This window comes from Kitasatospora sp. NPDC054768, assembly GCF_053612025.1.
In genome coordinates this window covers 1-42,778 of record NZ_JBSHBN010000031.1, presented here as the reverse complement: position 1 = coordinate 42,778, position 42,778 = coordinate 1, and the positions used below count along the sequence as shown (strand labels likewise).

Annotated in this window: 38 protein-coding genes and 1 pseudogene; 11 read left to right on the top strand and 28 right to left on the bottom strand. The window is 75.6% G+C overall.

Annotated elements, in window-relative coordinates; all coding sequences use genetic code 11:
- Nucleotides 1-152 precede the first annotated feature (152 nt).
- Complete coding sequence (locus ACWGKU_RS12590; protein WP_401047156.1) at nucleotides 153-2,201, top strand: alpha-galactosidase; 2,049 nt, start codon at nucleotides 153-155, stop codon at nucleotides 2,199-2,201.
- An 8-nt stretch (nucleotides 2,202-2,209) separates the two neighbouring features.
- Here the strand turns inward: ACWGKU_RS12590 and ACWGKU_RS12585 are convergent, their stop codons facing one another.
- Entirely contained in the window at nucleotides 2,210-2,653 is a 444-nt protein-coding gene (locus ACWGKU_RS12585) for a hypothetical protein (RefSeq protein ID WP_401047159.1), read from the bottom strand.
- Between the two features lie 209 nt (nucleotides 2,654-2,862).
- On the opposite strand from ACWGKU_RS12585, the gene sigJ reads away from it, so the two are divergent.
- A complete protein-coding gene (sigJ, locus tag ACWGKU_RS12580) occupies nucleotides 2,863-3,819 on the top strand; it encodes an RNA polymerase sigma factor SigJ (protein ID WP_452179167.1) in 957 nt (318 codons plus the stop codon).
- Between the two features lie 9 nt (nucleotides 3,820-3,828).
- Here sigJ and ACWGKU_RS12575 read toward each other — a convergent pair whose 3' ends face one another.
- On the bottom strand, nucleotides 3,829-5,016 hold the full coding sequence (locus ACWGKU_RS12575) for a saccharopine dehydrogenase family protein (RefSeq protein ID WP_452179166.1): 1,188 nt from the start codon (nucleotides 5,014-5,016) through the stop codon (nucleotides 3,829-3,831).
- A 6-nt stretch (nucleotides 5,017-5,022) separates the two neighbouring features.
- Nucleotides 5,023-6,060 carry an alpha/beta hydrolase family protein gene (locus ACWGKU_RS12570; RefSeq protein ID WP_452179183.1) on the bottom strand — a complete coding sequence of 346 codons (1,038 nt, stop codon included), beginning with the start codon at nucleotides 6,058-6,060 and terminating at the stop codon, nucleotides 5,023-5,025.
- A 170-nt stretch (nucleotides 6,061-6,230) separates the two neighbouring features.
- On the opposite strand from ACWGKU_RS12570, the pseudogene ACWGKU_RS12565 reads away from it, so the two are divergent.
- The 3 genes and pseudogenes from ACWGKU_RS12565 to ACWGKU_RS12555 form a co-directional block, all read left to right on the top strand.
- A pseudogene (locus ACWGKU_RS12565) lies at nucleotides 6,231-6,447 on the top strand (helix-turn-helix transcriptional regulator); the annotation flags it as partial.
- A gap of 36 nt (nucleotides 6,448-6,483) precedes the next feature.
- Entirely contained in the window at nucleotides 6,484-7,227 is a 744-nt protein-coding gene (locus ACWGKU_RS12560) for an SOS response-associated peptidase (protein WP_401047166.1), read from the top strand.
- A 20-nt stretch (nucleotides 7,228-7,247) separates the two neighbouring features.
- Nucleotides 7,248-7,613: a nuclear transport factor 2 family protein gene (locus ACWGKU_RS12555; protein ID WP_401047167.1), complete on the top strand. Its 366-nt coding sequence runs from the start codon at nucleotides 7,248-7,250 to the stop codon at nucleotides 7,611-7,613.
- On the opposite strand, the gene ACWGKU_RS12550 is transcribed toward ACWGKU_RS12555, so the two are convergent.
- The 16 genes from ACWGKU_RS12550 to ACWGKU_RS12475 all read right to left on the bottom strand — a co-directional run bounded on the left by ACWGKU_RS12550 (nucleotide 7,508) and on the right by ACWGKU_RS12475 (nucleotide 27,922).
- Complete coding sequence (locus ACWGKU_RS12550) at nucleotides 7,508-7,885, bottom strand: DUF1801 domain-containing protein (protein ID WP_401047176.1); 378 nt, start codon at nucleotides 7,883-7,885, stop codon at nucleotides 7,508-7,510. The genes ACWGKU_RS12555 and ACWGKU_RS12550 overlap by 106 nt on opposite strands.
- The gene (locus ACWGKU_RS12545; RefSeq protein WP_452179165.1) at nucleotides 7,860-8,054 is read right to left on the bottom strand and encodes an SCO4402 family protein; all 195 of its coding nucleotides are present in this window, start codon (nucleotides 8,052-8,054) and stop codon (nucleotides 7,860-7,862) included. Before ACWGKU_RS12545 ends, ACWGKU_RS12550 begins: the two co-directional genes overlap by 26 nt.
- 13 nt (nucleotides 8,055-8,067) lie before the next feature.
- The gene (locus tag ACWGKU_RS12540; protein ID WP_452179164.1) at nucleotides 8,068-9,732 is read right to left on the bottom strand and encodes a thiopeptide-type bacteriocin biosynthesis protein; all 1,665 of its coding nucleotides are present in this window, start codon (nucleotides 9,730-9,732) and stop codon (nucleotides 8,068-8,070) included.
- A gap of 17 nt (nucleotides 9,733-9,749) precedes the next feature.
- Nucleotides 9,750-11,672 (bottom strand): TOMM precursor leader peptide-binding protein, encoded by a 1,923-nt coding sequence (locus ACWGKU_RS12535; RefSeq protein WP_452179163.1) that lies wholly within the window; start codon nucleotides 11,670-11,672, stop codon nucleotides 9,750-9,752.
- The gene (locus tag ACWGKU_RS12530; RefSeq protein WP_452179162.1) at nucleotides 11,669-13,378 is read right to left on the bottom strand and encodes a hypothetical protein; all 1,710 of its coding nucleotides are present in this window, start codon (nucleotides 13,376-13,378) and stop codon (nucleotides 11,669-11,671) included. The genes ACWGKU_RS12535 and ACWGKU_RS12530 overlap by 4 nt, the downstream gene beginning before the upstream one ends.
- Nucleotides 13,375-14,595 carry a hypothetical protein gene (locus ACWGKU_RS12525; protein ID WP_452179161.1) on the bottom strand — a complete coding sequence of 407 codons (1,221 nt, stop codon included), beginning with the start codon at nucleotides 14,593-14,595 and terminating at the stop codon, nucleotides 13,375-13,377. Before ACWGKU_RS12525 ends, ACWGKU_RS12530 begins: the two co-directional genes overlap by 4 nt.
- Complete coding sequence (locus ACWGKU_RS12520) at nucleotides 14,588-17,227, bottom strand: lantibiotic dehydratase (protein ID WP_452179160.1); 2,640 nt, start codon at nucleotides 17,225-17,227, stop codon at nucleotides 14,588-14,590. Before ACWGKU_RS12520 ends, ACWGKU_RS12525 begins: the two co-directional genes overlap by 8 nt.
- Before the next feature lie 221 nt (nucleotides 17,228-17,448).
- Nucleotides 17,449-17,622 carry a thiazolylpeptide-type bacteriocin gene (locus ACWGKU_RS12515; protein ID WP_401048851.1) on the bottom strand — a complete coding sequence of 58 codons (174 nt, stop codon included), beginning with the start codon at nucleotides 17,620-17,622 and terminating at the stop codon, nucleotides 17,449-17,451.
- Nucleotides 17,623-18,059: 437 nt separating this feature from the next.
- Nucleotides 18,060-19,325 carry a serine hydrolase domain-containing protein gene (locus ACWGKU_RS12510; RefSeq protein WP_452191424.1) on the bottom strand — a complete coding sequence of 422 codons (1,266 nt, stop codon included), beginning with the start codon at nucleotides 19,323-19,325 and terminating at the stop codon, nucleotides 18,060-18,062.
- 391 nt (nucleotides 19,326-19,716) lie between these two features.
- Entirely contained in the window at nucleotides 19,717-22,260 is a 2,544-nt protein-coding gene (gene lanL / locus ACWGKU_RS12505; RefSeq protein ID WP_452179104.1) for a class IV lanthionine synthetase LanL, read from the bottom strand.
- Nucleotides 22,261-22,315: 55 nt separating this feature from the next.
- Entirely contained in the window at nucleotides 22,316-22,483 is a 168-nt protein-coding gene (locus tag ACWGKU_RS12500) for an SflA family class IV lanthipeptide (protein ID WP_452179103.1), read from the bottom strand.
- Between the two features lie 218 nt (nucleotides 22,484-22,701).
- The gene (locus ACWGKU_RS12495) at nucleotides 22,702-23,613 is read right to left on the bottom strand and encodes a phytoene/squalene synthase family protein (protein ID WP_452179102.1); all 912 of its coding nucleotides are present in this window, start codon (nucleotides 23,611-23,613) and stop codon (nucleotides 22,702-22,704) included.
- Between the two features lie 101 nt (nucleotides 23,614-23,714).
- Nucleotides 23,715-24,260 (bottom strand): hypothetical protein, encoded by a 546-nt coding sequence (locus tag ACWGKU_RS12490; RefSeq protein WP_380554145.1) that lies wholly within the window; start codon nucleotides 24,258-24,260, stop codon nucleotides 23,715-23,717.
- A gap of 155 nt (nucleotides 24,261-24,415) precedes the next feature.
- On the bottom strand, nucleotides 24,416-25,654 hold the full coding sequence (locus ACWGKU_RS12485) for a styrene monooxygenase/indole monooxygenase family protein (RefSeq protein WP_452179101.1): 1,239 nt from the start codon (nucleotides 25,652-25,654) through the stop codon (nucleotides 24,416-24,418).
- A gap of 161 nt (nucleotides 25,655-25,815) precedes the next feature.
- Nucleotides 25,816-26,466, bottom strand: coding sequence for a helix-turn-helix domain-containing protein (locus ACWGKU_RS12480; RefSeq protein WP_359907959.1), 651 nt, complete (start codon nucleotides 26,464-26,466; stop codon nucleotides 25,816-25,818).
- Between the two features lie 265 nt (nucleotides 26,467-26,731).
- A complete protein-coding gene (locus ACWGKU_RS12475; RefSeq protein WP_452179100.1) occupies nucleotides 26,732-27,922 on the bottom strand; it encodes an MFS transporter in 1,191 nt (396 codons plus the stop codon).
- 207 nt (nucleotides 27,923-28,129) lie between these two features.
- On the opposite strand from ACWGKU_RS12475, the gene ACWGKU_RS12470 reads away from it, so the two are divergent.
- Together ACWGKU_RS12470 and ACWGKU_RS12465 are read left to right on the top strand one after the other, a co-directional pair.
- Nucleotides 28,130-28,897, top strand: a complete 768-nt coding sequence (locus ACWGKU_RS12470; protein ID WP_401056046.1) for a slipin family protein — start codon at nucleotides 28,130-28,132, stop codon at nucleotides 28,895-28,897.
- A 116-nt stretch (nucleotides 28,898-29,013) separates the two neighbouring features.
- A complete protein-coding gene (locus ACWGKU_RS12465; RefSeq protein WP_401054000.1) occupies nucleotides 29,014-30,378 on the top strand; it encodes an FAD-dependent oxidoreductase in 1,365 nt (454 codons plus the stop codon).
- Between the two features lie 310 nt (nucleotides 30,379-30,688).
- On the opposite strand, the gene ACWGKU_RS12460 is transcribed toward ACWGKU_RS12465, so the two are convergent.
- From ACWGKU_RS12460 to ACWGKU_RS12450, 3 genes are all read right to left on the bottom strand, one after another.
- Nucleotides 30,689-31,255, bottom strand: a complete 567-nt coding sequence (locus ACWGKU_RS12460; RefSeq protein ID WP_401053999.1) for a DUF6529 family protein — start codon at nucleotides 31,253-31,255, stop codon at nucleotides 30,689-30,691.
- Nucleotides 31,256-31,259: 4 nt separating this feature from the next.
- A complete protein-coding gene (locus ACWGKU_RS12455; protein WP_452179099.1) occupies nucleotides 31,260-31,838 on the bottom strand; it encodes a COG4315 family predicted lipoprotein in 579 nt (192 codons plus the stop codon).
- Between the two features lie 154 nt (nucleotides 31,839-31,992).
- Nucleotides 31,993-32,610 carry a TetR-like C-terminal domain-containing protein gene (locus ACWGKU_RS12450; protein WP_401053996.1) on the bottom strand — a complete coding sequence of 206 codons (618 nt, stop codon included), beginning with the start codon at nucleotides 32,608-32,610 and terminating at the stop codon, nucleotides 31,993-31,995.
- A 398-nt stretch (nucleotides 32,611-33,008) separates the two neighbouring features.
- On the opposite strand from ACWGKU_RS12450, the gene ACWGKU_RS12445 reads away from it, so the two are divergent.
- Complete coding sequence (locus ACWGKU_RS12445; RefSeq protein WP_452179098.1) at nucleotides 33,009-33,230, top strand: hypothetical protein; 222 nt, start codon at nucleotides 33,009-33,011, stop codon at nucleotides 33,228-33,230.
- A gap of 155 nt (nucleotides 33,231-33,385) precedes the next feature.
- On the opposite strand, the gene ACWGKU_RS12440 is transcribed toward ACWGKU_RS12445, so the two are convergent.
- The 6 genes from ACWGKU_RS12440 to ACWGKU_RS12415 all read right to left on the bottom strand — a co-directional run bounded on the left by ACWGKU_RS12440 (nucleotide 33,386) and on the right by ACWGKU_RS12415 (nucleotide 41,151).
- A complete protein-coding gene (locus tag ACWGKU_RS12440) occupies nucleotides 33,386-35,443 on the bottom strand; it encodes a histidine kinase (protein WP_452179097.1) in 2,058 nt (685 codons plus the stop codon).
- Nucleotides 35,444-35,593: 150 nt separating this feature from the next.
- Nucleotides 35,594-36,271 (bottom strand): response regulator transcription factor, encoded by a 678-nt coding sequence (locus ACWGKU_RS12435; protein WP_359898427.1) that lies wholly within the window; start codon nucleotides 36,269-36,271, stop codon nucleotides 35,594-35,596.
- Entirely contained in the window at nucleotides 36,268-37,635 is a 1,368-nt protein-coding gene (locus tag ACWGKU_RS12430) for a histidine kinase (protein ID WP_452179105.1), read from the bottom strand. The genes ACWGKU_RS12435 and ACWGKU_RS12430 overlap by 4 nt, the downstream gene beginning before the upstream one ends.
- Before the next feature lie 233 nt (nucleotides 37,636-37,868).
- Nucleotides 37,869-38,717 carry an ABC transporter permease gene (locus ACWGKU_RS12425; RefSeq protein ID WP_401051127.1) on the bottom strand — a complete coding sequence of 283 codons (849 nt, stop codon included), beginning with the start codon at nucleotides 38,715-38,717 and terminating at the stop codon, nucleotides 37,869-37,871.
- Nucleotides 38,714-39,670, bottom strand: a complete 957-nt coding sequence (locus ACWGKU_RS12420; RefSeq protein WP_452179096.1) for an ATP-binding cassette domain-containing protein — start codon at nucleotides 39,668-39,670, stop codon at nucleotides 38,714-38,716. The genes ACWGKU_RS12425 and ACWGKU_RS12420 overlap by 4 nt, the downstream gene beginning before the upstream one ends.
- A 152-nt stretch (nucleotides 39,671-39,822) precedes the next feature.
- Nucleotides 39,823-41,151 (bottom strand): hypothetical protein, encoded by a 1,329-nt coding sequence (locus tag ACWGKU_RS12415; RefSeq protein WP_452179095.1) that lies wholly within the window; start codon nucleotides 41,149-41,151, stop codon nucleotides 39,823-39,825.
- Nucleotides 41,152-41,282: 131 nt separating this feature from the next.
- Here ACWGKU_RS12415 and ACWGKU_RS12410 point away from each other — a divergent pair, with 131 nt between their 5' ends.
- The 3 genes from ACWGKU_RS12410 (at nucleotide 41,283) to ACWGKU_RS12400 (ending at nucleotide 42,777) form a co-directional block, all read left to right on the top strand.
- Nucleotides 41,283-41,675, top strand: a complete 393-nt coding sequence (locus ACWGKU_RS12410) for a DUF302 domain-containing protein (RefSeq protein ID WP_401051134.1) — start codon at nucleotides 41,283-41,285, stop codon at nucleotides 41,673-41,675.
- 10 nt (nucleotides 41,676-41,685) lie between these two features.
- On the top strand, nucleotides 41,686-42,528 hold the full coding sequence (locus ACWGKU_RS12405) for a universal stress protein (RefSeq protein ID WP_401051137.1): 843 nt from the start codon (nucleotides 41,686-41,688) through the stop codon (nucleotides 42,526-42,528).
- Nucleotides 42,529-42,597: 69 nt separating this feature from the next.
- Nucleotides 42,598-42,777 (top strand): hypothetical protein, encoded by a 180-nt coding sequence (locus tag ACWGKU_RS12400; protein WP_401051140.1) that lies wholly within the window; start codon nucleotides 42,598-42,600, stop codon nucleotides 42,775-42,777.
- Nucleotide 42,778 lies beyond the last annotated feature (1 nt).

Sequence of the window (42,778 nt, the reverse complement as noted above, 5' to 3'; positions counted from 1 at the left end):
GTTTTCTCTGTTGTCTGGTGGGTTGTTTTTTTTTTATATGACCCCGCCCCCCCCCCCGGGGCGGGCGGCCCCCACCGGGCCGCCCGCGATCCCCTCTCCCCCCATGAGCTTTCCCGACCAACCGGTCCCCCCACATCCTCAGGAGTGCGCACATGCGCCGAACCCGCCGCCGTCTCGCGGCATCCCTCCTGTCCCTCGCCCTCGCCACCGCCGGACTGGGAGCCGTCGGCCTCGGCACGGCCGCGCCGGCCGCCGCGCTCGGCAACGGCAACGCCCTGACCCCGCCCATGGGCTGGAACTCCTGGAACTCCCTCGGCACCGAGGTCACCCAGGAGCAGGTCGTCCAGACCATCGACTTCATGGCCGCGAACGGCCTGGTGGCGGCCGGGTACGACACCGTCACCATCGACGACGGCTGGTCGCTCTGGCACCGCGACGGCCAGAGCACCGACCTGGTCCGCAACGCCGACGGCGGCATGCAGCTGTACGACAACGCCGGGAACCCGGTCAGCGGCACCGACGGCACCGGCAACGACCCCACCTCCGGCCACCTGATCCCCCGCCCCGACCACTTCCCCGCGCAGACCGTGGACGGGCGCAGCGTCAACGGCATCGAGTACCTGGCCCGCTACGCGCACGGCAAGGGCATGAAGTTCGGCCTCTACGCCACCGACACCTACCTCACCTGCCAGATGCACCCCGGCAGCCTCGGCCACGAGTCCACCGACGCGGCCGACTTCGTCTCCTGGGGCGTCGACTTCGTCAAGTACGACGACTGCCCGTACGGCCCGCAGATCGTCGGCCCGGACGGGCACAACTACTACACCCAGGGCGAGGGCAAGGAGCTGACCCGCTCGGTCTACGCCCGGGTGCAGACCTTCCAGCGTGCCCTGGACGCCGCCTCCGCCACCCAGGGCAGGCCCAAGGTCACCCTCAGCGTCTCCGCCCAGCCCGCCCACACCGGCGTCCCGTACCTGCTCGCCGCCGACGACCCGGCCCGCACGGACCCGGTGGTCCAGGCCGCCGGGACGGCTCCGTTCCACGCCCCCGGCTACGCGCCCACCGGCGTCTGGTGCGGCCAGGTCGCCAACCTCTGCCGGATCGGCGGCGACCGGGACAGCGAGCTCGACGGGGTGCTCTGGAACGGGCAGTTGCAGACCGCGCTGCAGTACCCGGGCAACGTCCGCCCGGGCAGCTGGAACGACCTGGACATGATGTTCACCGGCTGGCAGGACGTCTACGGCCTGTGGGGCACCACCGACACCTGCGTCTGCCACAAGCCCTTCACCGACGACGAGTCCCGCACCGAGACCTCGATCCTCGCCATGCTCGCCGCGCCGCTGATCTCCGGCGCCGACCTGCGCACCGCCGCACAGTCCCGGCACAGCGACGGCGGCTACACCTGGTCCACCGGGATCGACGACGCGAGCCTGGCGATCCTGAAGAACCGCGAGGTGATCGCGATCGACCAGGACGGCCTCGCCAAGCCCGCCACCCTGGTCGGCGCCAAGCCGGCCGACGGGCGCGCGCCGGTGGTCCTCAAGCGGCAGCTCGCCAACGGCGACACCGCCGTGCTGCTGGTCAACCAGGACCCGGCGGCCGGCCGCAGCGTCTCCACCAGTCTCACCGAACTCGGCCTCGGCGGCTCCGGCTACCGGGCCAAGGAGCTGTGGACGGGCGCGAGTTCGACCGTCACCGGGCCGATCGGCGCCTCGCTCCCGGCGCACGGCGCGGCCCTCTACCGGCTCACCCCGACGTCGACGGGCGGGCCGTCGGGCGTCGTCGACGACGGGAAGTACCACACGCTGACCAGCGGCGGCCTCGCGCTCTCGCTGCTCGGCTCCTGCACCGCGCCGATCGGCTCGATCACCGACCTGGAGCCCGCGCGCCCCGGTGACGCGGCGCAGCAGTGGACCTTCACCACCAACCCCGACGGCACCGTCCGGATCACCGACAACTGCGCCACCGCCACCCACCGGCACACCGTGCTCTCCGCCGGGAACTCGGCCGGCTACAGCGCCTACCTGCTCGACCTGTCGCCCGGCAACCCCTGGCAGGAGTGGAAGCTGACGCAGGGCGAGGCCGGCGTCACCGTCACCAACGTCGCCACCGGCCTCGCCCTCGACGCGGGCGCCGGCACCGCCGGCACCCCCGTCACGACCCGCCCGGCAGCCGGCCAGAGCTGGGCCGTCGGGTCCTGAGGAACCTCTCAGTCCCTCGTGCCGGCCGTCCGCTCGGTGGAGCGGGCGGCCGGCATCCGGACCAGCACGGCCACGCTCAGGCCGAAGATCAGCACGCCCAGCGGGACGTGGACCGACGGCACGTGCGCGATGCCGAGGACGACCTGCGCCGAGGCCAGCACCAGGAAACCCGACGCGTACAGGATCGGACGGGGCGAGCCGCCGCCCGGCCGCCAGGCCAGGACGGCGGCGAGCACGTACAGCATCGAGGCCCCGTACATCACCCGCGCGCCGATGCCGTGCAGCAGTTCGCCGTAGGAGGTGGAGAGCAGCAGGCCGGCCGAGACCGCCTGGAGGAGGACGGTCGCGGTCTGGAGCGCGACGGAGACCCGCAGGAAGGCCCGGGTACGCTGTTCCACCGCCGTTCCCGGCACCGTCCCCGTCGCCGCCCTCGCCGTGGTGTGGATGGCCATGTCGTGTTCCCCTCTTCTGCCTCGCGGCGGTTGATCGATAGTGTCCCGGTGATCCGACGACACAGGCCGGCGAAGTGTGAGGCGGGGTCCGTCCCGGGCCGGGCATCGCAGGCCGGCCCGTGGTCGGGTCGCAGCGGTGGGAACGGCAGGAGCCGCGAGAACGGCGAGAGCGCCGACCGGACGAGACGAGACAGGGAGCGGCCCCGACCATGAACACCCCGTCCGAGCCGGGGCAGGAGCGGCCCGTACCGGAGCTGAGCGTGATCGTCGGCGAGCGGCGGCAGCTGATCAACCTCGCCTACCGGCTGCTCGGTTCGCTGGCCGAGGCCGAGGACGCGGTGCAGGAGACGTACGCCCGCTGGTACGCGCTGCCCCGCCGGCAGCAGGAAGCCATCGCCTCGCCGGGCGCCTGGCTGACCACGGTGGCCACCCGGGTCTGCCTGGACCTGCTCGGATCGGCGCGGGCCCGGCGGGAGCGCTACGTCGGCGAGTGGATCCCCGAGCCGCTGCCCGACCGCAGCGAGTGGATCGGCGGGCCGGCCGGCGGCAGCGGCGGACCGGCCGACCCGGCGGACCGGGTGACCCTGGACGAGTCGGTGAGCATGGCCTTCCTGGTCGTGCTGGAGGCGATGACCCCGGCCGAGCGGGTGGCGTTCATCCTCCACGACGTCTTCCGCTACCCCTTCCCCGAGGTCGCCGGGATCGTCGGCCGGACCCCGGCGGCCTGCCGGCAGCTGGCCGCCTCCGCCCGCCGACGGATCAGGGCCGCGCAGGCCCCGGCGACGCCGACGGGCGCGCAGGCCGCTCTGGTGCGGCACTTCAAGGAGGCCTGGGAGGCCCGGGACATCACGGCCCTGATCGCCCTGCTCGCCCCCGACGCCACGATGACCGCCGACGGCGGCGGCCTGGTCGGCGCCGCCCTGCGCCCGGTCCGGGGCGGCGAGCGGATCGCCCAGTACCTGGTCCACCTCGCCGACCGGGCCCCCGGGCTCACACTCCTCGAACGGACCGTCAACGGCCGCCCCGGCCTGGTCGCCCGGCACGGCGGCCGCACCGCGACGGTGGCGGCGTTCGAGCTGGCGGACGGCCGGATCACCCGCATCTGGGCGGTCCGCAACCCGGAGAAGCTGCGCCCGTGGACGGAGAACGACCCGCGCGACGGCTGAACGCCCGGCCTACAACTCCTCCACCACCTCCACGCCCGGGCACTCCCGCGCCAGGTCGGCGAAGAAGCGCTCCCCGTCGATCACCGCCTCCGTCGGGTGCACCCCCGTCGCCCGCACCGTGCCGTCCAGCAGCTGCGCCAGCGCCAGCCCCGCCGGGACGCCCGTGGCCTCCGCCATGTCCGCCAGGAACCGCTCCGCGCCGTCCAGGCGGGCGAGCGCCGCGGCCGGTCGGCCGTCGCGCGTTCCGGTGGCGGCGGCGAAGAACGGCGGGAGGGTGCCCGGCCCACGCATCCGGGGGGCTCGGGCGGCCGCGCGCAGGGTGCGGCGCAGGGTGGGGCGGTCGAGGTCGGCGGCGGCGGTCTCGTTGGTCAGCCGTCCGGCGTCGAGGTCCTCGCGCAGCACGCCCAGGTAGGCGGCGGTGCCGACGGACACCACCATGAGGTTGGCCGCGTCTCCGCCGGGCCGCAGGCTGCGGTGCAGGGTGACCGGCTCCGGGTGGCCGACGGTGTAGGCGGTGCCGCGGTGGCCGCCGGGCAGGTCGAGGGCGACCGGGCGCAGCGGGGGCCGCCGGACCAGCCGGCCGTCCTCCACCGTCGCGACGGTGCCGCTGATCTGCTGCATCCAGTGCACGGCGGCGGCCGAGACCGCGCCGTTCGGGTCGCGCAGCGAGGTGTCGGGCCGGGAGGAGTCGGGCGTGGAGCCGACGTCCACCGGCCAGGCGGTGTACACGTCGGTCAGGGTGTCGAGGCGGGCGGCGGCCCGGGCGGCGAGCAGGTTGCTGACGCCGGGGCTGGCGCCCGCGCCGAGCACCGCGCGCACTCCGGCGGCGCGGGCCTCCTCGTCCAGTTCCAGCATCGCGACGGTGGGTTCCCAGTCGTCGCAGATGTCCAGGTAGTGGGTGCCGGTGCGGATCGCGGCGCGCAGCACGTCGAAGCCGTAGCGGTAGTACGGGCCGACGGTGTTCAGCACGGCGTCGGCGTCCGCGAGGGCGGCGTGCAGCTCCGGGCCGTCCGTGACGTCGACCCGGCTCGCACGGACGGGCACCGGTGCGCCGGCGGCGAGTGCGGCGGCGGCGCGGCGGGCGGCGTCGAGGTCCCGGTCGGCGATCACCAGTTCGTGGACGCCGGGCAGGGCGGCCGCGACCCGGGCGGAGACCCGGCCCATCGCGCCGGCTCCGCCGAGGGCGAGGAGCTTCATCGTGGGTCAGCCCTTCCGGTGGTCGAGCGAGGTCAGGAAGTCCCGCATGCCGTCGAGGTAGCCGGGGGTGAACAGCGAGCGCGGGGCGGCGACGGCCAGGACGGTGCTGCGCAGTTCGGAGTCCTCGACGTCCTCGGGCACGATGTTGTGGGTGGAGTCCGGGAAGCGCAGGACCTGGAGCAGGCCCGGGGTGGTGACGAGGCGCCGGTAACCGGCCTCGGTGTCGTCGCTGTCGACGTTGACGTCCCGGCCGCCGAGGATCAGTTGCACCGGGATCCGGACCGCGGCGAGGTCCTCGGTGGCGTCGGAGAGGTGGTTGCGCTTGTTGAACGCCCACCGCTCGGGGGTCAGCCCCTCGGCGTCGCCGCCGGCGGCCCGGTACTGCTCGAAGGTCGCACTCGCCCGCAGGGCGGCCAGGTCGCGGTCGCTGCGGGCGACGGCGGCCGCGGTCTCCTCGGGCGAGGCGTGCCGCTCGCCGAGCTCGGCGAGCAGGTTGTAGCGGCCCTGCTGGAGCCAGTTGACGGCGGTGCCGACGGCGATCAGGAACGTGACGTCCGGGGACTGCCGGGCGGCCTTGGGCATCACCCAGCCGGCCTGGCTGGCGCCCCAGAGCCCGATCCGGTCCGGGTCGATGCCGGGCTGGGCCTTGGCCCAGCGGATCGCGGCGAGGGTCTCGTCGACGCGGTCCTGGATGCTCTGGTCCAGCCAGTTGCCGGGGGCGTTGCGGACGCCGGGCTTGTCCCAGGACAGCGTGGCGTACCCGGCCTTCGCCATGGCTTCCCAGAGCGGCCGGTAGAAGGTGTCGTGGGTGGCGTCGACGGGTCCGTCGCCGTGGACGAAGACCACCAGTCCGTACGGTCCGTGGCCGCCGGTGGGGCGGGCCAGCACGCCCTGGAGCGGCTGCTTGCCGCCGGTGACGGTGACCCGCTCCTCCGTGAGGTCGTACTCGTTCTGGTACACCACCCAGCCGCCCGCGCCGGCCAGCAGCACAGCCACGGACAGCAGTGATCCCCAGAGCCACCGGCGCTTGCCGAACAGCTTCATATCGTTCACTCGCCAATCGTTCGTTTCTAAAACGACCGTAACAGATATGAACGGTACGCGTGAGTCACCCGGCCCCCACGTGCTCCGCCCCGGCGGACGGTGCCGCCGAATCCGGCACCACCGGCTCCGGCAGCGTCCGGAACAGCGCCCAGTCGCACCGTCGGCGCCCCGGCGACCGCACGCTGTCCCGGCTGTTCCGCGCCGACCTCGGCATGACCTTCCCCAGTGGCGCACCCAGCTGCGGCTGCACCACGCCCTGGTCCTGCCGCCGAGGGACTGCCGGTCACCGCCGTCGCGCACCGCTGCGGCTGGGCCTCGGCCGGCGCCTTCATCGACGTGTTCCGCCGCGCCCTCGGCCACACCCCGGGCGCGCGGGCGCCCAGTTGAACACCGTTGTCCGTGGGACGTGGGAGGCTGGGAGGCATGTGCGGCCGCTTCGTCTCCACCACCACGCCCCAGGACCTCGTCTCACTGCTCGGAGAGCTCCGGTGGGACCCGGCCGAGACCTTCGCACCGAGCTGGAACGTCGCCCCGACCGACCCGGTCCCGGCCGTCCTGGAACGCGTCGACCGGGACACCGGCGAGGTGATGCGCCAACTGCGCCCGCTGCGCTGGGGATTGATCCCGTCCTGGTCCAAGGACCCGTCCGGCGGCGCCCGCATGATCAACGCCCGCTCGGAGACCGTCGACACCAAGCCCGCCTTCCGCAAGGCCTTCACCGCCCGCCGCTGCGTCATCCCCGCCGACGGCTACTTCGAATGGCGCGAGGTCCCCGCCACCGCCGACCGCAAGAAGTACAAGCAGCCGTACTTCCTCAGCACCGGCGACGTGATGCTGATGGCCGGCCTCTACGAGTTCTGGCGCGACGGCACCCGCCCCGAGGACGACCCGCTCGCCTGGCTGGCCACCGCCACCGTCATCACCACCGACGCCACCGACTCCGCCGGCCGCGTCCACGACCGGATGCCCCTCACCATCGCCCCCGACGACCTCCCCACCTGGCTCTCCCCCGCCCACACCGACCGCGCCGAACTCCACCACCTGCTGCGCCGCCCCGCCGACGGCGACCTGCGCGTCCGCGCCGTCCCCACCACCGTCAACAGTGTCCGCAACAACGGCCCGCAACTGCTGGACCCGGCCGACGACCCGCTGGGACTGGCCGACTGAAGCCGAACCAGGGAGATCGCATGAACCGCACCCCCGCGAGCATCGTCGAGGCCGCGTTCCGCTGCTACCGGTCACAGGACCGGGAGGCGGCCGTGCCGCTGTACGCCGCGGACTTCACGTTCACCAGCCCGCAGGACGACCGCATCGACAAGGAGGCCTTCTTCCGCCGGTGCTTCCCCACCGCCGACCGCTTCACGGAGCAACGGCTGCTGCGGGTGACGCCCGCCGGCGGGGAACTCGTCTTCGCCTACTACGAGTACGAGCTGACCACCGGCGACCGCTACCGCAACGTCGAGGCGATCACGGTCCGGGACGGGCTGATCCGGGAGGTGCAGGTCTTCTTCGGCGGCCGGCAGCCGGCGCCGGGCCCGCCCACGGCACCGTGAACCGGCCTCCTGCGGAACCGCAGGCAGCCCTTGCCCATGTCCTGCCCGGCCAGCCGTTCCTCGAACGCCTCACGGACGTCACCGCGCATGAGGTAGAAGGAGATGTACTGCTTCTGGCTGGCGAACGCGATCTCCGCGGCGCCGCCCCGCTCGTACGCGGGCATCCCGTACGCCATGACCTCGTCGAAGCCCACCAGCTCCTCCCGGCACAGTTGCCGCAGCGTGGCCAGCACGGCCCTGCGTCCCTCAGGAAGCGAGGGACCGCCCCGGATCGTCCGCGTCGCAGAAGTCGTCGAAGAGCACGTGCACGGTGTGGGCGAGGTCCTCGAACTCGTCCCGGTCGAGCCACACCTCGCGCTGCCAGGTCGGGCCGGCCAGCGCCACCACGGCGGGCACGACGTGGAGGCGGAACGCGGGGAGGGCGATGCCGTGATCGGTCACGGGCCGAGGGTACTCACTCCGTGATCAACGGTGCAGTCCCCGGCCGGCCCAGCGGGAGCAGGTACTGGATCGGCTCTCCGAGGTCGTCCAGGCCGAGGAGTTCGTGGGCGAGGTCGTCCTGGAGGCCGCCGAGGGGGGTGGTGCCGAGGCCGAAGGCGGCGGAGGTCAGGAGCAGGTTCTGGGCCAGGTGTCCGGCTTCCAGGACGCCGAGGCGCAGGGCTCGCAGACCGTAGCGGCGGCGCAGCCGGGCGAGGTCGAGGTACACGGCGAGGACGGCGGGGGCCTGGTCGACGCCGATGGCGTCCGGGTCCTCGGCCGGGCGGGAGAGGTAGGAGGAGAGCGCCTTGAGGTCGTCGAGGGCGGGGGCCGGGCCGATCGGGCGCAGGCTGCGGTGTTCGGGGAGGCAGTGGTAGGTGCCGGCGGGCAGGCCGTCGACGGCGAGGGCGAGCAGGCGCAGCCGGACGGTGTGCAGGGCGCCCGCGCTGGGGTACGGGCGGTGGCCGGTGTCGGGGGCGGGGGCGAAGGCGGACCAGAGCAGTCCGCCGAGGGCGCTGGCGGTGAGCGGGCCGGTCAGCGGGCCGCGGGTGGAGCGGCGGGTGCGCAGGGCGTCGGCGAGGGTGACGGGCGGCAGCGGGTCGGCGGGCAGCGGGAGGTCGCCGGGTCGGGGGCTCGGGGCCGGGTGGTGCGGCAGGTCGCGCAGGGCGGTGTCCTCGCCGCGGCCGATCTGGAACTTGCTGCGTTCCAGGTACTGGTGGTCGGGGGCGTGGTGGTCGGCGGGGAAGAAGGTGAACGGCTGTCCGGTCTCCAGCAGGGTGCGGGCGGCGAGGCGGCAGACCGCCCGTTCCTCGTCGGGGCCGACGCCGAGCCGGTTGAACAGCATGTGCAGCTGGGAGGCCCAGATCCACTCCAGGCGCTCCTCGGCCTCCTCGGCGGCCGAGGCGGGCGCGGCGGCCACGACGGCCCGCATCCGGGCGGCGGCCTCGGCGGCCTGCGCCGCCCAGTCCCCCAGCCAGGGCGTGGCCGTGCCGGCGTCCAGTGCCGCGCGCAGCTCCCGGGCGCGGCGGGCCAGCGTCTCCCGCTGGCGGGCGAACACGGTGTTGACCCGGGTGTGCACGGCGGCGCCCGGCAGCGGCCGGAACTCGGTGACCCAGCGCCAGGCGGCGGCGTGGCGGCGCAGCCAGCGGGAGGCGGCGAGTTCGTCGAGGCCGAGCGCGTACGCGGTGGTGTGGGCGAGGTCGAGGGCCAGTTGCAACCGCTTCTCGGGGGCCGCGCCGAGGGCGTGCAGGGCGCGGACGGCGGCGCGGGTGGACTGGGTGAACACCTCTTCGGCGATCGGCAGCAGGGCCGCGCCACCGTAGCGCTCGGTCTCGGGCTCGTACGGGACCTCCGTCACGGTGCCGTGCCCGTCCGCGAACGGGCCGTCGGGCGCGGTGCGTCGGGTGGCGAGGCGGGTGAGGTCGGCGGCGAGGGAGGCGGGCGCCGGGCCCGGGCCGCGGTGGCGGATGCGCAGGTGGGGGCCGCCCTCGCCGTAGCGGATGAAGAACCAGTCGGTGCCGGCGAGCCCGTCCATCAGCGGGGCGAGGTCCTCGGTGAGGAAGGCGTCGGCCTCGCGGGCCGGCAGCGGCAGCGCGAGGTGCAGGCTGTGCCAGGTGGTGGCCGGCAGCGCGTGGGTGGTCATCGCGTGCTCTCCGGTGGCTAGGGGAACGGGTGCGGGTGGAGCGGGAGTTCGTCGTGGCGCAGCGGCGCGGGGGTGCGGCCGAGGCGGTACGGGACCTCCAGCAGGCGGGGCAGGCCCCGGGTGCGGCGGTTGGCGTGGCCGAAGGTCATCGGCAGCGTGCCGGGGACGACGACCTTGGCGCAGTGCAGGCCGAGCCGGTCGCGGACGCCGGGCTCGTCCTGGGTGACCACGAGGACCTCCAGGTCCTCCCCCGCCAGCCGGGTGACCGTCCGCTCCAGCAGGTCGGTGAGGTCGGTGACCGGTTCGGGGTCGCCGGGCCAGCGCTCGGTCCAGGGCACCGGCGGCGGGCCGGCGAAGAGGAAGTCGAGGCGGGGCTGGGCCTCGGGCAGGGTGTTGAGGCCGACGTGGTCGTCCAGGGAGACGACGAGCTCCGGGCGCTCCAGCATCGGCCGCAGCCGCTGCGGGTCGCGCGGCCCGCCCGGGGCGGTGGAGCGGTGGGGCGCCTCCTGGACGTTGGTGACCACTTCGGCGACGGCGGAGCGGATCGCCGTCCGGGGGTCGTGGTGGGCTCCGGCGGCCAGGAGGGTGCGCGGGGCGTCGGGGTGGTCGCCGCGGTGGCGGCAGAGGGCGATCACGGCGGGAACGCCGAGGTCGTTGGTGGCGTCGAGCAGGGTGAGGCGGTAGCCGAACAGCTCGGCCCGGTCGGCGAGTTCGGCGATCTGCGGGTCCTCGGTGGGGACGGCGACGCCGGGCAGCGGGGTGCGGGCGTACCAGGCCATCAGGAAGGCGTCGCGCTCGGCGACCTCGAACAGGCCGTAGAGCGCGGCCTCCTGGGGGCTGTTGCCGAGTCCGCAGCCGTTCGAGGACTCGTAGACCACCCGGGGGCGGTCGCGGCCGGGAACCTCCCAGTAGGCGACGCGCTCCGGGACGGCGACCGGGCGGCGGCGGGTGAGCGACCAGCCGTGCACCCAGTCGAGGACCAGCTCGGGGGTGTAGGGGGCGGTGGCCGGGGTGGGGTGCCCTTGGTGGGGGTCGTCGGGCAGGCCGAGCCGGGCCGGGTCGAGGACGGCGTCCGGGCCCAACTCGCGTGCCAGTTCGGCGAAGGAGCCGCGCAGGACGGTGCGGCGCCCGAGCGGCCGCATGCCCGCGTGCCGCTCCACCGCCTCGAACAGCGCGACCCGCTCGCTGGAGCGGAAGTCCGCGGCGCGCCCGTACCCGCCGTCGTCGAGCGCCCGGCCGTCGGTCACCCAGGCGGTGGTGAGGGCGAAGGCCGAGTCCTCGGTGCGGAACAGCCGGCGGACCGGGCCGAACCGCTCGTCGTACAGTTCGGCCCGCAACTGCCCGGCGTCGGTGCGGTCGTTGGGCCCGCGCAGGACGGCCGGGTCGGGCAGCGGGCGGGGGGTGGCGGGCAGCCGGGCGGCCTCGGGCGTGTCGGGGGGAAGCGGCCGGCAGACCTCGCAGCCGCCGACGGGGCGGACCCGGTGGGTGGACCAGGTGGCCCGGCCGCCGTGCACCACGTGGACGGTGGCGCCGTCGGTGCTCTCCGCGGCCTCGGGGCCCCCGGCGCCCTCCGCGCCCTCCACGGCCTCGGGGCCCTTGGCCAGCTCGGCGGCGAGCGCGGTCACGGCCTCGGCGAAGGCCGGGGTGCCGGTGCCGCCCAGCGCCAGGGCCGGGCTCTGCCAGGGCACCCGGCCGCCGGCGGTGGCGAGCCGTTGGTACTCGACGCAGGCGAGGCAGGCCGGTGCGCCGGGGGCGAGCACCGGGCCGACCACGGTCAGCGCGCCGTCCTCGCGCACCGGCACCAGGCGTACGGGGTGTGCCAGGGCGTGCCGGCTGAGCCGGGCGGCCAGGCCCAGGGTCCATTCGGTGAGGTGGACGACGGCGGTGCCGCTCGTGGCGGCCAGTGCCTCGACCGGGGTCAGGACCGGCAACTCGCTCATGGGCGGCCTCCTTCGGCTACGAGGGCCGTGAAGCCGCAGCCGTCCAGGGCGTCGGCGAACGGGCGGGCCTCGGGGGTGGCGGGACGCCAGCGGGCGGTGCGCAGACCGGTGATCCGGACCAGGGCGGCCTGCAGGTCCGCCTCCCGGTCGGCGATGTCGGCGAGCCAGCGGTCGGCCCAGCCCAGGTCGGTCCAGGCCGCCGGGGTCCGGCCGGCTGCGGCGAGCGGGGCGGCGGCGCCGGAAAGGACGGTGTGGTGGACGGCGGCGAGGCCGGCGCCCCGGGCCATCAGCCGGGTGAGGGCGGCCAGTGCGGCGTGGGCGACGGCGTCGGCGGGCGTGGCCTCGACCGCCCTGCCCTCCTCCACCTGCGCCAGGTACACCGACTCGTGGGAGAGTTGACCGATCGTCAGGATCGGTGTTCGACCGAGCCGGCGGGCCAGGACGCCGTACCAGTGCCCGGCCTGCGGGTGTTCCCGCCAGGCGGACTCGGGCACCGCCCGGTCGCCCCGCACCGCCCGGTCGTCCAGGAGCGGCCGGTCGCCCCGCACCGCCCGGTCGAGCACGGCGCGACGCAGGGCCAGGCCGAGGGCGTGGTCCGGGTCGACGCCGACCACCGGCACGGCTCCCCCGCCCACCGCCGCCAGGTGCAGTTCGACGGACCGACAGGCGGCGGCCAGCCGGGCGAGGTCCGTCCGCACCGCCCCGGCCGCCAGCGGGCCGGCGGGGGTGGCGCAGGAGACCAGGGCCACGGGCAGCTGCGGGAGGTCGCCCGCGGAGGGTGCGTCCAGCACGCCCAGCCGGGGGTCACCGAGGGCGTTCACCCGGCGCAGCGCCTCGGCGAGGGTCCCGGGCGGCGCGGCGGCGGCCCCGGGGCCCGCCGCCCACGGGTGGTGCTCGGCGTGCGGCGGAGCGGCGTCGGCGATCAGGACGGTGGGGCGCCCGTCGAGCAGCCGCGGATCATCGGCCGGCTCGCCCGGGTCCGGCAGGCCCGCGACGGCACAGAGCAGCCGCTGGGCGCCGGCCGCGGCGAGCAGCGCGAGGAGCACGGGCGGCGGGTCCGCAGCGGGGGCGGGTTCCAGCCGGGCGGCGAGCGCCGCCGCGTCCGTCCGGGCCCGGACCGGGTCGGCGGGCTCGGTGACGAAGCCACCGTCCGCACCGCACTGCACCGCGACCGCCAGCTCCGTTCCCGCCGGACCGTCCGCCGTGGCCACCACCCGGCCGGCGGGCAGCCCGGGCTCGGCGACCACCGCCGGAGCCGCCGTCCCGCCCCGGGCCAGGGCGCGCGCCATCGCACGGGCCGACGGGCCGTCCGGGTCCGCGGCGGCCACCACCGGGCGGGCGGCCGCCAGGGCCGCCTCCGCACCGCCGGGGTCGTCCGCCACCGCTCCCGGCCAGGGCGGCAGTCGGACCCCGTCCGGGTGGTCCACGAGCAGGCCGTGCTCGCGCAGCCGGGCGGTGACGGTGGCCAGCGCGGCCGCCACCCTCGGCTCGACGGCCGCCTCGACAGCCGCCTCGACGGCCGCGTCGACGGCCTCCGCCTGCGGCCCGAGCCGGGCGGCGAGCACCTGCCACAGCGCCGGGAGCGCCCGGCTGCCCTCCAGGGTGACGCTGCTCTCGCGCCCGCGCAGGTGCAGCCCTTCGCGCAGCGGCGTCACCGCCACCCCGGGGCGCAAGCGGGGCCGAACGGCGTCCGGTTCGGCCGTCATGCCGCCCCCTCCAGTGTTGTGCGCCCCGCGCCGCCCGTCGCCACCGCCACGCCCGACTGCTCCGCGCCGCCCGGATCCTCCGCGGCGCCGAGGAGCGTCTGCCAGCGGTGCCCGGTCAGCTCGGGCACGCTGCGCACCAGCAGGTGGGCGGCCAGGTAGCGCTCCATCGGGCGGACGTCGCAGATCGCGAGCAGCCGGTACAGGCCGTTGGTGCCGGCCCGGTTGATCAGGTAGTCGGGACGGTGCCACATCCTGCCGTCGGGGTCGGCGCGCTGCAGCAGTCGGTGGAACTCGCTGTAGCGGGTGCGCAGTTCGGCGTTCCAGCGTTCGGCGGTGGCCGGGTCGCCGAGGGCCTCGGCGCGCTCCTGGTACTCGGCGTGGCGGCCGCCGAGGTCGGCGCCGGCCGTCAGCCGCCGCTCGGCCAGGCTCCAGGCGGTCGCCGACCAGTGCGCCCAGTCCCGTTCCCAGTCGCGCGCGCCGCCGTCGGCGATCCGGCCGACCAGCGCGGTGACCGCCCCGCCGCTCTGCTCCCAGCGGCGCTCGAAGGCGGCCCGCAGGCTGCCGTCCGGGTCCTCGTGGACCAGGAAGTCCTCCAGGTGCGAGAGCACCGAGTAGTGCGCGCCGACCAGCCCGTCCGGATGCGCGGTGGCGTGTGCCGCGAGCGCCGTCACCACCAGCTGCACCCGCGCCTGCGGGGTGTCGCCGTGCGCGCCGAGGAAGTGGCAGGCCGAGTCGAGGGCGGGCAGGCCGGTCCGCAGCAACTCCTCGCGCAGCTCGGCGGATTCGTCGCCGATCAGCGCCCGCAGGGCTTCTTCGGCGGACCGGTCTGCGGGCGCCGCCACGACGGTGTTGTCCGGCACCAGCGGCGCGTACGGCGGCGCGATCAGCTCCGCGCGTCCGGCGACGGCGGCCTCGGCGAGCAGCTGCTCGTCCGACCGGTCGGCCACGGACGGGTGCGCGGCCGCCCACGCCCGCAGCGCCTCGGCGGCCCGCTGCGCCGCCCCGGCCACCCGTGCCTCCGGGCCGCGCAGCCGCAGCCGCAGGTGCGGTCCGAACCGCCAGTGCCGCTCGACGTGGGCGGCCAGCCCCTCGGCCGCCGCCTGCCGGGCCAGCGGCAGGACGGCTTCGCGCAGCGCGCGGGCCTTGTCGGGCCGGTAGTGGTACAGGACCACGTCCCAGGCGGTCACGGCCCCTCGGCCGTCGGCCGGGTCACTCATCGGGCGCCTCCTCGGCGATGGCGGTACGGACGGATTCGAAGGCGCCGGCCGCCTGCGGGCTGCCCCGACCGGGCCGGTACGTCTCCACCACGAGTTCCACGGCCCGGGTCGGCTCCGGGTGACCCGCGATGGCCGGGAGGGCCTCCTCCAGCACCGCGCCGCGCGGGTGCCGGGTGAGCCATTTGGCGAGGTGGCACAGGTGCAGCGGGTTGCCGAGGTCGACGGGCTGCGGCTTGGGGGCTCGCAGGTGGGCGACGAAGGCGTCGCCGGGCGTGCCCGTGGTGTCGGCCGCGGCCGGTGCGGGGTGGAGGAAGAGCTGCTCGGGCAGGTCGAGCCGGGCCCGCCACCGGGCGACGGCCGCGGCCGGGACCGCGTCGGGGCCCTGGTCGGCGGCGAGGTCGGCCCGCAGGGCGTCGAGCACTCCGGCCGGCAGGAGCCAGCGGCGGCGGGCGAGGACGACGTGCCGGTGGCGCAGCCGCGGGGTGCGCAGCACGCTGCCGCCGGGCGCGGCGAGGGTGGTGCGCGGCAGCAGCGCCCGGAAGTCGACGACCCCCTCGGGGTGGTCGTTGAGCAGCGGGCCGAGCCGCCGGGGCAGCATGACCGGTGCGAGGAAGCCCAGGTAGAGGACGTCGAGCAGCTCGCCGGTGGTGCGCAGCCGCAGCCGGAGCTGGTCGTCGACCGGGTCGTGCACGAGGTCGAGGTCGGACTCGGCGAGGCCGGTCCACTGTCGGTCGGGGCCGATCTCGTCGGCGAGCAGTCGCGGGTGCAGGTTGGCGTTGAAGCCGCCGACCGGCCGGATCTGGGCGGCGCGGGCGCCTGCGCCGAGGCCGGACCGCAGCTGCCGGGCGACCTCGGTGGCGGCCTGCGGGGCCAGGCCGTCGAGGAAGCGGCTGGTGAAGCGCCCCCAGCCGCCGTAGACGTGGTTGACGCACAACAGGCCGTCCGCGGAGCCGCGTTGGACGAACCAGGAGTAGCTGAGCGGGCGGGCCGCGGTCCAGTGGGGCAGTCGGGCGGCCAGGGCGCGGATCCGCTCGGCGGGGAGCACGAGTTCGCCGCCCTGCTCCGGCAGCTTCGCGAACTCCTCGCGCAGTGCGGCCAGTTCGTCCGGGGGTGTCGGATCCGCCCACGAGTCCGCCAGGTCGGCAGCGAAGTCCCAGGGGACGTCGCACACCCCGCCGACGCCGTAGCGGGCGACGAAGCGGTCCCGGGCCGTCCGGCGCATCAGGTGAGCGTGGTCGAACAGCTCGGCGAACGCGGTGAGTTCGGCGAGCGCCGCCCGGTCGGCCGCGCCCGGCCGGGGCTGCGGCCGAGCCGGCGCGTGGACGTCCTCACTGAGCACGCTGAGCGGTGCGGCCTCCTGCGGCACCGGCCGGCCGGCGTCGGCCAGCAGCCGCCGCCAGCGCTCGGCGAGGACGACCAGCAGCGCGGGGCGGCGCTCGCCCGGGGTCACGACCAACTCGGCGTTCTGCCGTTCGAGTTGATCGATCCGGTGGGCCAGCTCGGCGTCCTGCGGCCACTGCCGGAGCCACCCGGCCAGGCTGCGGAGCGGGTGCCGGTCCTGCGGGTCGACCGGTTCGGTGGGCACCAGCAGCCGGGCCGTGACGAGCTGGTCCACGAAGCGGTGCGCGCCCGGGTCGTCGCCCGGCCGTCCGAGGGCCTCGGCGAGCCCGGCGGCGAGCCGGTCCGGCGGGGCCGGGGTGGCCGCGAGCGAGGCGAGCAGGGCCAGTTCGGGCCGGGCGGCGAGTTCGACCTCCTCCTCCCGGGTGACCAGGAAGCGCCCGCCCGCGAACCGCGCCTCCGCGCGGGCGTAGCGGGCCCGGCCGTCGGCGACCCGGGCCGCGCTGGTCATCCGGTGCGGCAGCGTGCGGCTGCGGCGGGGGTCGTCGAGCAGGGCCTGGACGAGCGCGGTGACCAGTGCCCGGTTCTCCCGGACGCAGGCGCGGGGCTCGCCCGCCACGGCTTCGGCGTCCTCGGAGGACCAGCCGACGGCGGTGAACCAGGACAGCGGGCTGGTCTTGGCGGTGGCCCGCAGGGCGTGCCGCAGCACGGCCGCCTCCTCCTTGCGTGCCCGGCCGCGCGGTTCCCCGGTCGCGCCCGCCGTGTTGGCCACCGCGCGCAGCAGGTCGGCGCTGGTGAGCGCGACGGCCCGGGTGAAGGCGGGCTCCCGGCAGATGTCCGCGAGGGCGGCCCGTTCGGCGGCGAGGGCGGGCGGGACGGCGTCGGCGAGCGCGTCCAGCAGCCGGGCCCGCAGCCGTCGCAGCTCCAGCCACTCGGCGAGCCGCGGGACCCGGCGCGGCAGGTCGGCGAGCCGGTCGAGCAGCGCCGCCCGCGGCGTTCGCCCGTTGTGCAGGTCGCGGCGCAGCGGCAGCACGACCCTGCGGTGGAACTCCTCGTCGTGCCCGGCCCGGCCGGCGTACAGGTCGTCACAGAGGGCCGGCCGCAGGGCCTCGACCGCGGCCTCGGCGGCGGCGAGGTCGCGCAGCAGCGCCCGGGCGTGCGCCGTGGCGGCGGACTGGGCGGGCCGGGCGAGCACGGTGGAGCGCACCAGGGCGTGGCGCGCGGCGTACGCGGCCGGAGCCGGTACGGGGGCCGGCGCCCGGGCGTCCCGGCGCGGGGCGGCGCGGTTGGGCATGGGCGGTTCCCTCCGACGGGGCCTGGGGCGCGTCTCGTGGGACTGGTCGGTTCCGGCCGCGGCGCCGCCGGCCCGACCGGGTCCGCGCGACAGGTCCTGCGGACCCGCGGCAGGCGCTGTGGACGCGGGACGAACCCGGCGCGTCCGGTGGACGCGCCGGGTCCCTCCTGGCGCCGTGGCCGCGGCCTCAAAGGGCCCGGCCGACGGGTTCGGGCCGTTCCTTACATGTCCTGCGGCTGCGCGCAGGAGGACGAGGCCTGGCAGGAACAAGAGCCCCAGGAGGCGCCGTTCTCGGGCAGCGCGACGGTGTCGCGCAGCGAGGTGACGGTCAGCTCGCTGAGGTCGAGGTCCTGAAGGTCGAGGCTCTCGACACGGGACTTGGTGATGTCGGACATGGCGTTCTCCCTCACGTTGGCAGGCCTGCCGGTCGAACCGGAAGGACGGGCCTGCGATCAGATGTTGCGGGATGTGCCGGGCCCCCGTGGATGCGCCGCCCGCGGGTCGCTCGGACCCGGGCTTCGCACCGCCCGACGGCGACTCTAGGCGGCGGGCGGCGGGCGGCGGTACGGGCCACCGCCACCTTGGCCGGGAGCCCGCGCCTTGTCGGCTCAATACCGTTTCCACTCAAGCGGAACCCCAGCCCTCACGGATCCCCGCCCCGTCGGCCGGTGCGGCCCGCCGGAACGAGGGCCCCGCCCGTCCCGCGGGCGGCCAGGCCGGCGCCGCCGCCCGGAGCGGTCGCGAGGACCTGCCCGTTCGCCCTGGCCGGGACCGCCGACGGGATCCTCGGACGGCTCGCGTCGTGCCGTGAGCGGGTTCCCGGCGAAGGACCCTAGGCGGTCCGGCCGGCGCAGGCCGCGGCGGTCACCAGGCGGGTGAAGGCGGCCTCGGAGGAGGGCAGTCCGGCGGAGTCGTACGGGTTGCGGGAGAGCACGACCTGGCGCCGCCCGGTGTCGTCGCTCAGCATGATGCTGCTGTAGCCGAGGCTGTCGCCGCGGTGGCCCCAGAAGTCTCCGCACGGGGTGGGTGTGCGCTCCAGGCCGAGGCCGTAGTCGGCGCCGCGTCCGAGGCCCGTGGTGTGCTTCATCTCGGCGAGTTCGGCGGGCCCGAGGAGCCGTCCTCCGAGCAGGGCCGACATGAAGGCGGCGAGGTCGGCGGTGGTGGAGATGCCGGCGCCGGCCGGGCCGGCGATGGTCGGGTTGAACAGCGTGATGTCCACCGGGCCGTCGGGCAGGGCGGCGTAGCCGTGGGTGTGGCGACCGGGCACGGTGGGGTCGTTCTCCGGCATGGTGGTCTCGCCCAGGCCGAGGGGCCGGATGATCCGGCGGTCGACCTCCTGCTGCCAACTGCGGCCGGTGGTCCTCTCGATGAGCATCCCGAGCAGGATGTAGTCGGTGTTGGAGTAGTGCCAGTCCGTTCCCGGCGGGAAGTACGCCGGGTGGGTCTCGGCGACAGCGACGAGCTCCGCCATCGTCCGTGACTTCCAGCGGTCGGTGCTGAGCCAGGTCCGGAAGGAAGCCTCGTCGTCGTAGGCGAAGGCCGGGTCCGAGGTGTAGTTGTAGATGCCGCCGGTGTGGTTGAGCAGTTGGCGGATGCTGATGCCGGCGCCGTTGTGCAGGACGCCGGGCAGGTGCTGTTCGACCGGGTCGGCCAGGCCGATCCGATGCTCCGCGACGAGTTGGAGGACGACGGTCGCCACGAAGGTCTTGGTGGCGCTGCCGATCCGGAAGCGGTCGCGGGCCGCGGCGGGCTCGCCGGTGGTGAGGTCGGCGGTTCCGGCCGCGCCCTTCCAAAGGGTGTGGCCGTTCTCGCTCACCCGGCCGAGCGCGGCGGTGGCACCGCCCGGCGCCACCACTGCTCGCAGGCCCGCGTCCAGCGCCGCCCGGTCGACCCGCCGTGCCGGGTCCGCCGCCGCGCCGACGGCGGCCGCGCCGACGGTGTCCCGCGCGTTCGCCGCCGGGACCACGCCGGCCACCAGGCCCGCTCCCGCCAGCACGACCACCGCCGCGCGGACGGCTCGGCCGGCCGGCGCCCGGCGCCGCCCGGTCGCGGGCCGCGCACCCGCACGGTCGGCTCCGCCCCTCAACGTTCCCAGCATGGCAACCTCCGCGATCTCCACTGGAAGTGGTCTCCAACTTCCGTTTTTTGTCCGGTAGTTGAAACTCTCCCAGCGTTCCCGCGGCGGATCGTCGGACTCAGGTCCGACCCCTTCTCCCCACCAGGTCGCACCTCTTCGGCCGGGCGGCTACGACCTGGGCAGGGGCCCGACCCCGACGATTCCCGGAGTCGGCGCCCCGATCCCCTCGGGGGCGTCGCCGGCCGGACGGACACCTGCTCGGCCCGTCGAGGAGACACGCCTCGGCCGTTCGACAGCGCGGTGGTGTCGACGGTCCCGGGCCGGCCGGCGCCCCCGGCAGGGGTGTTGGCCGAGGTGGGGGATCGCGCCCGGCGGGGTGACGTCCGTGTGGGCCTCCGTCCGCCCGGGGCCGTCAGTGCGGCGGCAGCAGTCCCGGCACCGGGCCGCCGCGCCGGGCGAGGCGGCGCAGGAAGGTGGTGACGCCGGGCGTGCCGACCGCCCAGGCCCGGGCCTCCGCGTCCGGCCGGCGGCCGGGCAGCAGCGGGCGGTCGGGCGGGCCGCCGGCCCGGGTGAGGATCAGGGCCGCCAGTTCCTCGGCGGCCGCCCAGTGCCGGGCCTCGCCGGTAGCCACCGCGAGGTCGACGAAGAGGTCCCCGACGCCCGCGAGGCCGCAGCAGCGGAACACCTGCGCGGTCCTCGGGGCGAGCGTCCGGCAGGTGTCGGCCGCCTCGGCGGCCAGGGCGATCAGCACGTCGTCGCCGTCCCGCCGGCCGGCCTGGACCAGCAGGGTGCCGAGCCCGGCCAGGCCCCGGCACCACGACAGGTAGCGGCGGGTCGCCCCGGGCGCGCGGGCGGCGGCGACGATGCGCGGGAGGTCGGCCGCGAGTCCGTCAACGATCTTCCGGGCTGCGTGCCCGGACGCCTCGTCGGGCATCGCGAGCAGGAAGTGGGCGACGCCCGCGCGGCCGTGGGCGAAGCCCTCGGCCAGGGCCGCGGTGCCGGGGTTGGGTTCCTCCCCGAGGTCGTCCAGCGGCCGGCCGGCCAGGTCGGCGGCGCAGTCGGCCGCCGCCGCGCGGTGTGCTCCGGCCGCCGGGCCGAGGGCGGCGAGCAGCAGGTGCCCGGTGCCGATGCCGGCGGTGCCGCCGATCTGGTCCACGCCCGTCCCCTCGTACCGGCGGTGCCGCGGGGGCTCGGTGCCCAGCGCGGCGGCCGCCTCGGCGAGGAACAGGTCGACGCCCGTACGGCCCTGGTACAGCGAGCCGTCGAGGTGGTCGAGGGCAGGGTGGGCGGCCGTCCAGCGGGCCAGTTCTGCGGCGGCGGCCCGGGCGTCCGGGCGCTCGGGGTGCTGGAGCAGTTCGAGGCCGAGTCCGGCCGCGCCGTCGTACAGCGAGAGCAGGGTCCGGGGGCGCTCCGCGCCGGGGTCGGCGGCGACCAGTTCGCGGGCCATCCGGACGCAGGTGGTGACGGTGTGGTCGAGGGCCTCGGCCGGTCGGCCGCCGCCCCGTCCGCCGGGGGCGCCGCGTCGGACCGGGCGGGGTCCCTCCCGCAGCCGGGCCGCCGCGGCGGCGCGGTGTACCGGGTCGAAGCTCAGCAGGCCCTCGACCAGTTCCGCCGCCGGGTGCCCGGGTTCCGGGAGGGCGGCGCGCAGGCAGGCGAGGGTGCGGTCGCGGTTGGTCGCCGGGTCCTGGTCGATCACCACCGGGTCGAGGCCGGTGAGGGCGTGGTGCAGGGTGGCGCCCAGCGCGTAGTGGTCCTCGGTCGGGTCCTCGCCGGTGGCACCCGGCAGGCCGTACCCGGCGGTGGCGCCCGGGGGGCGGTCGCCGGCCAGGGCGCTCACGCCGAAGTCGACCAGCGCGGGCCGGCCGTCCGGGTCGAGCACCACGTTGGCGGGCTTGAGGTCGCAGACCACCACGCCGCGGGCGTGCACCGCGTCCAGCACGTGCAGCAGCCGGCGCGCCAGCGTCCACCAGTCCCGTCCGCCCGCTGTCCCGGCACCGGCACCGGCGTCGGCGTCGTACGGGCCGGCGGTGAGCACCTCGCGGCGCAGGTCGATCCGGCCGCGGGCGGCACTGACCAGGTACTCGTCGGTGCCGTGCCGGAAGTAGTCGACCAGTGCGGGCACGCCGGGGATCCCGGCCAGCGCGTCGAGCACCCGCTGCTCGTGCCGCAGCCGGCCGCGCGCGTCGGTGCCCGCGCCGTCCTCGGCGACGAAGGCCCGGGCCTGCTTGACCACCACCTCGCGCCCGGTGGCGAGTTCGACCGCGCGGTAGACGTGGCCGCTGGGCGCCCGGGTGATGCCGGCGGTGATCCGGTAGCGGCCGGCCCCGACCCGGGTGGTCGCCGGGCGGGCGGGGGCGTCGGCCGCCTCGAAGGGGTCGTCCGCCCAGGGCGGCCGACGGTAGCGGGCCTCGGCCAGCCCGGGGAACAGCGAGCCGTCCGGCCCCGCCATGCCGGCCTGCGCCTCGTCGTCGGTGACGCGGAACGGCCCGTAGCGGTAGTGCACCGGGGCGTCGGGCCGGACGGGGCGGTCGCTCACCACGGCGGGGCCTTCCCGGCCTGCCAGTGCCTGCGCCAACTCCAGTCCCAGGGCGCGGACTTCCTCCGGCCGGGGGTAGACCGTGACGGCCTTGCCGACGGCGGCCGCGCCGTGCCGGCCGCTGTTGAGTTCCCCCAGTGCCGTGGCGCTCACCGCGAACTTCACGTCGCAGACGCGGCCGAGCAGGATCGGAAGGACGGTGTCCAGCAGTGCCGCGAAGCCCTCCGGGCGGGCGGACAGGTGGAGTTTCCAGCCGTGGGCCAGCTCCGGCATCCGGGGGTCCGGGAGGTACCACCACTGGCCGTCGGTGCGCAGCGGGCGGTGCGGGCCGGGCGCCCGGGCGGCCAGTTCCTCGACCCGGCGCCGCAGTTCCTCCTGTCCCAGGACCGCGGCGGAGCCGGGGTCGGGCGGTGTGCTCATCGTTCCGTCCTTCCCCGGTCCGCCGTGGTCCGCCGTGCTTCGGGATCCGAAGGGATCAGGAGTTGAACTCACAGGGGAAGCGGGTCGGGACGTAGGTCACCCACGGGTCGGCGAGGCAGGCCACGGGGGTGAGGTCGGCGTCGAGCTCGTCCTCGAAGACGATGGCGTCCTCGTCGATGTCCAGCAGGCCGGCGTCGCGGACGTCGGTCATCACAGCGCTCATGGGGGTCCTCCCAATGATTGGGGTCTTTGGGTCCTGCTTGCTGAGCGCGCTCATGCTAGCCAGGCCGCCCCACCCGGGACAGGGCGCCGACCGACCTGCCGGATCGCCTACGACAAAGGGAGGTTCCGTTTGTGGACACCGGCTCCGACGGCTCTCACCGGGGCCGCACACCGGATCGGCACCTCCGGGACCGGAGGCATTCGCGGGCCGGCGACCGGTCAGCCGCGCAGGCGGCGGGCCCGGAGGTACTCACGGGCCAGCAGGCGCAGCGCGGCGGGCTTGGCCGGACCGGCCGAGCGGCGCAGCAGGGCGCCGAGGTCGGCGCGGGCGGCGGCGCTGGTGAGCTCCTCCACGCCGACGATGCAGCGGACCATCGGCCGGTGGGCGGGCGGCACCCGGTCGATGACGGCCCTGCCGTCGGCGAGGGTGCGGTCGGCGCGGTCGAGCAGGGCGGCGAGCAGGGCCCGGACGGCGGGCAGGTCGCGGGCCCGCTCCAGGTCGGCGCGGGTGACGCCGTGCTCCTGCAGGGTCTCTTCGGGGATGGTCAGCCGGCCGTCGGCGAGGTCCTCGGCGAGGTCGTTGACGAAGTCGAGCCGCTGGCTGCCGTCGATGAAGGTGCGGCAGGCGGCGCGGTAGCCGCCCTGGTCGCCGTCCGGGCCGATCAGGCCGGCGACCACCATGAAGCCGGGCAGCGAGTACCCGTCCACGTAGGCCTGGTAGTCCTCCTCGGTGGCGAATCCGGTGAAGTCCAGGTCGGCCCCGGTCGCGGCGAGGAAGTCCAGCACCCGGTCCCGCAGGACGGGGTGGGCGGCGACGCTGTGCAGCAGCGGGCGCAGCTCGGGGTCGTCGGTGCGGCCGGCGGCGAGGCCGTCGGTGACCTGCTGCCGCCAGCGGGCGGACGCCACCCGGCGTTCGGCGAGCGGGCCGCTGTCGAGCAGGGTGTCGGTGCGGTGCATGAAGGCGGCGGCGGCGATCACGTGCGGGACCATCCGCGCGGGCAGCAGCAGCTCGGTGGCGAGCGCGGCCTCCCGCCGGTAGCGGGCCATCTGCTGCCGCTGCCGGCCGTAGTCGGCCCGCAGGCCGGCCTCCCGCCCCCCGGCCGCGTCCAGCGCCCGCTCCCACCTGCCCACTCGGTCCACCCCATCGTTCGTTCGACGGGGCCGAGCGTAGCCGGTGGGAGCGGGAGGACCTATTCGGGGACCCTGCGGCCCTGGGGCCCCCGCGGCGCCGGTCAGCGCTGGCGGATCGTGGCGAAACCGCAGGCCGGGGTGCAGAGGGTGACGATGCCGCTGTAGCGGTGGGTGGTCCGGCCCCGGGTGACGCTGTGCACCGTGTGCTTCTCCCGCAGGTTGAGCTCCCGGCAGCGCGGGCACGCGGCGCCGACCGGATCGCCCCAGGGGCGGTTGGGGTTGAGCTTGGCGATGGAGACGACCATCAGGACGGCGGCCACGCCCGCGCCGCCGAAGCCGATCACCCGCCACACCCCGTTGCCGGACTCCCGACGGTCGATCATCTCGTCGTAGGAGTAGGTGCCCCCGCCGCCGCGGCTGGACCAGATCCGGCACTCGCTGTGCCGGGTCATGGTCTGGCCGTCGCAGGTCGGCGGGGTGTCCGGGTCCGCCTTCCCGACCACCAGGGCCAGGAAGAAGCCGAGTGCGATCAGCAGGCCGAAGACGACCACGGCGACGGTCCGGCTGCGGCCGGTGTGCAGCCGCTTGCGTTCGTTGTACGCCGTATCGATCACAGCCTGGGCCATGTTGCCCCCGTCGACCGCCACTGGTCTTCTCCCGTTGTCCACGTCGCCCGCCGGGCCCGGGTGACGGGCCGGACGGGACCCCCGTCCGGGGGCGAGAAGAACCCACCACGAACGGTGCCCGCTTGTCCGGGACTTGGGAAGATCTTGACCCTTCGGTGGTCCGCGCGGCCGTCCGCTCAGTCGCCGACGGCGACCGAGGCCAGGTAGGAGCCCGCCCGGGCCGGGTCGAAGTACCACTCCTCCAGGTCCGCCGGCTCGTCGAAGGCGTTGGCGAACCGGTGGGCCACGGCGGGCGACCGGCCCCCGGCGCCGAGGATCTGGAGGACGTGCGGGGGCGGTGGGGCGAGCAGTTCGTTGCTCCAGGTGGTGGCGGGGGCGGCGAGGTGCCAGAACCTGTCGAAGGCCTCCTGCTGGAAGGCCCGGTCGAAGGGCCCGTCGCCGTGGTCGAGGATCGCCTCCAGGTAGACGGCGGCGCACTTGGCGGCGTTGTTGGAGCCCTGGCCGGCGATCGGGTCGTTGAGGACGACCACGTCCGCGACGCCCAGCACCGAACCGCCGCCGGGCAGTTCGCCGATCGGGTGGCGCACCGCCGGGGTGAAGCGCCCGGCCAGGGTGCCGCCCGCGTCGGTGAGTTCGACGCCGGAGCGGGTGCGGTCGTACTCCCAGGGTGTGAAGGTCTTCATCAACTCCAGGGTCACCCGCAGGTGTTCGGCCGGATCGCGGATCCCGTCGAAGGCGTCCGCCGGGCCGCCCGGTCGCGCCTCCCAGATCATGATGTCGCAGGGCCCGGCCTCGGTCAGGGCGGGCACCATGAACAGCTCGCCGACACCGGGCACCAGGTTGCAGCGCACCGCCGGGTAGTCGTGCTCGGGGCGCGGCCCGAGCCCGTGCACATAGCTGGCGGCCAGCGCGCGCTGCGGCCGCTCGTACGGGGAGCGCGCGTGGTCGCGCTCGAACAGCGAGGCCAGCGCGCCCTTTCCGGAGGCGACCAGCACCAGGTCGTAGGAGCCGGCCAGGTTCTGCAGGTCGGCCGCGGTCACCTGGCGCAGCTCCACCCGGCCGCCGCGCCCGGCGAACAGCTCCAGCCAGGTGGACATCTTCAGCCGCTGGTCGACGGACTGCGCGCGGGCGTCCAGCCGGGCGACCCAGTCGATCGCCCGCTCCGCCTCCGGGCCGACGACCGACACCCCGAGGCCCTCGATCCGGGGCGCCCGGTCGGCCCACAGGTCGAGGCCGAGGGCGCGCTCGGTGCGCAGCGCGGAGTCGAACATGCACTGGCTGGACATCACCCGCCCGCCGCGCACCTCCTCCGGGCCGCGGTCGGTCAGCACCGTCACGTCGTAGCCGTGGGCCTGAAGCCCCAGGGCCAGTTGGAGTCCGGCCTGCCCGGCGCCGACGATCAGAATTCTGCGCATCGCCCCTGCTCTCCTGGTGGTACGTCCCGGACGGCGGCCCGCACGGCCCGGCCGCCACCGGATTGCTTACCAGTCATCGGGACACCCGTCCACGGGCCGTGCCGGTGCCCGTCGCCCGCCCTCCTGCCGGAGCTCCCGGGCCCGGCGGGACGGCAGGTGCGTCACCCCGTGACCAGCTGCCGTCCGCTGACCTCCTCCGGGCGGATCCGCACCCAGCGCGGCCGGTCCCCACCCGCCCAGGGGGCCGCGCCGGGCAGGCCGGCCAGACGTTCCAGTTCGGCGGGGTCGTCCACGTAGTGCGCGGGGCCGAGGGCGAGCACGCTCCAGCCGCGCCCGAGGTACTCGTCGATGTGGTCGACCTGGAAGGAGACCGCGGCCCCCTCCTCCGGGGAGGCGGCGCCGTGCTCGCCCGTGCGGTAGGCGAAGGAGCCCCGGTCCACCACGTAGTTGACCGGCAGCACCACCGGCCCCGGCTCGACCGGCAGGGCGATCCGGCCGATGCCGTGGTCGCCGACCAGCTGCCAGCACTCCTGCTCGGTGAGGTCGAGCAGCCGGGGGCGCGGGCCCGGGCCGCCCTGGCCGGGCGGGGCGTCGGCGCGGCCGGACACCAGCTCCTCGGGGGTGCTGTCGAGGGCGGCGGCGATCCGGACGAAGCCCCCGGGGTCGAAGGAGGGACCGGCCTCCAGCAGGCACCGCAGGTAGCGGGGAGCCATCGAGGCCCGGTGGGCCAGGGCCTCCTCGCCGAGGCCCAGTTGCTCGCGCCGTTCGGCGATCCGACGGGCCACGACGGCGGGGTCGGGGGTGTCGTTCACAGGGGTGACTCCTCGGCTTGCCGGGGCCGTCCGGCCGCGTCCGGGTGTTGACCAGGCCGGATCCATCCAAGCGCCCGGCCTGCGGCAAGTCGAGCAACAGCACGGCCCCGTGCGTGTCGGTCCGCGCCCGGGGCCGGCCGCTGCCGCCGAGGTGCGGTCGACCAGCCGGTGCCACCCGACCGACGCGCCGCACCCCGACGCCGCCGGGCGGGCCCGGGTCGCCGCGCTGATCAGGGCGCTGCCGGAGTGCCCCGGACCGGGCCGCTCAGCGGCGGGCGTCCGTGCTCGCCCCGGCCCGGCGGCGGTCCCACCGGGCCGGGGCGAGCGCGGCGAGCATCACCGCCGCCGTGAGCACGAACGCCCACGGGTAGCCCGTCCCGCCCGCGACCGCCCCGAAAGCGACCGCCCCGATCCCCATCCCGCCGTCGTACGCGACGTTCCACAGCGCCGTCACGGTGCCGTAGCCGGCTGGCGGCACCCGCGCGTACATCAGCGCCAGCGTCGCGTTCTGCGCGACGCCGAACCCCGCGCCGAACACCGCGGCCCCGGCCACCACCGCGACCGGGCTGCCCGTGGCGGCCAGCAGCAGCACCCCGGCCGCCGAGACCAGCAGCGCGGGCAGCACCAGCCCGGCCGAGCCCCGGCGGTCCCCGTACCGCCCGGCCAGCCAGCGGGTCAGCGTCGCGGCGCCGGGCTGGACCAGCAGCGCCACCGTGACGGCGGCGGCCGACGGCACGGCGAGCGGCAGGAAGGTGACCAGGATCCCGGCCGCCAGCGCCGTCGCGCCGAACACCGCGGCCGGCCGCAGCAGCGCGCCGCTGCGCAGCCCCTCCCGCACCCCCACCGTCGGCCCGCCGGCCCGGGTGCGGTCCGGCAGCGCCGGGACGGAGGCGACGGCGGCCAGCGGCGCCGCCGCCCCGATCGCGAACACCCAGCCCCAGCCGAGGTGCTGGCCCAGCCAGACGCCGAGCGGCAGGCAGGCCAGGGCGGGCAGCCCGGAGACCAGGCCGACCAGCGCGAGTCCCTCCCCGCGCCGTTCGGCCGGGATCAGCGCGGCGGTCAGCGCCCCGCCCGCCACCAGCGCGACCGCGAAGCCGAGCCCGCGCAGCAGACAGACCGTCACCACCGCCGCGATGCCCCCGGTCCACGCCAGGACCGGCGTGGGCGCGCCGAGCAGCACCAACCCGGCCGCCAGCACCGGGCGGCAGCCGAAGCGCGCGGTCAGCCACGGGGTGGCCAGTTCGCCGACCACGGTGGCCAGCATCAGCGCACCGGTGGCCAGGCCCGCCGCGTGCTCGCCGCCGGACTCCTGGGCGTACAGCGGCACGGCGGAGAGCAGCAGGTTGAACCCGATGGAGGTGCCGAGCAGGGAGACGAAGCGCAGCAGCAGTGCCCGCGTCAGCAATGGCGGCCCGGCGCAGCCGGAGCCCGCCGCGGAGTCGATCGTCGTGGTCACCCGGCGACGCTACCGGCCCGAACAGCCTGCCGGTAGGGCTCACTTCGGCCCGCGGCACCCGCCCCGCCGACGCTCCGTCGGAATACCCGCGCACGACGCTGTCCACCGCCCCGGCCCGGGCGCATACTGGCCAGCGCGGCTCGCACCGGGCGACGGGGCCACTCCGGTCCCCGGCCCGGCCGCGCCGCGACGGGGGAGGCCGGAATCGTGGCAGTTGTCGTGATCGTCGCCGTGGTGCTCCTGCTCTGGCTGGCGACCGGTGTGCGGGTGGTCCAGCAGTACGAGCGCGGTGTGGTGTTCCGGCTCGGCCGGGTGAGCGGGCAGGTCCGCCAGCCGGGACCGAGCCTGCTGCTGCCGGTGCTGGACCGGATGCGCAAGGTCAACGTCCAGGTCGTCACCATGCCGGTTCCGGCGCAGGAGGGCATCACCAAGGACAACGTCTCGGTGAGCGTCGACGCGGTGCTGTACTTCCGGGTGGTGGACCCGGTCAGGGCCACCGTGGACGTCCAGAACTACTCCTTCGCGATGCTCCAGGTCGCCCAGACCTCGCTGCGCTCCGTCATCGGCAAGAGCGAGCTGGACGACCTGCTCTCCGGCCGGGAGAACCTCCACCAGGGGCTGGAGGTGATGCTGGAGAGCCCGGCCACCGGCTGGGGCGTGCAGATCGACCGGGTGGAGATCAAGGACGTCAGCCTGCCGGACTCGATGAAGCGCTCGATGGCCCGCCAGGCCGAGGCGGACCGTGAGCGCCGGGCCCGGATCATCACCGCCGACGGCGAGTTCCAGGCCGCCACCAAGCTCGCCGAGGCGGCGAGCAGGATGAGCGAGACCCCGGCGGCGATGCAGCTGCGGCTGCTCCAGACCGTGGTCGAGGTCGCGGCCGAGCGGAACTCGACACTGGTGCTGCCGTTCCCGGTGGAGCTGCTGCGCTTCTTCGAGGCCGCCGCTGCCCGGGCCGCCGACCCCGGGGCATAGGCCGGGCCTATGGCCCCATAGATCACCACCGCCTACTTCGCAGGTCATCCGTAGGGTTTGCTACAAAGGTTCGGCTAACCTTTGTTGCATCGCGCCCGACCGGAGGACCACTCGTCATGCCCCGCCCGATCCGAGTCGCGATCGTCGGAGCCGGCCCCGCCGGCATCTACGCCGCGGACGCCCTGCTGAAGTCCGACGCCGCCCAGGACCCCGGTGTCTCGATCGACCTGTTCGAGCGGATGCCCGCTCCGTTCGGCCTGATCCGCTACGGGGTCGCGCCCGACCACCCGCGCATCAAGGGCATCGTCACCGCCCTGCACCAGGTGCTCGACAAGCCCCAGGTCCGGCTGTTCGGCAACGTCGACTACCCGAACGACCTCGCTCTGGACGACCTGCACCGCTTCTACGACGCCGTGGTGTTCTCCACCGGTGCGACGGCCGACCGCGCCCTGGACATACCCGGCATCCACCTCGACGGCTCCTACGGCGCGGCCGACTTCGTCTCCTGGTACGACGGCCACCCGGACGTGCCCCGGACCTGGCCGCTGGAGGCCGAGAAGGTCGCCGTCCTCGGCGTCGGCAACGTCGCCCTGGACGTCGCCCGGGTGCTCGCCAAGACCGCCGACGAGCTGCTGCCCACCGAGATCCCGCCGAACGTGTACGAGGGCCTGAAGCGCAACCGGGCCGTCGAGGTGCACGTCTTCGGCCGCCGCGGCCCCGCCCAGGCCAAGTTCAGCCCGATGGAGCTGCGCGAGCTGGACCACTCCCCCACGATCGAGGTGATCGTCGCCCCCGAGGACATCGAGTACGACGAGGGCTCGATCGCCGAGCGCCGCTCGGTCAAGCACGTGGACCTGGTCGCCTCGACGCTGGAGAACTGGGCGATCCGCGACGTCGGCGACCGCCCGCACCGGGTGTACCTGCACTTCTTCGAGTCCCCGGTGGAGGTGCTCGGCGAGGACGGCCGGGTGGTCGGCCTGCGCACCGAGCGCACCGAACTGGACGGCACCGGCAATGTGCGCGGCACCGGCGGCTTCACCGACTGGGACGTGCAGTCGGTCTACCGCGCGGTCGGCTACTACTCCGACGAGCTGCCCAAGCTGCCCTTCGACCCGGCCTCGGGCACCGTTCCGCACCAGGCCGGACGGGTCCTGGACGGCGACGGCTCGCACCGCACCGCCACGTACGTCACCGGCTGGATCAAGCGCGGCCCGGTCGGCCTGATCGGCCACACCAAGGGCGACGCCAACGAGACCGTCGCCTGCCTGCTGGACGACCACGCCGCCGACCGCCTGCCCGGCGCCGTCGAGCCGGACCCGGCGGCCGTCGAGGAGCACCTGCGCGCCCAGGGCGTCCGCTTCACCACCTGGGAGGGCTGGAAGCTGCTGGACGCCCACGAGCGCGCGCTCGGCGAGGCCGAGCAGCGCGAGCGGGTCAAGGTCGTCGAGCGCGAGGACATGCTCCGCCACAGCGGGGCCTGAGCCCCCGCGGGAGTCCGGGCCCGGACGTCCGAGGGCCCGGGCGGCGCCCGACTGGATCCCGGACGCTGTCGGTGATTCGGGGTCCTGATCATTTCGCCCCGCCGAGCCGGTGCTCGGCGGGGCGATCCGGAGTGCCGGGCCGCCCTTCGGGAACGCCGCCCGCGCCACCCCACCGTCTCCACCGGAACCCCGCCCGGCCCACCCGCACGCATCGACACCGGACCACCCCGCAACGACCGACGCCACTCGCCGCACCCGATCACTCACTTCACCAACAGCGTCCGGAGGTAGAAGGGCCGCCGGGGACGGCTCACAGGCCCGGCACGTGGTAGCCGTTGAGGCGCCAGAGCGCGGCGCTGTACCAGAGCAGGGCGATCAGGACGAGCAGGGCGCCGCCTGCCGTGGGCAGGGCCCAGCCGGGCAGCCGGCGATGGCGGACCACGATGACCTTGGCGACGAACGCGCCATAGAGGAAGCATCCGGCGAACGAGTGCACGGCGATCCGAGGTGCCGCCAGCTGCACGCCGTAGGCCGCGAGGCAGTGGGAGGCGATCGGGAGGGACAGCAGGAACGCGGCCAGGCCGACCAGCCGGTGCCCGGTCCGGACCGACCGGGGTGCGGTGGGCAGGCCGGGCAGCCGGCCGTACATCCAGAGCGCCAGCAGGAGCTGGACCAGCGCGAGGCCCAGCAGGGCGGTGCCGAGCTGGGCCTTGAGCCGGTTGGCGTCGTCGAATCGGCGGCCGAAGAGGCTGCTCGCGTAGTCGGGTGTGTGCGCCCGGCCGTACCAGAAGAGGCCGGCCGTCACCGCCACCGGCAGCAGCGCCCACAGGAGGCCGGAGGCCCGCCGAGGGCGGGACGACCGTTCGACGCCGTTCATCCGCTCAGCTGCCCTCGACCTTGTTGCCCGAGGTGTTGACCACGTACCACGTGGCACCGAAGGCGCTGGACTCCTCGCCGTTGGTGTCGCCCTGCGCCGTGTCGCCCTCGAAGTAGTAGAGCGGGTGGCCGTTGTAGACGATCTGGGTCGTGCCGTCCTTGCGGGTGCTCGTGGAGAGCTTGGCCTGGTCGACGCCATCGGTGGCGGTGGGGGTGCCGGTGGTCAGGGCGGGGGGCCAGGCGGTGGCGCAGGCGTCGTAGCAGGTCGAGGTGGGCGAGGTGTCCGCCTCGAACAGGTAGAGCGTCTTGCCTCGGGCGTCGACCAGGATGTTCTGGTACTTGCCGACGGTGGTTGCCGAGACCGTGGCGGCCGCACCGCCTGCTCCGGCGGAGGGGCTCGGGCTCGCGCTCCCCGTCGGGGTCGCTTCGGCGGACTGACTGCCGGAGGGGCTCGCCGCGGAGGTCGCCGCGGTGGTCGGGCTTGCCGCGGATGTCGACTTCTTGCTGCTGGAGCAACCGCCGCACACCACGGTGATCAGGGCGACGACGGCGGCCGTGGCGGTCACCGTACGGGAAATTCTCATGGGCTTCTCTCCGGCCGGGGTGGGAACTGGTGCCACCACTTCAGCGCGAACGGGCTCGGCCGCTTCACCAGGCACGCCAGCAGGCGGGCAAGGCGAGGCGACCGTTAACCCTGATGGCCGACAGCAGCGGCTCCTGGCCCGGTCCGCGTACCCGTCAGGAACGGACGATCGGCAGCAGCAGCTCGTCCACGATCTCCGCCGGATCGAGCCGCACCGCCTCCCCGCCGCACATCTTGATCCGGTACAGCATCAGCGCCGGCACCAGGTCGGTGACCAGCGGGGTGACCGCCCCGGGCCGGACCTCGCCGCGGGTGGTGCCGCGGTCCAGCACCTCGGCGATCAGCGCGGTCGTCGGCTGGACGACCCGCTCCAGCACGATCTCCAGGAAGGCGTGCGCCCGCTGGTGGTCGAGCTCGCTCATGACGGCCCGCACGGCGGCGCCGATCTCGCTGACCATCGCGGCGCGCAGCCTGGTGACCACCTCCAGCAGGTCGCCGCGCAGGCTGCCGGTGTCGGGGGCCGGGCCGGACGGCGGCAGGCTGGCCCGCAGCGCGTCCTTGACCAGCTCCTCCTTGGAGGACCAGCGGCGGTAGAGCGCGGCCTTGCCGGTCTGCGCGGCGGCGGCCACCCCCTCCATGGTCAGCCGGGCGTAGCCGTCGGTGGTGAGCTGCTGGAGGACCGCCTCGTAGATGGCGCTCTCCAGCGCCTCGCCGCGCCGCCGCAGCGGGGCGCCCGTCACCGGCCCGTGCCCGGTGTCCGTCTCAGCGGTCATGGTTGCGCACCTTCTTCAGTCGCCTTTCCTCGGTCCCGTCGCTCCACGCGTTCGGCCACGGTTCCCGGGGAGATCCCGGGCCGGCCGCGCGAACGGTGAAGCACTTCCCCTGTCGCGGAGATCACCTGGACCCCACTGTCGATGTTAGTGAACGAACCCGTTCCCGGCGTCGCCCCTGGCCGCACGATCCGTTCTGGTGTTCGAGTTGCGATGGGTTCCCCCCTCGATACGCTTCGAGAAGAGGCTCCCCGAGCCCGGACCCGCGCCGCCCCCGGCGCACCCCTTCCGCACGACGGGACCGGGTCAGGACCGTGGCCCCATGCGGCTGGGGCGGGACCGGCGGTGGCATGGAGGAGCAGGTCGAAGTGGACCGCCTGCGGAACCCCGTGGAGGACCCCATGACCGAGAGAACGGCCGGCATGGCGCTGGCAGCCGCCGGCGCCGCCGCGGTCTTCGCCGTGGTGAGCATCGTCGCCGCCGCCAGGGCGTGCAGGTGCCGGATCTCCGGCGCCGAGAGCGCCCCGGGAGCGGAACGGCGCCACCGCCCCGGCTCCGGCGCGGCCGTCACCAGCCCCGGCCCCCCTACCCCCAACCGCTGCACACCCCCGAACGTCTGTTGACCGCCTCTTCCCCGTATCCCCCATCCCCTGGAATTCCCGTTCCGCCCCCGGCCGTCACCCGTCGCGCCGGGGGCGCTTTCACGTGCCAGGCGCCCCCACCCGGGTGCGCGCCGCGCCCCCGCCGCACCGGACGGCCGCGGACGAGCCTCTCGCCGTCAACGGCCCGCGGGCCGGCGCGGGAGCACCGCGTGCACCCGGGTACCGCGCCGCAGGGCGTCCACGGTGCAGCTGCCGCCGATCTCCGCGGCCCGCTCGGACATCGACTGCAGTCCCACTCCCGGGTGCACGGGAAGCCCGTGGCCCGGGCCCTGCCCGTCGTCCTCGACGTCGAGCACCAGCCGCCCGGGCTCCGCCCGGACGGACACCGTGGCGCTGGCCGCCTGCGCGTGGCGCAGCACGTTGTTGAGCGCCTCCGCGGTGATCCGGTAGACCGCGACCTCGACGGCGGCGGGCAGCGCCGGCAGCGGGTCGGGATCGAGCCTGGTGGAGACGGCGAGGTCCGGGCCGCTGAAGGTCTCGGCGAGGCGGCTCAGCGCCAGGGACAGGCCGTAGTCGCCCAGCGCGGTGGGCCCGAGCCGGTCGGTGATCCGCCGGACCTCCCGGACCGCCGAGGCGAGGTCGTCCGCGACCCGGTCCAGCACGCTGGAGAAGAGCGCCGGGTCGTCCACCGCGGCGGCGCCCTGCAGGCGCAGCCGCAGGCCGGCCAGCATCGGGCCGAGGCCGTCGTGGATGTCCCGGCGCAGCTGGCGGCGCTCCTCCTCGCGGGCCGCGACGATCCGCTCGCGGCTGGCCCGCAGGTCCTCCATCAGCTGGAGCGAGGCGACGGCGGGCGCGGCCTGGTCCGCGAGCGAGCGCAGGATGTCGCGGTCGCTGTCGTCGAGCACGCGCTGACCCTGCCGCGGGGCGACGGTGAGCCGGCCGATCTGGTCCCCCCGGTGCACCAGCGGGAAGCCCTCGCCACTGCCGGAGAGCTCCCCGACGGCGGCCAGCGGCCGTTCGCCACTGCGCGTGGAGACGGTCAACTCCACGCCGGGCAGCCGCAGTTCGTCGCTGACGGTACGGCACAGCACGGCCGGCACCTCCTGCGGGTCGACGGTCTGGCTGACCCTCCCGGCGAGGCTGCGCAGCACCTGGTACGGCTGCGCGCGCGATCCGTAGTACCAGCGGTCGACGAGGCCGGAGGCCCCGCGCACGCCCCGGGGCAGGCCGATCGCGAGCAGGAAGACCGCGGCGACCACCACCAGGGCCCCGAGGCCGCGGCCGGGCATCAGCATGGTGGAGAGCAGACAGGCCACCACCACGAACACCATCGCCAGCCCGGCGGCCACCAGCAGGCCGACCAGGACCCGCCGAGCCGCCCGGTCGAGCCGCCAGGAACCGTCCCGGACCACGACGGCGGCCAGGGTGATCGTCCACAGTGCCGACGTGACGGCGAACGCGATGTACGAGGGCGTGCTCTGGTCGAAGAAGTAGCCGAGTTCGGCTCCGCCCCACAGCAGGTACACGCCGAGGGCGATCAGGACGTTCTGCCGACGGCGCCGCGACATCCCGCGGATGCGGGCGAGCGGGACGAGCACCACCAGGACGGTCAGCACGACGTACACCACGAGCTGGGCGTCGAGCAGCCGGTCGTTGAGCGCCCCCAGCCAGTTCGCGAAGGCGCTGCCGGCGAACGGGTTGGGCCGGCCGAACACGGTGGCGTCCGAGAAGGAGTAGCCGGCCGGGGCCAGCCTCCACAGGCCCACGGCGGCGATCGCGAACCACCACCACCTGCTCGGCAGCGTCCCGTTCGGCAACCACAGCGGCAGCGCGTGCCACAGGGTGGCACTGACCGCGTAGCCCACCGACACCAGGACCACCACGGCCCCGACCACGTGGGGGCCGCCCCCCTCCACCCACAGCGGGGCCTCGGCGGCGAGCGGGACGATCAGCGTCGCCCCGTACGCGAGCAGCACCCAACCGAGCTGGTTCCCGGGCCGGTGGGCGTGCAGCAGCACCCCGCCGGCGACGGACGCCAGGCCGTAGCCGAGAACCGGTAGGAGACGGGCGGGCGTGGAGATCCCGGGCGTTCCGAGGTGGCTCACCACGTACCCGGCCCACAGGCCGCCGGCCACCAGGCAGACGAGCGCGCACAGCCCGGCCGCGGACAGCTGCCGCTCCGCCGGACCGGACCGTGGCCGCCACCAGGCTCCGTGTGTGCTGTCCGCAGCCATGTCCGCCCTCTCGTCGCCGGGCACCTCCGGATCTCTGCAGTCTGCGCCACCTGTTGTCCCGGGCGCATGAGGCAGCGGCCCCGCCGGCCCCGTGGCGGCCCCGCCGGCGCGGGGGCGGATCCCCGGGCGCGGGGCCGGGCCCCGGGCCGGTCAGACGGGCGGGTTGGGGCGGGTCAGACCGCGGTCGTAGGCGAAGATCACGGCCTGGACGCGGTCCCGGGCACCGATCTTCGACAGCACCCGGCTGACGTGCGTCTTGACGGTCGACTCCGCCAGCACCAGGCGCTGGGCGATCTCGTTGTTGGACCAGCCGTGGGCGATGGCGACCAGGATCTCGCGCTCGCGATCGGTCAGGGCGTCCAGCCGCGGATCCGCGACGGGCTCGGCGCCGGGCGGGCGGACCGGCAGGCGGTGGGCGTAGGCGTCGAGCAGCCGCCGGGTGATCGCGGGGGCGACCACGGCGTCGCCCCCGGAGACGGCGCGGATGCCGGCCAGCAGTTCCTCCGGACGGGCGTCCTTGAGCAGGAAGCCGCTGGCACCGGCGCGCAGCGCGGCGTGCGCGTACTCGTCGAGGTCGAAGGTGGTCAGCACCAGGATGCGGGAGCGCCCGCCGGTCGCGACGATGCGGCGGGTGGCCTCGATCCCGTCCATGCCGGGCATCCGGATGTCCATCAGGACGACGTCGGGGCGCAGGTCGGCGGCCAGCCGGACGGCCTCGCCGCCGTGGGCCGCCTCTCCGACCACCTCGGTGTCGGGCTGGCTCTCCAGCAGCATCCGGAAGCCGTAACGCTGCAAGGGCTGGTCGTCCACGATGAGGACGGTGGTCACGTCGGGCCGCCTGTCGGGTCGGGGGTGAGGTCCGGGTCCGTTCCGGGATCCGGGTCCGCGGTGGGGCCCGCGCCAATCGGGTCGGCGCCGGTCGGGTCCGCGCCGGAGGTGGGGTCCGGCCCGGGGGTGAGGTCCAGAACGGCCTCCACGGTCCATCCTGCACCGGGGACGGGACCAGCCGTGACGGTGCCGCCGTACAGGGCCGCGCGTTCGCGCATCCCGGCCAGGCCGTGGCCGTACCCGTCCGTGCGACCGTGCCAGCGAGGGCCGCCGGGCCGGCCGGTGTCCTCGACGCGGATCCGCAGCCGCTCGGCGTCGACGGTCAGCGTCACATGGGCGCGGGTCTCGGGCCCCGCGTGCTTGAGGGCGTTGGTGAGCGCCTCCTGGACGATGCGGTAGGCCATCAGCTGGACCCCGCGGTCCGGTCGGTCCAGGGCGCCGGCGGCCGTGTACACCACCTGGGGGCCGGCGGCGCGGATGCGGGCGCACAGCCCGTCGAGGTCGGCGATGCCGGGCTGCGGCGTGTACTCGGCGGCCTGGTCCCCCTGGTCGCGCAGCACGCCGAGCATCCGCCGCAGTTCGCCGAGCGCCTGCCGGCTGGTGTCCCCGATCAGCAGCAGGGCCTCCCTGCCGCGTTCGGGGTTGGCCTGCGCCGCGTACGCGCCGCCGTCGGCCAGGGTGACGATGACGGACAGGTTGTGGCCGACGATGTCGTGCATCTCCCGGGCCACCCGGGCACGTTCGGTCGCGGTGGCCAGCCGGCTGCGCTGGTCGCGCTCGATCTCCAGCCGGGCGGCCCGCTCCCGCAGCCCGGCGAGCTGGGCGCGCCGGACGCGCACCGCGATGCCCAGGGCCACGGCCGCCGTCGCGGCGCTGAACAGGAAGAACAGGGCGTCGCCGACCGGCAGCCCAGCACCGGAGACGGCCACCGCGACCAGGGCCACGGCCACCGCCATGGCCGCACAGGACCACGCCAGGTGCCGCAGCCGGCCGTGCAGCGCCAGGCTGTAGAGGGCGACCAGTAGGGCGGCGTCGGCGCGCAGACCGACGTCCAGCGACCACTGCAGGACGAAGACGGCCATGATCGTGGCGAAGGCCGCCGTGGGCCGTCGGCGACGCCACAGCAGCGGCAGCACCAGGCCGGCCTGCAGGGCCAGGGTCTGCGGCAGCGGCAGCCGGGCGAGCACGATCCGGTGCTCGCGCCCGCCGGCCTCGACGTGACCGGGAAAGAGGTCGGGCAGGCAGAACAGTAGGAAGGCGACGGCCACCACCGCGGCGTCCAGCACCCAGGGGCGGTCGCGGTCCCCCTGTCGAAGCCGCTGGCCGGTCCGGGCCAGGCGGGCGAACAGCGGATGGCCGGACAGGACGTCGGCGGCCGCCGCATCGGTGGCCCGGGGGTCGGAGGCCCGGGGATCACTCGCTCGGGGGTCGGAGGCCCGGGGGTCGTCGGCCCGGATACCTCCGGCCGCGAACGGGCTCGTGGTGGTGGCGTGCTCGCTCACCGGTGGCACCTCCCTGGTCGGCCGGGCTGTCGAGGTCGTGGGTGCGGCGCCGGTTGGCCCCGGCGCCGCGATGGATCGTCTCCGCTCCGAGTCTCTCAGGCGTCGGTGCGCACCAGCCGCACGGCCGCCGCGCCGAGGGCGAGGACCATCCAGCCGAGGAAGACGGCCAGCCCCACCGTCGGCGAGAGCGTGGTCGAGTCGTGGTGCAGGGCGAACATCGCCTCGCCCGCGTGGCTGGGCAGGTAGGGGCTGAGGTGGCTCTGCCAGGAGCTGGGCAGCAGCGAGGTCAGCCCGGGGACCAGCATCAGCGTGGCCACCAGCACCGCGATGCCGCCGGCCACCGAGCGCAGCAGCGCGCCGAGCGCGACGCCGATCACACCGACCAGCGCGAGGTAGAGCCCGGCGCCCAGCAGGCCGCGGACCACCCCGGCGTCGGAGAGGGTCATCGCCACCCGGGTGCCGGAGAGGACGCCGCTGTCGGCGACGAAGACCGCGAACACCCCGACGGTGCCGAGCACCAGTGCGATCAGCCCGTACACGGCGGCCTTGGACCAGAGCACCGGCAGTCGGCGCGGCACGGCGGCCAGGGTCGAGCGGATCATGCCGGTCGAGTACTCCCCGGCGGCGACCAGCACACCGAGGACGCCGAGGGCCAGCTGGGCGAAGTTGGTGCCGAACAGGGAGAGGCTCAGTGTGCTCGCGCTCGCGAAGTCCCGGTCCATCGGACGGCCGGAGGTCATCCGTGACTTGAACTGGTAGGCGGCGATCAGGCCGAAACCGACCAGGAAGAGCAGGGCCAGCCCGAGGGTGATCCAGGTGGAGCGCAGCGACCACAGCTTCGCCCACTCGGAACGCAGCACCCGCACCGCCGTCACCCGGTACGCGGGGCGCGTGGGCCGCAGGTCACCGGAGGCGGGCATCGGGCTCGGTGCGATGGTGGTCATGCCGCACTCCTCGGGGTCTCACCGGCGGGGGCGCCGGCGGCGGTGGTGGTCGTGCCGTGGTACTCGACGGCGTCGCGGGTCAGGTCCATGAACGCCTCCTCCAGGGAGACGGCCCGAGGGGTGAGCTCGAACAGGGCGATGCCTCGCTCGGCGGCGGCCAGGCCGATCTCGCGGGCCGTGCGTCCGCTGACCAGCAGTTCCTCCGAGCCCGCCCGGCCGGTGACCTCCACACCGGGGCCGGCCAGCGCGGTGCGCAGCCCGGCCGGGTCGGCGCTGACCACCTTGACCACGTCGCCGCCGGCCTGGCGGACCAGGTCCTGCACGGTCGTGTCGGCCAGCAGCCGGCCCCGTCCGACGATGATCAGGTGGTCGGCGACCAGGGCCATCTCGCTCATCAGGTGCGAGGAGACGAAGACGGTGCGGCCCTCGGCGGCGAGCGAGGTGAGCAGGTTGCGGATCCACAGCACGCCCTCGGGGTCGAGGCCGTTGACCGGCTCGTCGAGCATCACCGTGGCCGGGTCGCCCAGCAGGGCGGAGGCGATCCCGAGCCGCTGGCCCATGCCGAGCGAGAACGCCCCGGCGCGCTTGCGGGCCACCGACGACAGCCCGGTCAGCTCGATGACCTCCTCGACCCGTCGGCGCGGGATGCCGTGGGTGTGGGCCTGGGCCATCAGGTGGTGGAAGGCCGAGCGGCCCGGGTGGATCGACTTGGCCTCCAGCAGCGCGCCGACCTCCTGGAGCGGCGCCGCGTGCTCGGCGTAGCGGCGGCCGTTGACCCTCACCGAACCGCTGGTGGGGGCGTCCAGCCCGACGATCATCCGCATCGTGGTGGACTTGCCCGCGCCGTTCGGCCCGAGGAAGCCCGTCACCGTCCCCGGCCGGACCGTGAAGTCCAGCTGGTCCACGGCCGTCTTCTCCCCGTACCGCTTCGTCAGCCGGTGCGCCTCGATCATCGCTCACCTCTGTGCTCCGGGGCCGGTCCGTCCGGCCGCCCTCGTGCACCACGCTACGTGCGGAGTCGGCTCCGATCCGTGGTACCGGAGTCCGATCATCGGCGCGCCCGTAGTACCGCGGTACCACCCCGACACCCCACCGCAGCAGCCGGTCAGCGGTGCTCCGCGAGCACGGCCCGGACCTCCGCCAGCAGCGTCCGGTGGTCCTCGCCGTACGTCGCCACCGCCGCGAACACCGCGTCGACCGCGGCCCGCAGCGGGTCCGGCCCGGCCGCGCCGAGCAGGGCGGGCAGCGCCAGGTGCGGCTGCGACAGCGGCCGGTCGGGGTCGATCGGGCCGAGGCGGGCGGTGCGGATGACAACCGGCGACGGCCCCGCGACCGACGGCGCCGCGACCGACGTCCCCGCGACCGATGTCTCCGGGTGCTCCGGCCGCTCCGGGGCCGTCACGGAGAAGAACGCCTGCCGCCGCACGGGCACGGACATCGGCCGCGGGGCGTTCGGGTCCGCGTGCGGCGGGCGAAAGGGCTCGCGCTCCGGCGCGACGGCCCGGCGGACCGTCCGGGCGGGGACGCGCGGGTCGTCGGCCAGGGCCTGCCAGGGACCGGCCGGGTCGTCGAAGGGCGGCGGCAGCGGGCGCCCCTCGTCCAGGGCGGTCAGCGCGGCGGCGATCCAGTCGAGCCCGGCGAGCCCGGCCGCCGTGCAGGCGCGCCGGGCCGCGAGCCGCGCCACCGAGCGCTGGACCCGCGGGCCGGCGTCGGCCAGGGCGTGCAGCAGGGGTGCGTCGAACTCCAGCAGGCCCCGCACCTGGCCGGCCGGCTCGCGCAGGGCCTCGCTCGGCCGCCGTCCGCCCCACTCCCACGACTCGGCGGCGGCCCGGTTCTCCTGTTCCGCGCGTTCCCGGGCGCGGCGGGACCGGAGTTCCTCCGCGACGCGTTCCTCGGGCGTGGGGGGCGGCGGCAGCCGCCGGGCGTAGTCGTGCCAGTACGCCGCTGTCCGCGAGGCCTGCCGCAGGACGCGGTCCGGCTCGGGCGGGGCGGGCCAGAACTGGAGCGCGTAGCGGTCCGCCTGCGGTTCACCGGACGCCCGGGTGTCCCGCCGGTGCCCCTCGTCGATGCCCCGGGCGCAGTAGCGCACCCGGTGATCGGCCTCCGCCAGGTCCAGCTCCCGGACGGTGCCGCCACCCCATTCCACCAGCAGGCACCGGTCCGTGGACGGACGGAAGGAGGTCTCGACCACGTCCTCCCACTCGTGGTCCAGCGGCGGGGCCTGCTCGTGCACCTCGACGGTGAAACCGACGGCACCGGTGTGCAGCCCGGTGGTCAGCCAGAGCGACCCGGGGACGGCCGCGCCGCAGAGCCCCGCACGCTGGCCCGCGAACGCCTTCGCCAGGTCGGGCCCGGGACCGTCGGGATCGCTCTCCACGTAGATCTGTCCGTAGTGGACCCGGACCTCGCCGTCGACCGGCCTGCGCACCTTCACCACACCCTCCCCGGAAGCAGTACGGCCCGAGCCTAGGCGCGGCCGCCGACAACGGGCCGCCGCTCGCTCCGGGAGGCGGCAGGGGCGGCGTCCGCCGATACTGGGGCCGCCCGGATTCTTCTGGAGGAACCATGGACTACGGTCTCGGCGTACGGCTCGACCGGCCGTTCGCGCAGGCGGTGGAGGCGGTCACCGCCGCGCTCAAGGAGCAGGGCTTCGGCGTCCTGACCACCATCGACGTCCGGGCGACGCTGCGCGAGAAGATCGGCGCGGAGATCGAGGACTACCTGATCCTCGGCGCCTGCAACCCCGCCCTCGCCCACCGCGCCCTCCAGGCCGACCGCCGGATCGGGCTGCTGCTGCCCTGCAACGTGGTGGTCCGGGCGGACGGCGGGGCCACGGTGGTGGAGGCCGTCGACCCGCAGACCATGGTCACCCTGGCCGGCCCGGGCGGCGGGCTGGGCGAGGTCGCCGACGAGGCGGCACGGCGGCTGACCGCCGCCCTGGACGCGCTGCGCGGATGAGGAGCAGACCATGACCGCACCCGTCGTCGCCGGATTCGACGGCTCCCCCGAGAGCCGCGCCGCCACCGAGTGGGCCGCCCGCGAGGCGCAGCGCCGCGGCTGCCCGCTCGATCTCCTGCAGGCCTGGCCCTGGCCGCACCAGGACGTGGTCGGCAGCGAGGAGACCTACCGGCACGCGCTGGACCAACTCGATCTCCGGGCCGATGAGTTGCGCCCACTGGCCGGTGTCGGGCCGGTCACCTCGGCGATCGTCCCGACCGATCCGGCCGAGGCGCTGGAGGCGGCCGGGAACTCGGCCGGCCTGCTCGTCCTGGGCTCGCGCGGGCTGGGCGCGGTGCGCGGCTTCCTGGTCGGCTCGGTGAGCCATGAGGTGCTGCGCCGGGCGAGCTGTCCGGTGGTGCTGGTCCGGGCGGAGGCGGTCGAGTCGGACGGCCCGGTGCTGGTGGGCGTCGACCTGACCCACCCGATGGACGACGTGCTGGCCTTCGCCTTCGACGCGGCCGCCCGGCGCCGGGCCCCGCTGCGGGTGGTGCACGTCTGGTCGCCGCCGATCTCCAGCCAGTACACGGCGCTCCAGGCCGTCGGCGGGCTGGGCGAACTCTCCTCCGTCGACCGGGCCCGCTTCGCCGAGCAACTGGCCCCCTGGCGGGAGCGCCACCCCGACGTGTCGGTGACCGCCGACCTGATCCAGGGCAGCCGCTCCGTCGACCTGGTGGACGCGGCGGACGGGGCCCGGCTGCTCGTGGTCGGCCGCCGCACCCGCCGCACCCTGTTCGGCGCCCACCTCGGCCCGGTGGCGCACGCCGCGATCCACCACGCGGTGTGCCCGGTCGCCCTCGTCCGGCACGCCTGAGCGGCGAGGGGGCGGCGAGGGAGCCGCGGCGGAGCGGCGGCCGGCCCTACGCGGGCCGTCGGCCGGCACGTGCGCGGCGACCGCGAGGGCGGCGACATCGAGGCCTACGCCCGGGGCTTCCGCGCCGCGGGCGTCCGCGAACTCACCACCGCGGTGGTCGCCGACGCCGGGCACTTCGCCCAGGAGGAGCAGCCCGCCGCCGTCTGGGCCGTCCTGCGCGACGTAACCGCCGTACGGCCGACGCTCTGAG

What these genes read in the sequence shown, in the direction of transcription:
- ACWGKU_RS12590 (WP_401047156.1), top strand. Translation starts at nt 153, where the DNA reads ATGCGCCGAACCCGCCGCCGTCTCGCGGCATCCCTCCTGTCCCTCGCC.
- ACWGKU_RS12585 (WP_401047159.1), bottom strand. Translation starts at nt 2,653, where the DNA reads ATGGCCATCCACACCACGGCGAGGGCGGCGACGGGGACGGTGCCGGGA.
- sigJ (WP_452179167.1), top strand. Translation starts at nt 2,863, where the DNA reads ATGAACACCCCGTCCGAGCCGGGGCAGGAGCGGCCCGTACCGGAGCTG.
- ACWGKU_RS12575 (WP_452179166.1), bottom strand. Translation starts at nt 5,016, where the DNA reads ATGAAGCTCCTCGCCCTCGGCGGAGCCGGCGCGATGGGCCGGGTCTCC.
- ACWGKU_RS12570 (WP_452179183.1), bottom strand. Translation starts at nt 6,060, where the DNA reads ATGAAGCTGTTCGGCAAGCGCCGGTGGCTCTGGGGATCACTGCTGTCC.
- ACWGKU_RS12560 (WP_401047166.1), top strand. Translation starts at nt 6,484, where the DNA reads ATGTGCGGCCGCTTCGTCTCCACCACCACGCCCCAGGACCTCGTCTCA.
- ACWGKU_RS12555 (WP_401047167.1), top strand. Translation starts at nt 7,248, where the DNA reads ATGAACCGCACCCCCGCGAGCATCGTCGAGGCCGCGTTCCGCTGCTAC.
- ACWGKU_RS12540 (WP_452179164.1), bottom strand. Translation starts at nt 9,732, where the DNA reads ATGACCACCCACGCGCTGCCGGCCACCACCTGGCACAGCCTGCACCTC.
- ACWGKU_RS12535 (WP_452179163.1), bottom strand. Translation starts at nt 11,672, where the DNA reads ATGAGCGAGTTGCCGGTCCTGACCCCGGTCGAGGCACTGGCCGCCACG.
- ACWGKU_RS12530 (WP_452179162.1), bottom strand. Translation starts at nt 13,378, where the DNA reads ATGACGGCCGAACCGGACGCCGTTCGGCCCCGCTTGCGCCCCGGGGTG.
- ACWGKU_RS12525 (WP_452179161.1), bottom strand. Translation starts at nt 14,595, where the DNA reads ATGAGTGACCCGGCCGACGGCCGAGGGGCCGTGACCGCCTGGGACGTG.
- ACWGKU_RS12520 (WP_452179160.1), bottom strand. Translation starts at nt 17,227, where the DNA reads ATGCCCAACCGCGCCGCCCCGCGCCGGGACGCCCGGGCGCCGGCCCCC.
- ACWGKU_RS12515 (WP_401048851.1), bottom strand. Translation starts at nt 17,622, where the DNA reads ATGTCCGACATCACCAAGTCCCGTGTCGAGAGCCTCGACCTTCAGGAC.
- ACWGKU_RS12510 (WP_452191424.1), bottom strand. Translation starts at nt 19,325, where the DNA reads ATGCTGGGAACGTTGAGGGGCGGAGCCGACCGTGCGGGTGCGCGGCCC.
- lanL (WP_452179104.1), bottom strand. Translation starts at nt 22,260, where the DNA reads ATGAGCACACCGCCCGACCCCGGCTCCGCCGCGGTCCTGGGACAGGAG.
- ACWGKU_RS12500 (WP_452179103.1), bottom strand. Translation starts at nt 22,483, where the DNA reads ATGAGCGCTGTGATGACCGACGTCCGCGACGCCGGCCTGCTGGACATC.
- ACWGKU_RS12485 (WP_452179101.1), bottom strand. Translation starts at nt 25,654, where the DNA reads ATGCGCAGAATTCTGATCGTCGGCGCCGGGCAGGCCGGACTCCAACTG.
- ACWGKU_RS12465 (WP_401054000.1), top strand. Translation starts at nt 29,014, where the DNA reads ATGCCCCGCCCGATCCGAGTCGCGATCGTCGGAGCCGGCCCCGCCGGC.
- ACWGKU_RS12460 (WP_401053999.1), bottom strand. Translation starts at nt 31,255, where the DNA reads ATGAACGGCGTCGAACGGTCGTCCCGCCCTCGGCGGGCCTCCGGCCTC.
- ACWGKU_RS12455 (WP_452179099.1), bottom strand. Translation starts at nt 31,838, where the DNA reads ATGAGAATTTCCCGTACGGTGACCGCCACGGCCGCCGTCGTCGCCCTG.
- ACWGKU_RS12450 (WP_401053996.1), bottom strand. Translation starts at nt 32,610, where the DNA reads ATGACCGCTGAGACGGACACCGGGCACGGGCCGGTGACGGGCGCCCCG.
- ACWGKU_RS12445 (WP_452179098.1), top strand. Translation starts at nt 33,009, where the DNA reads ATGACCGAGAGAACGGCCGGCATGGCGCTGGCAGCCGCCGGCGCCGCC.
- ACWGKU_RS12440 (WP_452179097.1), bottom strand. Translation starts at nt 35,443, where the DNA reads ATGGCTGCGGACAGCACACACGGAGCCTGGTGGCGGCCACGGTCCGGT.
- ACWGKU_RS12425 (WP_401051127.1), bottom strand. Translation starts at nt 38,717, where the DNA reads ATGACCACCATCGCACCGAGCCCGATGCCCGCCTCCGGTGACCTGCGG.
- ACWGKU_RS12420 (WP_452179096.1), bottom strand. Translation starts at nt 39,670, where the DNA reads ATGATCGAGGCGCACCGGCTGACGAAGCGGTACGGGGAGAAGACGGCC.
- ACWGKU_RS12410 (WP_401051134.1), top strand. Translation starts at nt 41,283, where the DNA reads ATGGACTACGGTCTCGGCGTACGGCTCGACCGGCCGTTCGCGCAGGCG.
- ACWGKU_RS12405 (WP_401051137.1), top strand. Translation starts at nt 41,686, where the DNA reads ATGACCGCACCCGTCGTCGCCGGATTCGACGGCTCCCCCGAGAGCCGC.